General features: G+C 62.7%; 61 protein-coding genes and 3 tRNA genes (1 of these 64 cut by a window edge). 38 read left to right on the top strand and 26 right to left on the bottom strand.

Going from position 1 to position 53182, the window contains the following annotated elements; genetic code table 11:
- The 5 genes from ACR65T_RS02500 to ACR65T_RS02480 all read left to right on the top strand — a co-directional run.
- Window positions 1-382: the final stretch of a two-component system sensor histidine kinase NtrB gene (locus tag ACR65T_RS02500; protein ID WP_434495007.1), read on the top strand. 686 nt of this gene lie to the left of the window's left edge; 382 of the gene's 1068 nt are visible here — the last part of the coding sequence; its start codon lies off the left edge, out of view; the stop codon is at window positions 380-382.
- Window positions 383-596: 214 nt separating this feature from the next.
- Entirely contained in the window at window positions 597-1259 is a 663-nt protein-coding gene (gene ftsE, locus ACR65T_RS02495) for a cell division ATP-binding protein FtsE (RefSeq protein ID WP_434495006.1), read from the top strand.
- Between the two features lie 16 nt (window positions 1260-1275).
- A complete protein-coding gene (locus ACR65T_RS02490; RefSeq protein ID WP_434495005.1) occupies window positions 1276-2235 on the top strand; it encodes a cell division protein FtsX in 960 nt (319 codons plus the stop codon).
- Between the two features lie 147 nt (window positions 2236-2382).
- Window positions 2383-3036, top strand: a complete 654-nt coding sequence (locus tag ACR65T_RS02485; protein WP_434495004.1) for a YdcF family protein — start codon at window positions 2383-2385, stop codon at window positions 3034-3036.
- 65 nt (window positions 3037-3101) lie between these two features.
- A complete protein-coding gene (locus ACR65T_RS02480) occupies window positions 3102-3890 on the top strand; it encodes a lysophospholipid acyltransferase family protein (protein ID WP_434495003.1) in 789 nt (262 codons plus the stop codon).
- 25 nt (window positions 3891-3915) lie between these two features.
- Here ACR65T_RS02480 and ACR65T_RS02475 read toward each other — a convergent pair whose 3' ends face one another.
- The 3 genes from ACR65T_RS02475 to ACR65T_RS02465 all read right to left on the bottom strand — a co-directional run bounded on the left by ACR65T_RS02475 (window position 3916) and on the right by ACR65T_RS02465 (window position 5522).
- Window positions 3916-4230 carry a hypothetical protein gene (locus tag ACR65T_RS02475; RefSeq protein WP_434495002.1) on the bottom strand — a complete coding sequence of 105 codons (315 nt, stop codon included), beginning with the start codon at window positions 4228-4230 and terminating at the stop codon, window positions 3916-3918.
- A gap of 68 nt (window positions 4231-4298) precedes the next feature.
- A complete protein-coding gene (gene thpR, locus ACR65T_RS02470) occupies window positions 4299-4868 on the bottom strand; it encodes an RNA 2',3'-cyclic phosphodiesterase (protein WP_434495001.1) in 570 nt (189 codons plus the stop codon).
- Window positions 4869-4898: 30 nt separating this feature from the next.
- Window positions 4899-5522, bottom strand: a complete 624-nt coding sequence (locus ACR65T_RS02465) for an arylesterase (RefSeq protein ID WP_434495000.1) — start codon at window positions 5520-5522, stop codon at window positions 4899-4901.
- Window positions 5523-5620: 98 nt separating this feature from the next.
- On the opposite strand from ACR65T_RS02465, the gene ACR65T_RS02460 reads away from it, so the two are divergent.
- Both ACR65T_RS02460 and ACR65T_RS02455 read left to right on the top strand, forming a co-directional pair.
- Window positions 5621-6310, top strand: coding sequence for an ABC transporter ATP-binding protein (locus tag ACR65T_RS02460; RefSeq protein ID WP_434494999.1), 690 nt, complete (start codon window positions 5621-5623; stop codon window positions 6308-6310).
- On the top strand, window positions 6307-8862 hold the full coding sequence (locus tag ACR65T_RS02455; protein WP_434494998.1) for an ABC transporter permease: 2556 nt from the start codon (window positions 6307-6309) through the stop codon (window positions 8860-8862). Before ACR65T_RS02460 ends, ACR65T_RS02455 begins: the two co-directional genes overlap by 4 nt.
- Window positions 8863-8970: 108 nt before the next feature.
- Here ACR65T_RS02455 and ACR65T_RS02450 read toward each other — a convergent pair whose 3' ends face one another.
- A complete protein-coding gene (locus tag ACR65T_RS02450) occupies window positions 8971-9351 on the bottom strand; it encodes a copper resistance CopC family protein (RefSeq protein ID WP_434494997.1) in 381 nt (126 codons plus the stop codon).
- A 261-nt stretch (window positions 9352-9612) separates the two neighbouring features.
- On the opposite strand from ACR65T_RS02450, the gene ACR65T_RS02445 reads away from it, so the two are divergent.
- From ACR65T_RS02445 to ACR65T_RS02435, 3 genes are all read left to right on the top strand, one after another.
- Window positions 9613-10599, top strand: a complete 987-nt coding sequence (locus ACR65T_RS02445; RefSeq protein ID WP_434494996.1) for a DUF2232 domain-containing protein — start codon at window positions 9613-9615, stop codon at window positions 10597-10599.
- Window positions 10600-10651: 52 nt separating this feature from the next.
- On the top strand, window positions 10652-11215 hold the full coding sequence (gene rplI / locus ACR65T_RS02440; protein WP_434494995.1) for a 50S ribosomal protein L9: 564 nt from the start codon (window positions 10652-10654) through the stop codon (window positions 11213-11215).
- 267 nt (window positions 11216-11482) lie between these two features.
- On the top strand, window positions 11483-12988 hold the full coding sequence (locus ACR65T_RS02435; RefSeq protein WP_434494994.1) for a replicative DNA helicase: 1506 nt from the start codon (window positions 11483-11485) through the stop codon (window positions 12986-12988).
- A 104-nt stretch (window positions 12989-13092) separates the two neighbouring features.
- Here ACR65T_RS02435 and ACR65T_RS02430 read toward each other — a convergent pair whose 3' ends face one another.
- The 6 genes from ACR65T_RS02430 to ACR65T_RS02405 form a co-directional block, all read right to left on the bottom strand.
- Entirely contained in the window at window positions 13093-13560 is a 468-nt protein-coding gene (locus ACR65T_RS02430; RefSeq protein ID WP_434494993.1) for a PRC-barrel domain-containing protein, read from the bottom strand.
- A gap of 144 nt (window positions 13561-13704) precedes the next feature.
- Window positions 13705-14124 (bottom strand): PRC-barrel domain-containing protein, encoded by a 420-nt coding sequence (locus ACR65T_RS02425; RefSeq protein WP_434494992.1) that lies wholly within the window; start codon window positions 14122-14124, stop codon window positions 13705-13707.
- A gap of 75 nt (window positions 14125-14199) precedes the next feature.
- Window positions 14200-14616, bottom strand: coding sequence for a PRC-barrel domain-containing protein (locus ACR65T_RS02420; RefSeq protein ID WP_434494991.1), 417 nt, complete (start codon window positions 14614-14616; stop codon window positions 14200-14202).
- A gap of 48 nt (window positions 14617-14664) precedes the next feature.
- Window positions 14665-15723 carry a MaoC family dehydratase gene (locus tag ACR65T_RS02415; protein ID WP_434494990.1) on the bottom strand — a complete coding sequence of 353 codons (1059 nt, stop codon included), beginning with the start codon at window positions 15721-15723 and terminating at the stop codon, window positions 14665-14667.
- A 3-nt stretch (window positions 15724-15726) separates the two neighbouring features.
- On the bottom strand, window positions 15727-16071 hold the full coding sequence (locus ACR65T_RS02410) for a DUF167 family protein (protein ID WP_434494989.1): 345 nt from the start codon (window positions 16069-16071) through the stop codon (window positions 15727-15729).
- Window positions 16064-16360 carry a YggT family protein gene (locus ACR65T_RS02405; RefSeq protein ID WP_434494988.1) on the bottom strand — a complete coding sequence of 99 codons (297 nt, stop codon included), beginning with the start codon at window positions 16358-16360 and terminating at the stop codon, window positions 16064-16066. Before ACR65T_RS02405 ends, ACR65T_RS02410 begins: the two co-directional genes overlap by 8 nt.
- Window positions 16361-16535: 175 nt before the next feature.
- On the opposite strand from ACR65T_RS02405, the gene ACR65T_RS02400 reads away from it, so the two are divergent.
- The 5 genes from ACR65T_RS02400 (at window position 16536) to ACR65T_RS02380 (ending at window position 19393) form a co-directional block, all read left to right on the top strand.
- Window positions 16536-16611 (top strand) — tRNA-Ala (locus ACR65T_RS02400).
- Between the two features lie 139 nt (window positions 16612-16750).
- A complete protein-coding gene (locus ACR65T_RS02395) occupies window positions 16751-17185 on the top strand; it encodes a universal stress protein (RefSeq protein WP_434494987.1) in 435 nt (144 codons plus the stop codon).
- A 165-nt stretch (window positions 17186-17350) separates the two neighbouring features.
- On the top strand, window positions 17351-17569 hold the full coding sequence (locus tag ACR65T_RS02390; RefSeq protein ID WP_232366152.1) for a hypothetical protein: 219 nt from the start codon (window positions 17351-17353) through the stop codon (window positions 17567-17569).
- A 340-nt stretch (window positions 17570-17909) separates the two neighbouring features.
- Entirely contained in the window at window positions 17910-18392 is a 483-nt protein-coding gene (locus ACR65T_RS02385; protein ID WP_434494986.1) for an SH3 domain-containing protein, read from the top strand.
- Between the two features lie 110 nt (window positions 18393-18502).
- Window positions 18503-19393 (top strand): MBL fold metallo-hydrolase, encoded by an 891-nt coding sequence (locus ACR65T_RS02380; protein ID WP_434495014.1) that lies wholly within the window; start codon window positions 18503-18505, stop codon window positions 19391-19393.
- Here the strand turns inward: ACR65T_RS02380 and ACR65T_RS02375 are convergent.
- The 5 genes from ACR65T_RS02375 to ACR65T_RS02355 form a co-directional block, all read right to left on the bottom strand.
- Entirely contained in the window at window positions 19390-19650 is a 261-nt protein-coding gene (locus tag ACR65T_RS02375; RefSeq protein ID WP_434494985.1) for an FtsB family cell division protein, read from the bottom strand. The two genes, ACR65T_RS02380 and ACR65T_RS02375, sit on opposite strands and share 4 nt — an antisense overlap.
- Window positions 19651-19755: 105 nt before the next feature.
- Window positions 19756-20424 carry a PopZ family protein gene (locus ACR65T_RS02370; RefSeq protein WP_434494984.1) on the bottom strand — a complete coding sequence of 223 codons (669 nt, stop codon included), beginning with the start codon at window positions 20422-20424 and terminating at the stop codon, window positions 19756-19758.
- A gap of 138 nt (window positions 20425-20562) precedes the next feature.
- The gene (locus tag ACR65T_RS02365; protein WP_434494983.1) at window positions 20563-22032 is read right to left on the bottom strand and encodes a TolC family outer membrane protein; all 1470 of its coding nucleotides are present in this window, start codon (window positions 22030-22032) and stop codon (window positions 20563-20565) included.
- 114 nt (window positions 22033-22146) lie between these two features.
- Window positions 22147-22851 carry a protein-L-isoaspartate O-methyltransferase family protein gene (locus tag ACR65T_RS02360; protein WP_434494982.1) on the bottom strand — a complete coding sequence of 235 codons (705 nt, stop codon included), beginning with the start codon at window positions 22849-22851 and terminating at the stop codon, window positions 22147-22149.
- Window positions 22852-22927: 76 nt separating this feature from the next.
- Complete coding sequence (locus tag ACR65T_RS02355) at window positions 22928-23410, bottom strand: RrF2 family transcriptional regulator (protein WP_434494981.1); 483 nt, start codon at window positions 23408-23410, stop codon at window positions 22928-22930.
- 169 nt (window positions 23411-23579) lie between these two features.
- On the opposite strand from ACR65T_RS02355, the gene ACR65T_RS02350 reads away from it, so the two are divergent.
- Together ACR65T_RS02350 and cysK are read left to right on the top strand one after the other, a co-directional pair.
- Window positions 23580-24383, top strand: coding sequence for a sulfite exporter TauE/SafE family protein (locus ACR65T_RS02350; RefSeq protein WP_434494980.1), 804 nt, complete (start codon window positions 23580-23582; stop codon window positions 24381-24383).
- 30 nt (window positions 24384-24413) lie between these two features.
- Complete coding sequence (cysK, locus tag ACR65T_RS02345) at window positions 24414-25397, top strand: cysteine synthase A (protein ID WP_434494979.1); 984 nt, start codon at window positions 24414-24416, stop codon at window positions 25395-25397.
- 3 nt (window positions 25398-25400) lie between these two features.
- On the opposite strand, the gene ACR65T_RS02340 is transcribed toward cysK, so the two are convergent.
- From ACR65T_RS02340 to ACR65T_RS02325, 4 genes are all read right to left on the bottom strand, one after another.
- On the bottom strand, window positions 25401-25577 hold the full coding sequence (locus ACR65T_RS02340) for a hypothetical protein (RefSeq protein ID WP_434494978.1): 177 nt from the start codon (window positions 25575-25577) through the stop codon (window positions 25401-25403).
- 21 nt (window positions 25578-25598) lie between these two features.
- Window positions 25599-26972 carry a pentapeptide repeat-containing protein gene (locus ACR65T_RS02335; RefSeq protein ID WP_434494977.1) on the bottom strand — a complete coding sequence of 458 codons (1374 nt, stop codon included), beginning with the start codon at window positions 26970-26972 and terminating at the stop codon, window positions 25599-25601.
- 184 nt (window positions 26973-27156) lie between these two features.
- Window positions 27157-27570, bottom strand: a complete 414-nt coding sequence (locus ACR65T_RS02330) for a hypothetical protein (RefSeq protein ID WP_434494976.1) — start codon at window positions 27568-27570, stop codon at window positions 27157-27159.
- Window positions 27571-27605: 35 nt separating this feature from the next.
- A complete protein-coding gene (locus ACR65T_RS02325; RefSeq protein ID WP_434494975.1) occupies window positions 27606-28556 on the bottom strand; it encodes an aspartate carbamoyltransferase catalytic subunit in 951 nt (316 codons plus the stop codon).
- Window positions 28557-28798: 242 nt separating this feature from the next.
- On the opposite strand from ACR65T_RS02325, the gene nadA reads away from it, so the two are divergent.
- The 5 genes from nadA (at window position 28799) to ACR65T_RS02300 (ending at window position 33855) form a co-directional block, all read left to right on the top strand.
- Window positions 28799-29899, top strand: coding sequence for a quinolinate synthase NadA (gene nadA, locus ACR65T_RS02320; RefSeq protein ID WP_434494974.1), 1101 nt, complete (start codon window positions 28799-28801; stop codon window positions 29897-29899).
- Window positions 29900-29937: 38 nt separating this feature from the next.
- The gene (locus tag ACR65T_RS02315) at window positions 29938-30558 is read left to right on the top strand and encodes a DUF4202 domain-containing protein (protein WP_434494973.1); all 621 of its coding nucleotides are present in this window, start codon (window positions 29938-29940) and stop codon (window positions 30556-30558) included.
- Between the two features lie 6 nt (window positions 30559-30564).
- A complete protein-coding gene (locus ACR65T_RS02310; RefSeq protein ID WP_434494972.1) occupies window positions 30565-32109 on the top strand; it encodes an L-aspartate oxidase in 1545 nt (514 codons plus the stop codon).
- Window positions 32106-32957: a carboxylating nicotinate-nucleotide diphosphorylase gene (gene nadC / locus ACR65T_RS02305; RefSeq protein WP_434494971.1), complete on the top strand. Its 852-nt coding sequence runs from the start codon at window positions 32106-32108 to the stop codon at window positions 32955-32957. The genes ACR65T_RS02310 and nadC overlap by 4 nt, the downstream gene beginning before the upstream one ends.
- Before the next feature lie 187 nt (window positions 32958-33144).
- Window positions 33145-33855 carry a class I SAM-dependent methyltransferase gene (locus tag ACR65T_RS02300; protein WP_434494970.1) on the top strand — a complete coding sequence of 237 codons (711 nt, stop codon included), beginning with the start codon at window positions 33145-33147 and terminating at the stop codon, window positions 33853-33855.
- On the opposite strand, the gene ACR65T_RS02295 is transcribed toward ACR65T_RS02300, so the two are convergent.
- Window positions 33849-34733, bottom strand: a complete 885-nt coding sequence (locus ACR65T_RS02295; protein ID WP_434494969.1) for a ChbG/HpnK family deacetylase — start codon at window positions 34731-34733, stop codon at window positions 33849-33851. The genes ACR65T_RS02300 and ACR65T_RS02295 overlap by 7 nt on opposite strands.
- Window positions 34734-34824: 91 nt before the next feature.
- On the opposite strand from ACR65T_RS02295, the gene ACR65T_RS02290 reads away from it, so the two are divergent.
- The 3 genes from ACR65T_RS02290 to murJ all read left to right on the top strand — a co-directional run bounded on the left by ACR65T_RS02290 (window position 34825) and on the right by murJ (window position 37856).
- Window positions 34825-35787: a glycosyltransferase family 2 protein gene (locus ACR65T_RS02290; RefSeq protein ID WP_434494968.1), complete on the top strand. Its 963-nt coding sequence runs from the start codon at window positions 34825-34827 to the stop codon at window positions 35785-35787.
- Between the two features lie 81 nt (window positions 35788-35868).
- The gene (locus tag ACR65T_RS02285; RefSeq protein WP_434494967.1) at window positions 35869-36285 is read left to right on the top strand and encodes a hypothetical protein; all 417 of its coding nucleotides are present in this window, start codon (window positions 35869-35871) and stop codon (window positions 36283-36285) included.
- A gap of 41 nt (window positions 36286-36326) precedes the next feature.
- Window positions 36327-37856, top strand: coding sequence for a murein biosynthesis integral membrane protein MurJ (gene murJ, locus ACR65T_RS02280; protein ID WP_434494966.1), 1530 nt, complete (start codon window positions 36327-36329; stop codon window positions 37854-37856).
- 3 nt (window positions 37857-37859) lie between these two features.
- On the opposite strand, the gene ACR65T_RS02275 is transcribed toward murJ, so the two are convergent.
- The 3 genes from ACR65T_RS02275 to ACR65T_RS02265 form a co-directional block, all read right to left on the bottom strand.
- Complete coding sequence (locus tag ACR65T_RS02275; RefSeq protein WP_434494965.1) at window positions 37860-38240, bottom strand: DUF2267 domain-containing protein; 381 nt, start codon at window positions 38238-38240, stop codon at window positions 37860-37862.
- A 133-nt stretch (window positions 38241-38373) separates the two neighbouring features.
- Window positions 38374-38805 (bottom strand): hypothetical protein, encoded by a 432-nt coding sequence (locus ACR65T_RS02270; RefSeq protein ID WP_434494964.1) that lies wholly within the window; start codon window positions 38803-38805, stop codon window positions 38374-38376.
- Between the two features lie 81 nt (window positions 38806-38886).
- The gene (locus ACR65T_RS02265) at window positions 38887-40119 is read right to left on the bottom strand and encodes an aspartate kinase (protein WP_434494963.1); all 1233 of its coding nucleotides are present in this window, start codon (window positions 40117-40119) and stop codon (window positions 38887-38889) included.
- A 152-nt stretch (window positions 40120-40271) separates the two neighbouring features.
- On the opposite strand from ACR65T_RS02265, the gene ubiG reads away from it, so the two are divergent.
- Window positions 40272-41087, top strand: coding sequence for a bifunctional 2-polyprenyl-6-hydroxyphenol methylase/3-demethylubiquinol 3-O-methyltransferase UbiG (gene ubiG, locus ACR65T_RS02260; RefSeq protein ID WP_434495013.1), 816 nt, complete (start codon window positions 40272-40274; stop codon window positions 41085-41087).
- Window positions 41088-41162: 75 nt separating this feature from the next.
- Window positions 41163-41810 carry an invasion associated locus B family protein gene (locus tag ACR65T_RS02255; RefSeq protein ID WP_434494962.1) on the top strand — a complete coding sequence of 216 codons (648 nt, stop codon included), beginning with the start codon at window positions 41163-41165 and terminating at the stop codon, window positions 41808-41810.
- A 3-nt stretch (window positions 41811-41813) separates the two neighbouring features.
- On the opposite strand, the gene ACR65T_RS02250 is transcribed toward ACR65T_RS02255, so the two are convergent.
- Entirely contained in the window at window positions 41814-42362 is a 549-nt protein-coding gene (locus ACR65T_RS02250) for a cupin domain-containing protein (RefSeq protein WP_434494961.1), read from the bottom strand.
- Between the two features lie 315 nt (window positions 42363-42677).
- Here ACR65T_RS02250 and ACR65T_RS02245 point away from each other — a divergent pair, with 315 nt between their 5' ends.
- The 5 genes from ACR65T_RS02245 to ACR65T_RS02225 all read left to right on the top strand — a co-directional run bounded on the left by ACR65T_RS02245 (window position 42678) and on the right by ACR65T_RS02225 (window position 44955).
- On the top strand, window positions 42678-42842 hold the full coding sequence (locus ACR65T_RS02245; RefSeq protein ID WP_170162507.1) for a hypothetical protein: 165 nt from the start codon (window positions 42678-42680) through the stop codon (window positions 42840-42842).
- 132 nt (window positions 42843-42974) lie between these two features.
- A tRNA-Gly gene (locus ACR65T_RS02240) sits at window positions 42975-43049 on the top strand.
- 48 nt (window positions 43050-43097) lie between these two features.
- A complete protein-coding gene (locus tag ACR65T_RS02235; RefSeq protein WP_434494960.1) occupies window positions 43098-43964 on the top strand; it encodes a 4-(cytidine 5'-diphospho)-2-C-methyl-D-erythritol kinase in 867 nt (288 codons plus the stop codon).
- Window positions 43961-44773, top strand: a complete 813-nt coding sequence (locus ACR65T_RS02230) for a TrmH family RNA methyltransferase (protein ID WP_434494959.1) — start codon at window positions 43961-43963, stop codon at window positions 44771-44773. The genes ACR65T_RS02235 and ACR65T_RS02230 overlap by 4 nt, the downstream gene beginning before the upstream one ends.
- 106 nt (window positions 44774-44879) lie before the next feature.
- Window positions 44880-44955 (top strand) — tRNA-Thr (locus ACR65T_RS02225).
- Between the two features lie 89 nt (window positions 44956-45044).
- On the opposite strand, the gene ACR65T_RS02220 is transcribed toward ACR65T_RS02225, so the two are convergent.
- Together ACR65T_RS02220 and ACR65T_RS02215 are read right to left on the bottom strand one after the other, a co-directional pair.
- On the bottom strand, window positions 45045-45275 hold the full coding sequence (locus ACR65T_RS02220) for a hypothetical protein (RefSeq protein WP_434494958.1): 231 nt from the start codon (window positions 45273-45275) through the stop codon (window positions 45045-45047).
- A gap of 141 nt (window positions 45276-45416) precedes the next feature.
- Complete coding sequence (locus ACR65T_RS02215) at window positions 45417-45710, bottom strand: DUF3363 domain-containing protein (protein ID WP_434494957.1); 294 nt, start codon at window positions 45708-45710, stop codon at window positions 45417-45419.
- Between ACR65T_RS02215 and tnpA the strand changes: the two genes are divergently transcribed.
- The 6 genes from tnpA to ACR65T_RS02185 all read left to right on the top strand — a co-directional run bounded on the left by tnpA (window position 45709) and on the right by ACR65T_RS02185 (window position 53013).
- On the top strand, window positions 45709-46035 hold the full coding sequence (gene tnpA, locus ACR65T_RS02210; RefSeq protein ID WP_434494956.1) for an IS66 family insertion sequence element accessory protein TnpA: 327 nt from the start codon (window positions 45709-45711) through the stop codon (window positions 46033-46035). The genes ACR65T_RS02215 and tnpA overlap by 2 nt on opposite strands.
- 39 nt (window positions 46036-46074) lie before the next feature.
- A complete protein-coding gene (locus ACR65T_RS02205; protein WP_434494955.1) occupies window positions 46075-46281 on the top strand; it encodes a hypothetical protein in 207 nt (68 codons plus the stop codon).
- Between the two features lie 295 nt (window positions 46282-46576).
- A complete protein-coding gene (locus ACR65T_RS02200) occupies window positions 46577-46774 on the top strand; it encodes a hypothetical protein (RefSeq protein WP_434494954.1) in 198 nt (65 codons plus the stop codon).
- Window positions 46771-50094, top strand: a complete 3324-nt coding sequence (locus tag ACR65T_RS02195; protein WP_434494953.1) for an efflux RND transporter permease subunit — start codon at window positions 46771-46773, stop codon at window positions 50092-50094. Before ACR65T_RS02200 ends, ACR65T_RS02195 begins: the two co-directional genes overlap by 4 nt.
- Entirely contained in the window at window positions 50094-51302 is a 1209-nt protein-coding gene (locus ACR65T_RS02190) for an efflux RND transporter periplasmic adaptor subunit (protein ID WP_434494952.1), read from the top strand. The genes ACR65T_RS02195 and ACR65T_RS02190 overlap by 1 nt, the downstream gene beginning before the upstream one ends.
- Window positions 51303-51432: 130 nt before the next feature.
- Window positions 51433-53013, top strand: a complete 1581-nt coding sequence (locus ACR65T_RS02185; RefSeq protein ID WP_434494951.1) for an efflux transporter outer membrane subunit — start codon at window positions 51433-51435, stop codon at window positions 53011-53013.
- Window positions 53014-53182: the final 169 nt, after the last annotated feature.

Here is a 53182-nt window from a genome sequence, read left to right as displayed (position 1 = left end):
TGTCAAAACCGCGATCGACCTTGAAGCGTCGCCGGATACGGTGGTGATCAACAAAGTTCAGATTCAGCAGGTCGTCGTCAATCTTAAGCGCAACGCCGTCGAGGCGATGCAGAACTGCGAGCGACGCGAGATGAGGGTGTCGACTCGCCTGGTTGAAGGCAACCTCATTCGCGCCGATGTCGCGGACACCGGTCCTGGATTGCCCGAGGAGATCAAAGACAGGCTCTTCGAGCAGTTCACGACGACGAAGCCGCACGGTCTGGGCGTCGGCCTCTCCATTTCGCGCTCGATCGTCGAAGCGCATAATGGGAAGATCTGGGCGGCGCCCAACCCCGGGGGCGGGACCATCTTCAGCTTCGTATTGCCTCTGGAAGATCGCTGACCGGCCGGTCAGGCGGAGCCAGCGCTGGCGCAGTCAGCACGCAGCGCCAGCCTAGCCGCGCAAAAAAGCTCCAGGGCCGTTCCGAAAAACAAGAGATCGTTAGGAGTCATTATGGTTAAGCAGGGATGAACTGCTATTGTCGCGCGTCGCGCACCCGTCCCGAGCGTCATTCGAACCCCCGCCGTTGGGGCCATCTTTAGGGAGAGACGGCTTCGTGTTGACCTTCGAGAATGTCGGCTTGCGCTATGGCGTCGGCGCCGAAACGCTCCGAGACGTGAATTTCCAGATCGAACCGCGTTCTTTCCAGTTCCTGACCGGCCCGTCAGGCGCAGGCAAGACCACCTTGATGCGATTGATCATTATGGCGCTGCGGCCGACGCGCGGGTTGATCAATATCTTCGGTAAGGATACGGCGGCGCTCAACAATGAGGACGTCGCCGAGACGCGCCGCAAAATCGGCGTCGTCTTCCAGGACTTCCGTCTTCTGGATCATCTGACGCTTTACGAAAACGTCGCCCTGCCCTTACGCGTGCTCGGCCGCGAGGAGTCGACTTATCGCGCTGAGGTGGTCGAACTGTTGCGCTGGGTGGGCCTCGGCGAGCGCGCGCATGCGTTTCCAACCATCCTTTCGGGCGGCGAGAAGCAGCGCGCGGCGATCGCCCGCGCGCTGATTTCGCAACCCAAGCTGCTGCTGGCCGACGAACCGACGGGCAATGTCGACCCGACTCTCGCGCGCCGGATCCTGCGCCTCTTCATCGAGCTCCACCGATCCGGAACCGCCGTCATTATCGCCACTCATGACTTGAGCCTCATGGACCAGTATGAAGATGCGCGGCGTCTTGTGCTTGCCGACGGCCGGCTTCACATCTTCGAATGAGCAGACGATGGCCCTGATGCGATTTTGGTCCTCGATTCGCCCGGCCGCGTCTGACGTCGATGAAGACGCCGAAGAGATTCCGTCGCAAAGCGCGCTGGTGCCCGCCGATTCCGTCGCCGGCCGCTCGCTCGTCATCGTCATCGCGATCATGACGTTCCTCGCCGCGCTCGCCGCTAACGTCGCCATTCTCGTCGCCGACGCCAGCGTCGAATGGCGCAGCGACGTCGCGCGCGAAGCGACCGTGCAAGTGCGTCCGGTCCCTGGCCGCAACGTCGAAGCCGATGTTAGGGACGCGGCGGAGGCGATGCGACGAACGCCCGGCGTGCGGGAAGTGCGAGTCTACGCCAAGTCGGAATCAGAGGCGTTGCTGACGCCGTGGCTCGGCGAGGGCCTGAATCTCTCCGAACTGCCCACCCCCCGCATGATCGTGCTGAAGCTCGATGCCGAAAATCGGGCGGATCTCGACAAGTTGCGCATGGAACTCGAGCGCGCCGTTCCTAACGCCGTGCTCGACGATCATCATGTCTTCATCGAGCGTCTCGGCGATATGGCGCGCGCCGCCGTGGCCATCGCCGCCCTCATCTTCGTTTTTATCCTCGCGGCCATGGCCGTCGCCGTGGCCTCGGCCACCCGCGCCGCCGTCGCGACAAACCGCGAAATCGTGGAAGTGCTCCATATCGTCGGCGCGGCCGACTCGTTCATCGCGCGCGAATTTCAGCGTCGCTTCATGGCGCTCGGCTTTCGCGGCGCGCTGATCGGCGGCGGCGGCGCCATCACCTTTTTCGCCCTGGCGCAGTTCTTCGCGCAGCGGTGGCGCGCGACCGGCGGCGGCGATCAGATGGAGGCCATGTTCGGCGATTTCACAATTGGCGCGAGCGGCTTTGTCGTCATCGTTCTGCTCGCTGGCGGAGTCGCCGCGCTGACCGGCTATCTCTCGCAGTTCATTGTGCTGCGCCATCTGCAGCGGCTCGGTTAAGCGCATTCGCCCAAATCGGCCGCCCCGATAACATCGGCGCGGAAATACCCCTATAGTCGTGTCAGAATCGCGCCTCGCGCGTTCTGGTCAGAAAGCATGGGCGAAGGACTCCACGATTGACGACCCCCGCACGCCAGGGAGTGACGAATGGGTAGCGCCGTCCGCAAGGCCGCCTGCGCGATCCTCGCTGGCGGCGCTTTTCTCGCCGCGGCGCTCCTGTTGGGTTTTGTCGGCTTCGCCCTGTCGCTGCCGCGAGAGGAATTCTCCATTCCGGTGCAGGCGGAAGGCGTCGTCGCGCTGACCGGCGGCTCGGATCGCGTGCTCGACGCGGCGACCCTTCTCGCCAGCGGCCAGGCGCGACGCATGCTGATCACCGGCGTCAATCCCTCCACCCGCAGCTCCTTGCTGGCGAAAATACTGCCCATGTCGCGCGAACTCTTCGATTGCTGCGTCGACCTCGGCTACCAGGCGCTCGACACCGCCGGCAACGCCAAAGAGACGCGCGATTGGGCGCGTGAGCACAATATCACCCGGTCGCTCATTATCGTCACGTCGAACTACCACATGCCGCGTGCGCTGGTCGAAATCTCAGCCGCCTTGCCGAAGGTCGAGCTCTATCCGTTTCCGGTCGTCAGCGAACATATCGACGTCGCCGACTGGATCAGCGATCTGCGCGTCGCCCGTTTTGTCGGAAAGGAATATATGAAATACGTAGGATCGCTGCTGCGCACCAAGCTTTTCAAGGAATACGAGGAGTCGGAGCCTCTCCCGCAGCTCCGCCACAGCGTCGCATCTGATTGAAATCTTGTTTCAACGCCTCTTGGCGCCGTAAAAGCGCGCCACGCCCCTTCGCCCAGATCTCGCCAATGCTCCTCCTGCGCTCCCTCATTTTCCAGATCATGTTCTTCCTGAACATGTTCACGCTCATGATCGTCTGGCTGCCGGGCCTGTTGATGCGGCGCCAGATCAACCAGGAGCTTGGTCGCACCTGGGGGCGCACGACGCTCTGGCTGCTCGACAAGATCTGCGGCGCGAAGATCGACTGGCGAGGTCTTGAGAATATCCCCAAAGGCGCAGTGATCGTCGCCTGCAAACATCAGTCGATCTGGGAGACCTTCGTTCTGCCGATCAGGTTTCCCGACTTCAGCTATATTCTGAAGCACGAACTGATCTGGCTGCCTTTTTTCGGCTGGTACCTGCTGGCGGCCGAGCAGATCGCCATCGATCGCGCCAAGGGCGGCAAGCTGCTGCCGCAGCTGATCGCCAAATCGAAGAAGATTTTCGCCCAGGGACGGCAGCTCTTCATATTTCCCGAAGGCACGCGCCGCCCGGCCGGCGCCCCGCCGCAATATAAGTTCGGCATCGCGCATCTTTACGCGGCGACCGAAACGCCGGTGCTTCCCGTCGCCGTGAATTCCGGGCTGTTTTGGCCGCGCCGCTCGTTCCTCATCCGGCCGGGAACCGTCGTGATCGAGTTCCTGCCGCTGATCGCGCCGGGCATGGAGCCGCGCGCTTTTTTCGACAAGCTCTCGACGGAGATCGAGGCCGCGTCCGACCGATTGATCGCCGAAGCGCTGACGAAAGACCCGTCCTTGGCGGAAATCGTCGAGAAGGGCCGTGCAAACGCCCAACCTATGGCGCCGGCGCAGGAATGAAGAACGTCGCATCCTCCGGCCGAATCTAAAGAGTGTCCTGTTCAAGGTTGAGATGCTGCTCGACCCGCCGAAGACGCGCTTCAAGTTCGCTGATAAGGACGCCGTGGCCGATCGCCGACGTATGATATTCGATCACCGCTCGGCGCAATCCGACGATCTGCTCGCTTAGGTCCGTGCGCGTTGCATCGATTTTGGCGTCGAGCGACAACAGATCCGACGCGACATCGGCGCGCAACTCGGCAACTATCTCCGCCCGGTCATTCTTGGTCGCCATTTCCGCGCGCATGTCGCGAAGCAGCTGCAGGATCAGACTTTCGGGCGCCTCGGCCAAATCGGCCACCTTTCCTTCGCCGGCATATTAAGCGGGTCTTTTCAACTCCTGCAATTATTTACCCGCTTCCGCGCGCACTAACCTCGCGCCGCTCCCGTCAGCGCTTGCGGCGCCACAAGCAGCGGATATTCCGCCTCGACGATGTAGGGGCCGCCCCCCACGGAATCCCGCGACGAATAGAGCACGAAGCGCTCCGCCGTGAAGCGCAATGGCGGGAAATAGCCGCGCGCGCCGAGATAGGCGGCGACAGCGCCGGCGCTGGCGCCGCGCAGACGCGCGAGCGTGACATGCGGGATGAATTTGCGCGGCTCGGGCGGCGCGCCGAGCCGGCGCAATAGCCGCTCCTGCTCCGCCTGCATGTCCATGAGACTCGGCTCCGGCCGCGCGCGCGCGACGATGGCGCGGGGCTTGTCGCCGCCAAACGACGTCAGCTGGTCGAAGGTGACGGTGACTTCCGGACGGCGGATGAAGGAGAGTGCATTCGCCGCGTCGCGCGCGAAAGCGTCGTCGACGTCGCCGATGAAGCGCAAGGTGACATGATAATTCTCAACGTCGATCCAGCGGCCGCCGGGGATTCCGCCGCGCAGGCGCGCGAGGCTCTCGGCGATTGAGCGGGGAATCTCCAGGGCCGTAAACAGTCTGGGCATGACATCCTCCCCAAGCGGGATCGCGCAGCCTCATTGCGCGCGCGAGGTCCTACGCGCCCCCATGGAAACGAGCGTTCTTTCAACAAAGGGCGCGATTTTTTTGACGATCTTCGCCACGCCGGCGGCGTTGGGATGAATGCCGTCCGAGATGAGGAGCGCGGGCGAGCCCCAGACGCCTTCCAAGATAAAGGGCACAAGCGGCGCCTCATGTTTGGCGGCAAGATCCGGATAAACCGAATCGAATTCCTTCTTGTAAGCTTGCCCGTGATTCGCGCTCGAGACCATCGCCGTCAGCACCGGGCGAACGCCTTTCTGCTTTAACGTCGCAAGAATCCGATCGAGATTGGCGCGCGTTATCTTCGGATCATGCCCGTTCAACATGTCATTCGCGCCGAGCTCGACGACGGCGATGTCGAACGGCCCGGCGCCAAGGGTATAGTCGAGGCGCGCGAGCCCGGTCGTCGTCGTGTCGCCGGAAACGCCCCCTTGGACGACCTCGACATTATATCCGTCCTCGCTCAGGCGTCTCTTGAGCTGCGCCGGAAGCGAATCTGTGGCGTCGATGCCGGGTCCCGCCGTCAGGCTGTCGCCAAACGCCAGGATTCGCACGGGTTCGGCATGCGCGGAGGTCAGCGCGATGGTCAACAAGGCCAAGGACGCGAGAGCCGCGGCTTGGAGTGGACGGCGGAAAGCGCAATAAGGCGACTGGACTGCGGGCGTCGAATGCGGCGCATCTATCAAGGTTTTGCTCCGTGCTGCGACAAGTCATCGAAGTTGAAGGGGTTGATCTCACGCTCGGCGAAGGCGCCGCCCGCGTGCATGTGCTCAAGACTGTCAGCCTGAGCGTCGCGCGGGGCGAAACTGTCGCTCTTCTGGGACCCTCCGGCTCGGGCAAATCGACGTTGCTCATGACCCTCGCCGGACTGGAGCGACCGGACGCCGGAAGCGTCAGGATTGACGGGCGCGATCTTGGCGCCCTTTCGGAAGACGCGCTGGCGCGTTTCCGCGGAGAAAACATAGGGATCGTCTTCCAGTCTTTCCAGCTGATCCCCACCATGACGGCGCTGGAGAATGTCGCCATTCCACTGGAACTCGCCGGGAAATCAGACGCTTTCGCACGCGCCGAGGCCGAGCTTGCGGCGGTCGGGCTCGCTGAGCGCCTGGCCCACTATCCGGCTCAGCTTTCGGGAGGCGAGCAGCAGAGGGTGGCGCTCGCCCGCGCGCTCGCGCCCGACCCGCTGATTCTCGCGGCGGACGAGCCCACGGGCAATCTCGATTCGGAAACCGGCGCCGCGGTGATCGAACTCATTTTCGCGCAACAACGGCGCCGCGGGGCGACGCTTGTGCTCGTCACCCATGATCCCGTGCTCGCCGCACGCTGCAGCCGACGCGTTCTGCTGCGCTCGGGCCGCATCGAGGCGAGCGAGCGGGCGGCGTCATGAAGCCGATGCGCTTCGTCGCCCTGCCCTTCGCATTGCGCTTCGCCCTGCGCGACCTGCTCGGCGACCCGCGCGGCTTTGGCGTCTTCATCGCCTGCATCGTGATTGGCGTCGCCGCGATCTCCGGCGTCTCCGGCCTTTCACGCTCGCTGGCGCAGGGGCTCGCGCGGGAAGGCCGAACGATCTTGGGCGGCGACGCCTCCTTCAGCCTCGTCTCGCGGGAGTTTTCGCCGGAGCAACGCGCCTTCTTCGAGGCGCGCGGGCGGCTTTCCGAAATTTCGCTGATGCGGGCGATGGCCCGGCGCGACGACGGCGAGGCCGCGCTGGTGGAGATCAAAGCCGTCGATCCGGCGACTTATCCAACTTTTGGCGCGGTCGCGCTCGATCCCGACATGCCCTTGGCCGAGGCGCTGCAGGAACGAAACGGGCTGCCGGGCGTCGCGGTCGATCCGATGCTGCTCGCGCGCCTCGACGCCAAGCTCGGCGACACTGTGATGATCGGCGTTTCGCGTTTCACGCTGCGCGCAATTCTGCGCAGCGAACCCGACAAGCTCGCGGGCGGCATTGGCTTCGGGCCGCGCGTCATGATGACGCGCGCCGCGCTCTCGGGCGCGGAACTGGCGACGCCGGGCTCGATCGTCCGGCATGTCATCCGCGTCACGCTTCGCGAGGGCGCGGACGCCGATCTCAAGGCGTTCGCCGCCGACGCCGCGAACGCCTTTCCGCAAGCCGGATGGGAGTCGCGCACGCGGGACGCCGTCTCGCCGCAGTTCTCGCGCAATCTCGACCGGTTCGCCCAGCTGCTCACCCTCGTCGCGCTCACCGCCCTTGTCGCCGGCGGCGCCGGCGTCGCGAACGCGGTGCAGGGCTTCGTCGAGCGCAAGCGCGCGCAATTCGCCATTCTCAAGGCGCTCGGGGCCGAGGGCTCGCGGGTCTTCAGGATCGCCCTCGCCCAGGTTCTGGCGGCGGCGTCCTTCGCCATCCTGCTGGGGCTCGTCGCCGGCGCGGCGATTCCCTGGGGCGCGGCGCAAGCGCTGCGCGATCTCGCCGATCTCCCCGTATCGGCGTCGCTCGACGCGCAAGGCGCGCTCTATGGGGCTCTGTACGGGCTGCTCGTCGTCCTGATCTTTGCACTCGTTCCTCTGGGCCGCGCGCATGAAGTTCCCGTAGCGGCGCTGCTGCGCGACGACCCGCGGGGCGCAACTCTCGGCCGCTACCGCGCCGGCGCAGCGGCCGCGGCGATTGCGCTCGCCGCCCTCGTCATGGCCACGTCTTTTGACGTGAAGCTCGGCGCGGCCTATGTCGCCGCCGCTGTCGCGGCCTTCGCCCTGCTGCGCGGCGCGGCATGGGTCGCCATGCGGCTGGCCCGCGGCCTTCCGCGTCTGCGCGACGCGCGGCTGCGGTTCGCGCTCGCCAATATCTGGCGGCCGAAAAGCCTGACGCCGGCGCTGATGATCTCCATCGGCCTGACGCAAACGCTGCTCATTTCGCTCGTGCTGGTGGAAGGCGCGATTCACAACGAGTTGGCGCGGGCCGACGCCGGCGAGATTCCCAACTTCTTCTTCATCGACGTGCCGAAGGCGCAAACTGAGGCTTTTGTCGGTTTTCTCTCTGCCGAGGCGCCCGGCGCGCGCATCGAACACGTGCCGATGATGCGGGGGCGCATCGTCGCCGTGAAAGACGCGGCTATCGACAAGACCGCCGTGGCCGACGACGCCAAATGGGCGCTCGAGGGCGACCGCGGCGTGACCTTTTCCCCCACAATTCCGACGAACTCCACGCTCGCCGAAGGCGAATGGTGGCCGGCGAATTACGTCGGTCCGCCGCTCGTGTCGCTTGAGCAGAAGGTCGCCGAAGGATTGGGCCTGACCATCGGCGACTCGATCCGAGTCAATGTGCTCGGCAGGGAGGTGACAGCGCAGGTCGCCAATCTGCGCCGGGTGGATTGGCGCAGTTACGCCATCAACTTCATCATGGTGTTTTCGCCGAATGTTTTTGCCGGGGCGCCCTACACCGAGCTCTTCACCGTGGCGTACGGCGCGCCATCGGTCGCGGCGCGCGACGCCAGGGATGCGCGGCTCGCGCGCGAGACGGCGAAACGCTTTCCGAGCATCGTTTCCGTGCGGGTCAAGGACGCGCTGGCGGCGATCGACAAGATCGCCGGACAGTTGGCGCTGGCCGCGCGCGCCGCGGCGGGTCTCGCCATTGTCACGGCGGTGCTGGCGCTTGCGAGCGCGCTTGCCAGCGGCCAGCGCGCAAGGCTGCACGATTCGGTGGTGTTGAAGACTCTCGGCGCGACCCGCCTCTGGCTGGCCACAGCCTATGCTCTGGAATTTGGACTGGTCGGCCTCGCCGCCTCCCTGATCGCGGTCGGCGCCGGATCCGCCGCCGCCTACGCCATGACGACGATCCTCATGAAGATCGATTTCGCCTTCCTGCCCTGGACCACGGCGCTGATCTCGCTCGCCACTCTCGCCGTCACCATCGCCCTCGGCCTCGCCGGCGCCTGGCGGGCGCTCTCCAGACGTCCCGGACCGGAGTTGCGCCAGCCTTAGAGCGCGTCCCGATCACATGAAATCATGTGATCGATAAGGAATCGCTCAAATTCAAAACGTTGGAGCAGGTTCTCATCGAAAAAGTCTGTCAACTTTTTCGGAACCTGCTCAGGCGGAGAGCGAAGGCTCGACGATAAAGGGATACGCGCCCTCGACGATCGCGCCATCCGTCGCCAGAACACGGTAGTCGACCTCATAAAGTCCGGGCTGCAGAACCGGCGTGTCGAGGATCAACTCTTTGGAGGCCTGTTTCTGGGTCGCTTTGGCGATCACCAAGCCGTTTCTGCTCTTGAGCGTTATCGTTGAGATGACGGCGTCAGCCTTTCCCTCAAACACCAGCCTAATCTGACGCACAGGCTCAACGACCCGCTGTCTCGATGCAGGGAACGACTCGACGAGGAACTGATGATGAGCCAGCCCGGCCGTCGCGGAGCAAAAGCCCAGCCCCGCGGCGAGAACCGCCGCCCAAGCGCATCTGATGAGCTTCATTTGTCTTTCTCCCGACCGGCCAACCGCCGCCCGCCTTGATGTCTGGAGAATTAACTTTCCGACGCGCGATTTGTTCGAGCGCAAGCGCACGCGAGAGGCGCGGCGCGACGACAGGAAATTTGCGCAAAATTCGCCAAAGGCTTCGCCGCCTTGCCCTTTGGGCTGCGACCTCCTAAAACGCATGAGCGTCGACGGCCCGCCGGGCGGCGCCTTTTGCGTCATGCGCCAAAATGCGCGACGCGCCGTCAGCGGAACCCAATCTTGGCCGACAAGAACGCCCTCTCCTGGCCGAATTTCGCGGTGTCGATTCTCGGCGGCGTCGCAGCGGCCGTGATCTTCGCCGTCGTGGCGCGCGGCGGCTTCGGCGGGCTCCTCTTAGCGCATCTTGCGCCCCTGCCGATCATGATCGTCGCCTTCTCCTTTGGCCTGATCCATGGGGCGACGGCGGCGATACTCGCAACGATCATCCTGACCTTCTGGCCGCATCCGGTGATCGGCATGGGATATGCTCTGCTGATCGCGGCGCCGGCCTGGTCCGCTGTCTATGCGGCGCTCGGCGCGCCCCGCGGCGGCCGGGACAGGCTGACGCGCAATTTGCCGGGCTGGGCGGCGCTCGCGCCTGCGACCTTTCTGGCGACAGCGATCATTCTCTGGCTGATCGTCGCCACCCTCGCCTTCGGATCGCTCGACGAAGCGCTGAATCCGATCCGGGCGCGCGCCTTCATCCTGCTCGACATTATGGTGAAAGAGCGCGACCTTGGCGATAAGATCGATCCGACGACGCTTTCCGGGTCCGTCGCGCGCGCCGTCCCCGCCTTTCTCGCCGGCTATGGTCTGCTGATCCACGTCATCAATTTGTGGCTCGCCGCAAGGATTGCGCAAGCGTCCAAGCTGCTCGGCCGCCCCTGGCCGGACATCGCCAATGAATTCCGCCTGCCAAAGCCGGTGGGCGGCCTATTCCTCAGCGGAATCGCGCTGGCCTTCTTCCAGGGACTCGCCGGCGCGATTGGACTGGTGCTGGCGACGACCATGGGGCTGCTGCTTGCGTTCCAGGGGCTCGCCGTCGCGCATATCTACCTGCGCGGTTCGCGATCGAGCGCCCTGGTGCTGGCGATCATCTATTTCACGCTCGGACTTTTGGGGTGGCCCCTCCTGTTTTTCGCCGCACTCGGCGTCGCCGACCTGATCTTCAACTATCGCGTCCGAAAGACGGACGCCGGGCCCACCGCGATGCAAAAACCGGATTGACTTTCGCCCGGTTTTTCTCGACATAGCCCGCAATCTCGGAGAAGTAGCAAAGATGGACGTCATTCTGCTGGAACGCGTGGCCAAGCTCGGCCAGATGGGCGAGACCGTGCGCGTGCGCGACGGCTACGCCCGCAATTTCCTGCTGGCGCGCGGCAAGGCGCTGCGCGCGACTGAAAACAACAAGAAGCATTTCGAGACGCAGCGGGCGCAGATCGAGGCGCGCAATCTCGAGGCTAAGAAAGAAGCCGAAGCCGTCGCCGAAAAGCTCAACGGACAAAGCTTCAACATCATTCGCCAGGCGGGCGAGAGCGGCCAGCTCTATGGCTCGGTTTCGGCGCGAGATATCGCCGAGGCGGCGACCGCGGGCGGCTTCTCGGTCAATCGCGATCAGATCGTCCTGGTGCACCCCATCAAAACTCTCGGCCTTCATGAGACGCCAGTGCATCTGCATCCGGAAGTCGATGTGAAGATCACGATCAACGTGGCCCGTTCGGAAGAAGAGGCCGAGCGGCAGGCGCGCGGCGAAAGCGCTACGATCAGGGAAGAGACGTCGATGGACGATCTCGGCCTGGAAGTCGGCGCGGCTCTGGCGGAAGCCGGCGACGTCGAGATGTAAGCTCCCGTAAGCGCGCACGCGTCCATCGCCGGCGGCCCTTCGGCCGCCGGTTTCGTTTTCCCGGGCCCATCTCTGATTCTCTTTAAATGCAAGAAGAGTCGGACAGGCGCTGAACGAATCTTTTTCACCATGTGGAAAAGACTCGCTTCTCGCTGCGGCGGACAAAAGGCTATGGCGGCGCCGAGGCGTTAATGTATTGTTAACGGCGTCTCAGGCTCGCGCGTCGCGTTTGCAGCCCGGAACGGTCTCAAACAAGTCCGATCATCGATGCCACCAATCGAACAATTGGCGGGCCGGCGCGCGTTTCAGGTCGCGCAGCCGGACGCGCCTGCCTATCGCGCGCCGCCGCACAATATCGAGGCCGAGCAAGCGCTGCTCGGCGCGATTCTGGTCAACAATGACGCGTTCGACAGAGTCTCGGACTTCCTGAAGCCCGAGCATTTTTCCGAGGACTTGCACCGGCGCATCTTTGAAATTGCGGCGCAGCTCATTCGCGCCGGCAAGCTCGCGACCGTCGTGACGCTGAAGACGTTTCTCGCCGACATCGAACTGCCGGCCGGCGTGACGATCCAGGCCTATCTGGCCCGACTCGCCGCCGAGGCGACGACGATCATCAACGCCGAAGACTATGGCCGCACCGTTCACGATCTCGCGGTTCGCCGGGATCTCATCGTCATCGGGCAGGATATCGTCAACACGGCCTATGATTCGCCGATCGATTCGCCGCCGCGCGCGCAGATCGAAGAAGCCGAACGGCAGCTCTATACGATCGCCGAGACGGGACGCTACGACGGCGGCTTTCAGCGATTCGCCGAAGCGCTCACCACTGCGCTCGATATGGCGAGCAGCGCCTATATGCGCGACGGGCATCTGTCCGGCGTCGCCACGGGCCTGCTCGACCTCGACGAAAAGATGGGCGGTCTGCAAAAATCCGATCTCATCATCGTCGCCGGGCGGCCGGGCATGGGCAAGACCGCTCTCGCCACGAACATCGCCTTCAATGTCGCGCGCGCCTATCAATTCGAAGCTGAGCCCGACGGAACGCATAAGACGATCAACGGCGGCATCGTCGGCTTCTTCTCTTTGGAAATGTCGGCCGAACAATTGGCGACGCGCGTCATCGCCGAGCAGTCTGGCGTGCCGAGCTATAAGATTCGCCGCGGCGACATCAATGAGGACGATTTTCGCCGCATCGCCGACGCCGCGCGGGAAATGCAAAGCATTCCCTTCTATATCGATCAGAGCGGCGGCATCTCGATCGCGCAGCTCACCGCGCGGGCGCGGCGCCTCAAACGGCAGAGAGGTCTGGACCTGCTCGTCGTGGACTATCTGCAATTGCTCGCCGGTTCGCGTTCCCGCAGTGAAAATCGCGTGCAGGAGCTCACCGAAATCACGACCGGCCTCAAGGCTCTTTCCAAAGAGCTCAATGTGCCGATCATCGCGCTGTCGCAGCTCTCCCGCCAAGTGGAGAACCGCGACGACAAGCGGCCGCAGCTTTCCGATCTGCGCGAGTCAGGCTCGATCGAGCAGGACGCCGACGTCGTCATCTTCGTGTACCGCGAAGAATATTATCTGCGCAATCGTGAGCCGCGCGAAGGCACCGAAGAACACATCCAATGGATGGCCGAGATGGAGCGCGCGCATGGACGCGCCGAAGCGATCATCGGTAAGCAGCGTCACGGTCCGACGGGAACGGTGCAGCTCGCCTTCGAGGCTGAAGTGACGCGCTTTTCGAATCTTGCGGACGAAGACAAGCTGCCAGCGCGTATGTAGGCCTCGCCGCCATGCGGCGAGGCCTACCGCGCGACAGGTTCTCATCGAAAAAGTCTGTCAACTTTTTCGGAACCGGCTTTAGCGTCAAAACAGATCGACGGCGTTTACTTGCTGCCGAGGGTCCAAAGCCCCTTGTTCTTATCGAACCGGAAGCCCGTCGCGCTCTTCAGGTCGTCCTTGGTGGCGTTCATGGTCAGCCACCATTTGTTGTTGCGCTCAGCGGCCTTGATGTCGCTGAAGGCGACCGCAACGTCCTTTTGGCCAATGCCAAGGAAACCACCCACCGAAATGATGGCGGCGCTGATCTTACCGCTGCGATCCACCACCAGATCCTTGACTTCGCCGATCTTGTTCTCCTGCGGATCGTAAATGTTCTGCTCGTGGATGTTCGAGACGAGCAGCGCGTTCTGCGGAAGCGCGGTCAGAAATTGCGGCGCGCCAGTCGTTTCCGTGGTCGAGCGGTCCATGGCGCCGGACGGGCGGTCCGTCGTGCGATTCATCATCTTTTCGGCCAAAGCCGCGCCTGACAGCGTCGCGATAAGCGCGCCGGCGAGGACGTAGGACTTGAGCATGGCTGTCTCCGTACATGTTGTTAGCGCACAACGAACGGCCGTTCGTGTGCGCCTAGAACAGGCATCGGAGACCGATGTTCCAAGCTTCGCGGCAGATATCCAACGGACGACCGGCCGCCACGCGCGTCCGAACGGTTCAGCCGATCAAATCGGGTCCCACAGACCGGTGGCCTTGTCGAACTTATACGCGAGGGCCTTCTTCAGCAGCTCCTTCGTCGTATTGAGCGTGAGCCAGGTCTTGTTGTTCTTCTGAGTGATGGTGATCGCGGATACAGGAATCGCAATATGCTTCACGCCGATGCCGAGAAAACCGCCGACGTTCAGCATCACGGCGTTTATGGAGCCGTCGGCGGAAAACAGCATGTCCGCAATCGAGCCGAGCTTCTTTTCATTGGGATCATAGACCGGCTGCTTGTACCAGGCGGAGACCACCGAACCATAGACCGGCAGCCTTTCGAGCGGCACGACCACATCGGTTTCGGTTTGAGCCCCCTGCGCGCCAGCCGGCAGCGGCGCGAAAGCGGCAAGAGCGAGCGAGGCTGCGACGATGACGCGTTTCAGCATAGAAAAGAATCCCTTTTGGAACGAGCGGCAGCCGGACTGCGCGCTGCGCGAAATTCTCACGGCGCGGCGCCCTTGCTACATCGCCTTCCAGGCGTGTTCGGCCGCATCGTATTTGTAGCCGGTCGCCTTCTTCACGATGTCCTTCGTCGTGTTGATGGTCAGCCAAGTCTTGTTGTTCTTTTCTGTGACCGTGATGTCGTTGGCCGGAATGGCGACGTGCTTCGCGCCGATGCCGAGAAAGCCGCCGACGTCGAGCATGACGGCGTTGATCTCGCCGCCTGAAAACAGCATGTCGGTGATCACGCCGACCTTCTTATCGTTCAAATCGTAGACCGGCTTTTTGTACCAAGCGGAAACCAGCGAGCCATAACGCGGCAACGATTCCAGAGGCACGACGACCTTGCTGTCCGGCGCCGCGGTTTCCGCGCGGACAGGATGGGCGACGGCGATGGCCATGCAGAATGAGAGCGCAACAAGCAAAGTTCTGTTCATTCGACCAATCTCCCCAACATCCCTGATACGACCGCGATCATAGCTGATTCATCGCGGCAGCACGCCCCAATAATCAAGATCAAGCAGCACCGCCGGATCCGGCTTGCCGTCAGCGCCGTGGAGCGGAAAATCGGCGCAGGGCTTGTCCTTAGTCGCGACAAGCCGCAGGCGCAAAGCGCCGATATCGTGACGCCCGGGAATCTCCGCCTTCTCCAGAACCTCTGACCAGGCGAAGACCGTGCCCCCGGCGAACAGCGGGTTGACGTGGCGTCCGCCGTTCACGGCCGAGATATGGAAGACGTTCTCCAGGCCGTTGAAGGACAACGCCCGGGCAAGGGAAATCACGTGGCCGCCGTAGATGATGCGCTTGCCGAACCGGCCCTGCGCCTCATAGTATTGATTGAAATGGACTTTCGAGTTGTTCTGGTAGAGCCGGGTCGCGAGTTGGTGCTCGGCCTCCTCGACCGTCATGCCGTCGATATGGTCGATTTTCTCGCCCTGTTGGTAATCCCCCCAAATATAGCGGGAGCCGGCAAGCGCCTTGTCATAGGCGGCGACATTGATCGCCGGCGCCGCCTTGCCAAGTTCGGAAGGGGCGACGGACTTCGGCAGATCGGGCACGACCTCCGGTCCCACAGGGGCGTCCCTGTCGCGCTTTTTCACCATCACCCAGCGCGCATAGCTCAGCACGGTCTCGCCGCGTTGATTGGCGCCCCTCGTGCGCACATAGACGACGCCGGTTTCCTTGTTGGAATTCTCCTTGAGGCCGATGACCTCTGAGGTCGCCGATAGCGTGTCGCCCGGATAGACGGGGATCAGAAATTTGAAATCGGCGTAGCCGAGATTGGCGATGGCGTTGAGCGAGACGTCGGGCACGGTCTTGCCGAGCACGAGATGAAAGACGAGCAGATCGTCGATCGGCGCGCGCTCATAGCCGATCGCCTGCGCGAAGGCGGTCGAGGACTGCACGGCGAAGCGCGGCAAATACAGCGCCGTATATAGAGCGACCTCGCCGACCGTGACCGTACGCGGCGCCGCGTGGCGAATGACCTGGCCGATTTTGAAGTCCTCGAAGAAATTGCCGACGTTGATCTTCGACTTGCTCATGTCCTAACCGTTTGTTGGCGCCAGCTTCGCCAGCGCGTCGAGATAAAGCGCGGGCGCGCCCGCAACGAAAACTGTTTTGACGCGGCCGGTCGCGCCGGTGCGGATCGAAACCGCGCTTTTAGGGGTTCTTAGCGTCGCGGCGATCAGCGCGATCAGCGCCGCATTCGCCCGGCCGTTCTCCGGCGCGGCGCGCACCCGCGCCTTCAGGACGCTGCGGCCGTCGGCGAGAGTCTCCACGCCTTCGACGGCGTCGCGTCCGCCCTTTGGCGTCAGGCGCACGTAAAGCGCGACGCCCCCCGATTCGATCGCCCAGGCGGAGGACGCTTTCTCCGCGCCTCCTTCACCCAAGCGCGTAGGCGCTGGCGCTGTTGGCGATGAGATCGCGCAGGAACTGCATGAGCAGCAGCAGAATGAGCGGAGAGATGTCGAGGCCGCCAACGCTGGGCAGCACCGAGCGGATTGGGCCAAGCAGCGGCTCGGTCATGGCGTTCAGCCATTTCCAGATCGAATAGGCGACGTTCGAGCGCATATTGATGACGTCGAAGGCGGTGAGCCAGGACACGATCACCGTGGCGAGCAGAATCCACCAATAAATATCGATGATCGTGAGAAGAAGTTTGACCATTGCGTAGGACATGACCGGCTTCCAGCGGATGAGGTTCCGCCCTGTCTAGCCTCCCTGCCGCGCCGCGGCAATCCTTGGCCGTCCCCCTCATGCAACAAGAAATCGCGAGGGCGAGCGCTTGGCGGCGCGCCAGCGCGCCAACCCGATTGACAGGATATCGCCCCCCGTGTACCCCACGCGCCGGAGCGGGGCTGTAGCTCAGATGGGAGAGCGCTGCAATCGCACTGCAGAGGTCCGGGGTTCGATTCCCCGCAGCTCCACCAGCCGCTCAAAGCCATGCGAAGGGCTCGCTCTTGCCGCGCAAGGCCATCGTCATCCGCGAGACGCACGGTGCTCGGCCGCCTCATTGTCTTGAGCGGGTCCCGCGCCATATCCGGTGAGAGAATTTCCCGGAGCGCGCCGATGTATCGCAAAATTCTCCTGCCGATCGATATCACCGAACCTGAGATGACCGACCGGGCGATCTCCGTCGCACAGGAATTGGCGAAGGCTTTCGACAGCGATATGCGCGTCGTCAACGTGCAATCGCTCCTGCCCATCTCATTTCTCGACTACGTGCCTGAAAATTTCACCGTTCAGGTTCGTCGCGGCTTGGAGAAGGAAATAGCGGCGGTCGCCGCCAAGATCGACCGCGCGCCGGAACGCGTGTCCACGACGCTGCTGTTTGGTCCGGTCTATCAGAGAGTCTTGGCCGAGGCCGAGGAATGGGGAGCCGATCTTATCGTGCTGTGCTCGCATCGGCCAGGCATGGACCGTTTTCTCATCGGCTCCAACGCAACGACCATCGTCAATCACGCGCAATGTTCGGTGCTGGTGGTGCGCGGCATGGCGCCGTAAGTCCTCTATAGCTCCGCAGCGCTGGTTTGGATTCGCCATTCACGATCGCGGCGAAGCCTCGCGCGATGTGAACCTAAAATGGCGCCTCGGTGACGCGGCCTTCACGAAACTCTCATCACGCGCTCACATGATTTTGCTACCGACGCGGCGATGCGGCGATCAGTAATGTCTCGCGAGGATGCCATGTCGAAAGAGGCGATGCAGAACGCCGGCGGTTCGGCGACGGAAAAACCTGAGAGCTACACCGGCAAGATCGTCGGCGGCGCAATCGCCGCGGCGATCGGCGGCACGATCGGCGCGCTGTTGATGGGCGGCTACGCCATCCTGCCGGCGGCGGTCGTCATCGGCCTGCTTGGCGTCGCGCTGGGCGCGGTGTTCGACTGAACAGAATTTCGCGCCGGGCGTCGCGCGCACGCGCGTCCGGCACGGAAGCGTGCGTTTCGAGTTCGCGCGTGAAAAACTTGGCGGCTGAGTCTCCCTTAACCGGCAGGCGAAGCCGCTTCTTTTTCGCGCGCCGGCTTTTGCCCCTGCCCCGAACGTTCTTGATAACTCTAATGGAATTTGATCGGCAGCCGGCTCGGCCTTTCGCTTTGCTAAAGCCAGGCGTAGGAATATGAGTGATTTCGAGGACTGCGGCCTTGGGCGGAACCGTTTCGCTCCGGTTTCGTTAGTCTTCGGAACCGGGCCTTGCTGTCGGCCCAGTTTTTATCTGGGGAGGATAGAGATGAAGAAAATTATCGGATTCGCTGCAGCGGCCGCCGTTCTGTTCGGCGCTTCCGCTTTCGCCAGCCCGCTGACCAGCGCCGCGAACGTCCGGTCCGGCCCTAGCCCGAAGTGGCCCGTCATCGGCCAGCTGCCCGCCGGCGTGGACGTCACAGTGCTCGATTGTGGCGGTGGCTGGAAACGCGACTGGTGCCAGATTCAGGCGGGGAACGTGAAAGGCTTCGTGGCTGCGGGCGTGCTCGGCACGCAGGGCAACAACGTCGACATCGCGCCGGTGACCACCAACAACGACGTCGCCATCTACAAAGGCCCGGGGGTCAACTACAAGATCCTCGGCAGCATCCCCGAAAACACGACCGTCAACATCGGCTCCTGCGTTTATGGCTGGGGCGAGACGACCTGGTGCAAGGTGAACTACGGCGGCAAAAAGGGCTACGCTCTGCAATCCGAGCTGCAGCGTCAGGACTCCCTTTTCCCGATGTAGTCGGCGTGGCGTGGCGCTGGAATGTCCCACCGCCGCGCCGCTCTTTCGAGCGCGCCTCCGAAGCCTTATGATGCCGTGCGGCCCCCCTCGGTCGCTATGAGGGCGCCGTCATTCAAGCCGGAACACACAAAGCCGTTTCGGCGCGCGTCTCGCCGTTGACGCGACGCGCGGTCGCGCCAAATCCCGGACCGTTCACCTACACGGGAACATGCAGCTATATCGTCGGAAATGGCGATGTGGCGATCATCGACCCCGGACCTGACGACCCGCGTCATGTCGAGGCGCTGCTTGCAAGCGTTGGGGGCGAAAGACTGCGTTACGTGCTGGTGACCCATACGCATCGCGATCACTCGCCGGCGGCGCGCGCCTTGAAGGAGGCGACGGGCGCAATCATCGCCGGCTGCGCTCCCTACATGCCCAGCGAGTCGCAACGCCTCGGCGCCCCGAACTTTGACGCAGCCCACGATCCGGCCTACGCGCCGGATATCGTGCTGAGGCACGGCGACACGCTCGAAATCGGCGACGCGTCGCTTGTGGCCCTGGCGACGCCGGGTCATACGGCGAACCATCTCTGCTTCGGGCTCGCGAAGGAGCAGGCGCTCTTCACCGGCGACCATGTGATGGCCTGGGCGACCACCGTGATCGCGCCGCCGGACGGCTCCATGGGCGCCTATATGGCGTCGGTCGAACAGCTGCGCGGGCGCGGTGACCGCATCTACTGGCCGGGGCACGGCGAACCGGTGCATGATCCCCAGCGATTTCTGCGCGCCTTGCTTCATCACCGGCGCGCGCGCGAAGCCGCCATTCTTCAGCGTCTCGAATTGGGGGACGAAACGATCGCTGAGATCGTCGCGCACATTTACGAGGGCGTCGACAAACGTCTCCACCTCGCTGCGGCAATGACCGCCCTCGCCCATCTCGAAGATCTGATCTCGCGCGGCCTTGTCGACTGCGCGGGACAGCCCGTCTTGCAGGCGCGTTTCTCGCCGCGCCGAAGTTAGGGCGCGCCCGGCGCCGTCAAAAAGATCACGACGTCGTTCTTGTGCGCCCGCCCCAGTCGCTTGCGCGCCTCCTCCTCGAGGATGTCGGCGTCCACGGTTTCACCCTTGATGAGCGCCAGGCGGCTTTCCCAGTGCATGCGTTGAAGCTTGAGCAGGTTGCGCTCGAAACGCAACTGCTCGAGCTTCTGCTCGTATTCTTCGCCGATCTTCAGCCCGCGCTGACCGTTGACGCCGTGCCAGATGAAATAAGCGGCCATGACGCCAGCCACTGTATAGAGGCTGAGCGGGAGCACGAGCGAATGAATCAGGACTCGGAGCCGATGCATGACCGCGAGGATAGCTTCGACCCGTTTAAAGCGTCGTTAAGGCTGACTCGATTTGCGCGCCGAGGCGGCCAGGCGATTTGCAGGCCGCGCCAGCCGCTCGATTTCGGCGCGCACCAGCTGCTCCACGAGCGCAGGCAAATTCGCCTCGAGCCATTGCTGCAGCATCGGCTGCAGCATCTCTTTTGCGCATCGGTCGAGAATGTCGCTCTCGCTGAACGCCACGCCAGCGGCGAGCGCTTGAAATTTCGACGCGACGGTCGCAGCGGACTGATCCGAAAGCAACGCCCTATCCCTGACCGGCGCAACATCGCAGATCTCTATGCCCGGCTCCTGTCGTTCAACCACGCGTTCAATCTCCAATGACTCTTCGGCTTGCGTCCGTTCGGGTCCCGTCTCCTGAGGAGCGTCGCCGGCGACATACACCAGCCGAACGTCCCTTGCGTCCTCGATCCCGTCGAGGTCGTCGTCAATGAGCGACAATGGCGGTTCGTCCTCGCGTCGCTCGAGCACCGGCGCCGGATAGGCGCTGCGCGCCGCGTCGATATCGCGCGCACGCCGGCGATCATCGCGACGCGCGCCCGGCAGGCTTTCGTCATCGGCGATGATGCGACGGATGGAAGCGAGAATTTCCTCCATAGACGGCTCGTTTGCGCGCGCTTCGTCCTGCAACGAATGCGACGGGGCGGATGCGTTCGCTGCGCTCATGGAGTTCTGCCGCTTTGCGCGGAAAGGCCGCGCATGAGGGTGGACCGGATCTCTGACCGCGCTAAACTCCCGAATCAACTCGGTCCGAATGAATTCCACACTTTTCGCGCTATGAAGTCACCCGCATTCGCGAAATTCTTATCGGCCGTCGGGCGTGTCGAGACCGAACCACAGGTCATGCACCTGATTGAGATGAACGCTCGGATCATAGAGCGCGACCGCGAGGTTGAGTTCTTGCGCCGACAAGCGTCCGATCGACCCCAGCGCCGCATAAGAGGCTACGACGCGATCGCGCTGCGACGTCACGAGGTTGACCCGGGCGTTGAGCAGAGACTGCTGCGCATTCAGCACATCCAGGGTCGTGCGTTGCCCGACCTTGGCCTCTTCGCGCACCCCGGCGAGCGCGGTCTCCGCCGCCTTCACCGCAGCCTGTCCAGAGATAATCGACGCCTTGGCGGTGTCCAGGAGTCCGTAGCTCGAAACGACGCTTGCGCGGACGCTCTCGCGCTGAACATCGGCATTCAGCCGCGCCTGGCCGAGTTGCTCCTTGGCTTGACGAATTGAGGCATATTCGGCGCCGCCCTGATAGAGCGGGACATTCAACTGCGCTATCGCTGATGCAGTGAACTGCCTCGATCCCGGCAATCCGAGAAAAGAGTCATATTGATTTGACACTTGGCCGTTGACCGAGAGATTGGGCGCCAGCGCGCTTTCCGCGACCTTGACCGCGAGCGCCGCCGCATCCACCTGGTGAAAGGCCGCGGTCACGCCGGGATGCTCCACCAATGCGATGGCGATCGCCTGCTCCAGCGACTTGGGCAATAACGGCTCAAGGCTGCGCCCCGGCTCTAGGTGTTTTGGCTCAGCGCCGATGATCTGGCGGTAGTTCGCCATGCTGTTCTTGAGCTGCGCCTGCGCGGCATAGAATTCCGAACGCGCCAGCGCGACCGAGGCTTCCGCCTGGGAGACGTCGGTTCGAGTCACTTCGCCGACTTGGAAACGGTCGCGGCTTTGCTTGAGCTGTTCCTCAAGCACCGAAATATTGTTTTTGCGCAGCGACACCACCGCCGTGTCGCGCAGCACGTTCATGTAGGCGGTTGCGCCGTTCTGAAGGGTCGCCTGCTCGGTCAGGCGCATCGTCGAGCGCGCCGCGAAGACCCCCGATTCCGCCTGACGCACGGAATTTTCCGTGCGAAAGCCGTCGAAAATCGTCTGCGACATGTTCAGAGTCGCGCCGCGTGGGTAGCCCACGTAGGTGTCCTGAAAATCGCCGCTCCCGCCGGCCGCGGCGCCGGACTGTTGGCTGCGGCTGCCGCCAAATGGAATCTTGATCGCGGCGTATTGCGCGCCGTACTGAGCCGTGATGCTGGCCTTCGGCCGAAGCCCCGCCTTTGCTTTCGGCGCGTCTTCGTCGCGCACCCGCACATTGGCGCGGCTCTGGTTGAGATCCGGGTTGCCGTAATAGGCCCGCGCCAGAGCCGACAGAAGGCTCTCCGCAGAGGCCCGGCCCGGCGAAAGAGCGACCGCTGCAAGCGCCAGTGCGGCGGACGCGCAGGACAGGACGTTGGCCGACCGCCGCCACCCGAGGCCAAACCCGTCACTTCTCATTGTTCTCAACCTATCCTCGCGCGTCGACATGCGCGCCACTCTGCGGCAGCGATCAGTCTCAACGATGACACCCGAACGCAACGCTAGGAACGCGATTGAGGCGAAATGGCGGCGCTAGAGGTTGAAGGCGGGCGCCTGTTCGAAGCCGTCGAGCACCGGCGCCGTCGCCGAGAACAACGGCAGTTCGCCCGCCGCGCGGCCGTCCTGGCGCTCGAAGCGCACGACCTGCTGGCCGGCGCGCGGCTCCGGCGTGACGATCGCCAGCAGCCGACCATCGGGCGTCAGCTGTTCGAACAACGCCTCGAGTCCTGCCTGAACGCGGCCCTGAACGATGATGACGTCGTAAGGGGCGCCGCCTGCAAAGCCCTTTTCCAAAGGCCCCAGCTCGAATTGCACGTTGTCGCAGCCCATAGCTGCGAGGCCAGCCTTGGCGCAGGCGGCAAGACCGGAATCGCATTCCAGCGCGACAACCTTGTCGGCGAGGCCAGAGAGCAGTGCGGACGAATACCCCACGCCGCCAATATCGAGCACTCTATCCTTCGCTCTGACGTCGGCGCTTTGAAGCATCCGCGCCAGCACGAGCGGCGGCAGCAGGTTGCGTTTGCGTCCGCTGGCGCCCTTCACGGAGATCGCCAGATCCGAATAGGCGAGCGAGGCGAGCGAGTCCGGCAGGAAAATCTCGCGCGGCGTCTCAAGGAAGCGCTCAAGCAACGGCACATCGGTCACATCAAACGGACGAAGCTGGCGCTCGACCATGGTGTGGCGCAAAGTCGCTGTCGCCTCGCCCGTCTTCGTCACTTGCGCCACCCTGTCCAACATTCGCTTTCCGGCCTTAGCCGGCCCCTTGGAGGAGATGCTGCGGCGCGGAACCGCGCCGGCGTTTATAGGCGCCGGCTCACGCCATGTCCATGGCTTGGCGCGCAGCTTTCCCGCCGACGAGCAAGCGGACGCCGTCGCCGCTCTCGCCCAATCCGCGCATCTGCTCAAGCGACGTCTTGTCGAGCACTTCGGCGATCGCCTCTCGCGCCCGCAGCATGACCAGGCGAACCGCGCATCGCGTCTCGTCCGTGCAGTCGTCGCAACGACGGTAGACGGTTTTGCTTGCGCATTGGATAGGCGCCAGCGGTCCGTCGAGCGCGCGCACAATATTGCCGACGCCTATGTCTGAAGGCGGCCGCGCCAACATATAGCCGCCGCCCTTGCCTTTTTTCGAATGAACGAAGCCAGCGTTGCGCAGCTCGCCCAAAATTGCGTCGAGAAACTTCTTTGGAATCTGATTCGAGGCGGCGATATCCGCGACCAATGCGGTTTCTCCCGGCCGCACCCCCGCCAGATGAACCATGGCCTTGAGGCCATACTTAGCTTTTTTTGTCAGCATTCCCGTTATGACCTTTAGGGCCCAGGTCCGAACCGGACGCCCTTTTGCGCCGGCATACTACTGCAGTCGACCGGCATGTTCACCTTTTCCCAAAATCTGCCGCGCGGCAGAATTGACAAAGTTGACAAGATTTATAGAGTAAAATTAGCACCGCCGACGAAAGAAAGAAATGCCCGCCTTGTTGGACGCGCTCAGCGCGATCAATCTCCTCTACTCCGCTTCTGGCTTCTTCGTAGGCGCGCTTGTCGGATTCACCGGCGTCGGCGGGGGCTCGCTGATGACGCCGATCCTGATGCTGGTTTTCGGCGTGCCCCCCACGACCGCCGTTGGCACCGACCTGCTTTACGCCGCCGTAACCAAGACGAATGGCACGCTCGTTCACGCCCTGCACGGCACCGTCGACTGGCGCATCACCCGCCGGCTGGCCTATGGCAGCGTGCCTGCGAGCATCGCGAGTCTTCTCGTCCTCTCTTGGCTCGGCAAGACCGGCGGCCATGCGGCCAATGGGCTCATCACCTCGGCGCTTGGATTCGCGCTGCTGCTGACCGCCTTCTCGATTCTTTTCCGGCGGTGGATCCTCGATCACATCGCGAAACACACGAATGACATGAGCGATCGGCGCCTGCTGTGGCTGACGGCGATTCTCGGCGTTCTTCTCGGCGTGCTGGTCTCGATCTCTTCGGTCGGCGCCGGGGCGATCGGCATGACCGTCCTTCTGGCGCTGTATTCGCACACGCCGACGGCGCGTCTTATCGGCTCCGATATCGCCCACGCCGTGCCGCTGACGCTGATTGCCGGCTTCGGGCACTGGCTGATGGGCGGCGTCGACTGGTTGCTGCTTCTTTCGCTCCTCATCGGGTCTCTTCCAGGCATCGCCATTGGCGCCCATTTCGCTACTCGGGTTCCCGACCGCTATTTGCGGCCGGCTCTTGCGAGCGTCATGGCTCTGGTCGGAATCAAACTCTCAATCTAGACCTCATTCTTCTTTCCCTGGGGGCGAAACATGTCGCAGGCAGCACCGAGCTTCACGCCGCCGGCCAAACCTGGCCGAGGCCGAATCTATGATTCCATCACACAGACGATCGGCGATACGCCGCTCGTCCGGCTCGATCGGTTTGCGCGGGAGCGCGGCGTAAAGGCGAATCTCCTCGCCAAACTTGAATTCTTCAACCCGATCGCGAGCGTCAAGGACCGAATCGGCGTGAGCATGATCGAGGCGCTCGAAAAGAGCGGCACGATAACGCCTGGGAAATCAGTTCTGATCGAGCCGACCTCCGGCAATACCGGCATCGCGCTGGCCTTCGTCGCCGCCGCACGCGGCTATCGACTTATTCTTGTCATGCCGGAATCCATGTCGATCGAGCGGCGCAAGATGCTGGCTCTGCTCGGCGCCGAGCTGGTGCTCACCCCGGCGTCGCAGGGCATGAAGGGCGCGCTCGCCAAGGCCACGGAACTTGCCGCCGAGAATCCCGGCGCCGTCATTCCCCAGCAGTTCGAGAATCCCGCCAACCCCGAGATTCACCGCGCAACGACGGCTGAGGAAATCTGGAACGACACGAATGGCGAGGTCGACTATTTCGTGTCGGGCGTGGGCACTGGCGGCACGATCACCGGCGTCGGCCAAGCGCTCAAGGCGCGCCGGCCCGGCGTGCGCGTCGTGGCCGTGGAGCCGGAAGATTCGGCCGTGCTTTCGGGACGACCGCCCGGTCCGCACAAGATTCAGGGCATCGGCGCGGGCTTCGTGCCGCCGATTCTCGATCGCAGCGTCATCGACGAGATCATCACCATCGGCAATCAGACGGCGTTCGAGACGGCGCGGCTGCTCGCTCGCGTGGAGGGGATTCCGGTGGGCATCTCGTCGGGCGCCGCCGTCGCCGCCGCCTTGGAGATCGCGGGCCGCCCCGAGGCCGAGGGCAAGAATATCGTTCTGATCATCCCGTCCTTCGCCGAGCGCTATCTGTCCACGGCGCTATTCGAAGGGCTGTGACAGTCACGGCGCGGGCGGGCATTCATAGGCGAAGCCCGCCTTCGCCCTGCCGACCTTGCAAGAGTCGGAGAGATAAATCCCGATCGCATTGGCGCACTGATCCTCGATTTTGTTCGAGGCGCCGAGCGAGGCGAGCTTTCGCGCAAAAGCGAAGTCGAGGATTGCGACCGCTACGCGCACTCTGGCGATGAGCGGCTTTTCTTATCGGCATTCTTGCGTGCGAATGAGCGCAAACCTCGAGCCGTCGAACCCCTCGGGAAACTTTGTCGCGCAATCAACCGACGCGTTTTTCAAATTCGCGCCGGACAGGTCCGCGCTCGACAGATTGGCGCCGCGCAAATCGACGTTGCGCAAATCGGAATTGCGGAGATTGGCGCCGCGAAGCGACGTTCCGTCGAACGTCGCCTCCCGCAAATTTGCTTCGGAAAGATTGGCTCCATCGAGTTTCGTCCCAACCAGCCGCGCGGCGCGCAGGTCGGCATGGCGCAGATCCGCCTCTTCCAAATTGGCTCGGGAGAGATCGGCGCGCGCGAGCTCGGCGCGGAAGAGGGACGCCTGCGGCGCGACGAAACCGCGAAGGTCGGCGCCGGCGAAGGCGCATGAAACACAAGTGAACTCTCGGGCTTCGACGCCCGACAGATCGGCGGCGTTGAATTCGACCGAATGAAAAAAAGCGTTGTTCAATCGGGCGCCGACGAAATCGCCCCCTTCAAAGCTGATATTGGCGAAGCGGGAGCCGGTGAAATCCGACCCGCGCCCATCGAAATTTAGATAAAAGACGACCTGGCTCAAAATGCTATTCGACAGGTCGGAGCGACTGAAATCGTTGCGGCCGTCGGACGAGAAATACCCGGTTCTGCCGCCTTCAGACGTCTTCTTAGTCGCCCGCCTCATTTTTATTTCGAGCAATGTCGCACGCGCGCGCAGCTCGCGCGACTTCCACGCCGCGTTTAACGAGGCGTGGGCTTCCTTGGGCTTTCCAGCCGCCGTGAGTGCTTCCGCGAGACGCAGCTGCGCCAACGGATTATCGGGCCAGCGGCGCGCGACCTCCTTCGCGAGCGGAAGGGCGAGCGCAGGTTCCTGCCAATAGAGAAAATGGGCGAGCAGCGCGAGCTGCGCGTCGGCGTCGTCCGGCGCGGCGCGCGCTTTCGCCTCCAGAGCTTCACGCTCGGCGGCGAATTTCTCGACCACGGACGCCGACACGCCGCCGAGACAGAACGGCGACCAATAGAGAACCGCACGCGCGCGTTTGAGCAGAATTAAAGGCTTTTTTTGCGCCGTCGCGCCAATTTCAGGAATGCTAATCGCGCAGGTGCTGTCGCCACCGAATTCGACATCAAGGCGCGCGCCGGTCTTCGCGCCTTTCCATCCCCGAGTAACCCTGACGGTCGCGATTTTATAGGAACGGTCGGACCCCGGCCGCTGCTTCTCGACGAGGTAATCAACGACGACATCCGCTTGGCGCAGATTCCCCGCCCAGTCCTTCACGATCGGCGACGGGCAGGAGCAGGCGCGCGCCGAGGGCGCAGCCAGCAACACGAGGAGAATAACGGAAGCTCTATAAAAATACGTCATGGCGCCGCCCAAAACGTCCGACGCGCAGGCCAAACGACGATTGAGCGCGTCAGGGTCGGCGTCGACGACAGCTTACAAAGCGAGGCGTCGACGCCGCAAGCTTCCCTCTTTGCCGAACGCTATCTTTCCACGGAGCTGTTCGAAGGGCTGGAACGGAAGCGCGCCGAAAGTCGGCGCGCATTTCTCAGGGCTTCGACGATCCGCTTTTGTTGCGCTTTTGCGGCTGCTTGGCCGCCTGCGGCTGCTGAGTCGCCTGACGCGGCGTCGCCTGCGCGATCTTGCGGCGATGCACCGCCGCGCGCGCATAAGCGCCTGTGACATAGCCGACGGCGACGATCACGATGTAGACGATCACCAGGAAGCCGCCGCGCTGATTGGCGGACGCCGCCCGTTCGAGAAGGGCGATGACTTCGGTCTGGTCGATAAATTTGTCGGCGATGATTCCACAGATAATGCCGACGATTGGCACGAGCCAGGACGGCAGCCGAAAATAGCCGAGCGCCGCGGCGAGAAGAAACGCCACGAGGCCGAAGACGTGTAAAAACTCGATCAAGATTGACTGCATGATGAGCCCAACAAAGCGGATGAGCTTGATCATTTCTACTCCCCTACGATCATTGATTTTGGAGAAGCTTACACATTTGGCAGGTGCTGCGCGAGCGCTTCGAGCACCGCCATGCGCACCGCAACGCCCATCTCGACCTGTTCGCGAATAAGCGAGCGCGCGCTGTCGGCGACGGCGGTGTCGATTTCTACGCCGCGGTTCATCGGCCCCGGATGCATGACCAGCGCGTCCGGCGCCGCGTAGGCGAGCTTCTCTTCATCCAGCCCGAAGAAATGAAAATATTCGCGGGCGCTCGGCGTCAGCGCGCCGGCCATGCGCTCGCGCTGAAGGCGCAGCATCATGACGATGTCAGCGCCGTCAAGGCCGCGCCTCATGTCGTGAAACACCTCGACGCCCAGCCGCGAAAGACTGTCCGGCGCAAGCGTCGAAGGCCCGACGACGCGCACCCGGGCGCCAAGCGCGCCAAGCAGCAGAATGTTTGAGCGGGCGACGCGCGAATGGAGAATGTCGCCGCAAATCGCGATCGTCAGCCCCTCGATGCGGCCCTTGTTCCGCCTGATCGTCAGCGCGTCGAGCAGCGCCTGAGTGGGATGTTCATGGGCGCCATCGCCGGCGTTGACGACGGAACAGTCGACCTTGCGCGCCAGAAGATGCGCCGCGCCTGCATGCGCATGGCGAACGACGATGATATCCGGCCGCATCGCGTTCAGCGTCACCGCCGTGTCGATCAGCGTCTCGCCTTTCGACTCCGAGGAGCGCGCGACCGACATGTTCATCACGTCCGCGCCCAGACGCTTGCCGGCGATCTCGAAGGACGCCTGCGTGCGCGTTGACGATTCGTAAAACAGATTGATTTGCGTCCGCCCGCGCAAACTCGAACGCTTCTTGTCGACCCGCCGCGACACTTCGATCGCCTCCTCGGCCATGTCGAGAAGGGTGACGATGTCAGGACGGGTCAATCCTTCAATGCCGAGAAGGTGGCGGTGCGGGAAAGAAGCTGGCGGCGCCCCTGATTGCATGCGCCGTCTATAGCAGCTTTGACCAGCGCCGAAAGCGTCATCCGCGGAAGCGCAGAGCCGTCCCTCGCCCGTCCTTCCCTTGACATATACTCGGGCCGAGCACATGTCTTGCGCGACGAAGTTGCGAGATCCTCGTCCGCGGCTTAGTCTTGGAAGCTTGAGCGCTCCGAGCGGTATCCCTCTCGGAGATTTTATGGGGGCTACTTATACTCATTCTGAGTATAAGCGAGAGGCGCCAAACGATGACACTCCTGACCAGCGACGTCCGAAGCGCGCCGAGCGTAAGACGCGAGCGCCCCGGAAACGCCCTTGGCGTCCGCCCCTCGAGCCGCTTTCCGGCCCTGCCTCGCCCTGCTCTGGAATGGACGTCAGAAGTCCAGGCCGCGACCGCGCATCTTTACGAACGCGTGGCGAGAGTCATTCCGCCCGTCGAGTGGCCGTTCCACGCGCCTTACGTGAAGGCGATCAACGATCTCAAACATGTGCGCAACGCCACCATTCTTGCGCATAACTACATGACGCCGGAGATCTACCATTGCGTCGCCGATCACATCGGCGACAGCCTGCAGCTCGCCAAGCTTGCCGCGAAATCCGACGCCGACATCATCGTTCAGGGCGGCGTGCATTTCATGGCCGAAACGTCGAAGCTGCTCAATCCGAACAAGGTCGTGCTCACTCCGGACATGAAGGCGGGCTGCTCGCTCGCCGAGTCGATCACCGGCGCCGACGTGCGGGCCCTGCGCAAGCAATATCCTGGCGTTCCCATCGTCGCCTATGTCAACACCTCAGCCGACGTGAAGGCCGAAGTCGACATCTGCTGCACCTCGTCGAACGCGGTGAAAGTCGTCGAGAGCCTCGGCGCCGCGCGCGTGATCATGGTTCCCGACCGCTATCTGGCGCAGAACGTCGCCGCGCAGACGAAGGTGGAAATCATCGCCTGGAGCGGCGCCTGCGAGGTGCATGAGCGCTTCACCGCCGAAGAGATCGAGAACTATCGCGCCGATCATCCTGGCGTGCAGGTGCTCGCGCATCCGGAATGTCCGCGAGAAGTTGTGGAAGTCGCCGATTTCGCCGGCTCGACGGCGGCGATGATCGATTTTGTGCGCAGCAGGAAACCGGCCCGCGTGCTGCTCGTCACCGAATGCTCGATGGCCGACAATGTCGCCGCCGAAACGCCGGACGTCGAATTCGTGCGGCCGTGCAACTTCTGCCCGCATATGAAGCGCATCACGCTGCCGAAAATCCTCGACAGCCTGCTTTACGTCCGCGAAGAAGTGACCGTTGACCCCGCAGTGGCCGAGCGCGCGCGCCGCAGCGTGCAACGCATGATTGATCTGGGCTAGACTGTGGGCCGCTTGGCCTGACTTGAACAGGGCGGACAATGCTGGCGCTCGATGCGACGATTGCGGCCATCGACGCCGCCAATGCCGACGATCCGCGCCGCGTCGAGGACCGAGCCTTTGAGCTGGTTTACGCCGAGCGCATGAGCGCGCGGCTTGCCGCGCTCTACCCCGACGCCTCCGATCTGCTGAAGATTGCGACGCGCGCGCAACATCTGCGGCGCTGGGAGATCGCGCGCGCGACTTATGCGGAAGGCCGTCGCGGCTACAACGATTGGCGGCGCGCCTGCCGCATCCACCACGCCAATCTGGTTGCGGAGATCATGCGCGCTCATGGCTACGACGAAACGGCGATCGCGCATGTCGGCGCGCTGATCCGTAAGGAACAGCTCAAGAAAGACCCGGAGTCGCAGGCGCTCGAAAACATCGCCGCGATTGTCTTTCTCGAGCATTACTTCGACGAATTTCTCGAAAAGCACCGGGATTATGCCGACGACAAGCTCGTCGACATTCTCGGCAAGACATTGTGCAAAATGTCGCCCAAGGGTCATGCGGCGGCCCTCGCCCTGCCCTTGCCGCCGCGCGCGCGCAGCCTGGTCGACGCGGCGATCGCCCGTGAGGCCGCCGCGCTCGCGCGGCTCGCCGCAGTCGCGGTCGACTAGGCGTCGATGCGCGAGAATTTGCCTCCCATCCTCATCGTCGGCGGCGGGCTCGCAGGCGTGTTCTGCGCGCTGAAACTGGCGCCGACGCCCGTGGCGATCTTCGCGCCGACGCCCGTCGGATACAGCGGCTCGTCCTTTTGGGCGCAGGGCGGCATCGCCGCGGCCGTCGAAGAAGGCGACACGCCGGAAAGCCACGCCGACGACACGGTGGCGGCGGGCGGCGGCCTCGTCGACCTCGACATCGCGCTCGGCATGGCGCAGGAAGCGCGCGCGCGCGTCGAAGACCTCGCGGCGATGGGAACGCCCTTCGATCGGTCGGCGCTCGGCGGCTTTCTCCCATCCCAGGAGGCGGCGCATTCGCGTCGGCGCATCGTGCGTGTCCAAGGCGATGTCGCCGGGCGGGCGATCATGGACATTCTGGCCAAGGAAGTCGCCAGAACCCCATCGATCCACATCGTCGAAGGCTATTCCGCGCAGGAGATCGTGGTGCGCGGCGGTCGCGCGGTTGGCGTGCGCGCCCGCGACAACGCCGGCATGATCCACGAGACGCCCTGTGCGGCGCTCATTCTCGCGACGGGCGGAGTTGGCCATCTGTACCGGGTCACGACCAACCCGTTGGAGGCGCGCGGCATCGGCGTCGCCATGGCGGCGCGGGCGGGCGCGCTGATCGCTGACGCGGAGTTTGTTCAATTTCACCCGACGGCGATCGACATTGACGCCGATCCGGCGCCGCTGGCGACCGAGGCTCTGCGCGGCGAGGGCGCGACGATCGTGGATCGGGATGGCCGACGCTTCATGCTCGACATCGATCCCAATGGGGAGCTTGCGCCGCGCGACATTGTCGCCCGCGGCGTTTTCGCCAGCGTCAAGGCAGGAAAGGGCGCGTTTCTCGACGCCCGTTCGGCCATCGGCGTCGAATTCCCAACGCGCTTTCCGACCGTTTACGCAAGTTGCATGAGCGCCGGGATCGATCCTTCGCGCGAACTTATCCCGATCGCGCCCGCAGCGCATTACCATATGGGCGGCGTTTGGACCGACGACCGCGGGCGCACGAAGCTCGATGGCCTCTGGGCGGTCGGCGAAGTCGCTTCGACCGGCGTTCACGGCGCGAACCGGCTCGCCTCCAATTCTCTTCTCGAGGCGATCGTTTTTGGCGCCCGCGTCGCTGCGGACGTGCTCGCGACGCCGCTCTCGCCGGTCGAATGGCGCCCGAAGGCGGAGCGCCTCGAGCCAGTGCCGCGCGATCGTGATTTCGCGGTCGTCGAAGAGTTGCGCGATCTGATGTCGGCGAATGTCGGCGTCATCCGCAACGGCGCCGGGCTCGCGGTCGCGGTGCGGTCGATCCGGCGCATGATCTCGCGAACGAGCGATATTGAAGCGCGCAATATGTTGACGACAGGTCTGTTCATCGCGGCGGCCGCGCTCCAGCGGCGCGAGAGCCGCGGCGCGCATTTCCGCTCCGACTTTCCGCAGCCGGACCCCGCGCTCGCGCGCCGCTCGCTCACGACGCTCGACGCCGTCCTGCGCATCGCCGACGAGGTTGAATCATGATCCCCGATTTGCCCCCGATGCTGATCGAGGAGTCGGTTCGCGCCGCGCTCGCCGAAGATTTGGGCCACGCCGGCGACGTCACGACGCAGGCGACCATCCCCCGGCGCGCGCAGGCCCGGGCGGGGATTGTTGCGCGCGACTCGGGCGTGGCCGCCGGACTTCAGGCGGCGCGCGCCGCCTTCGCGCTGATGGATCGTCAGATCACCTTCGAAGCGCAGGCGGCCGATGGCGCCCGCGTCGAGCCGGGAACGCTCGCAGCTATCATTTCCGGCCCGGCCCGGCCCATTCTCTCCGCCGAGCGAGTTGCGCTCAATTTTCTTGGCCGGCTGTCGGGCGTCGCCACGCTCACGGCGCGCTACGTCAGCGCCGTCGCCGGCACATCGGCGCGAATCTGCGACACGCGCAAAACGACGCCCTTGTTGCGCGCCTTGGAGAAATACGCCGTGCGATGCGGCGGCGGCGTCAATCACCGCTTCGGCCTCGACGACGCCGTGCTCATCAAGGATAACCACGTCGCCGTTGCTGGCGGCGTCATCCCGGCGCTCAGAGCCGCCAAGCGGAATATTGGCCATCTCGTCAAAATCGAGGTCGAAGTCGATACGCTCGACCAGCTGCGCGAGGTCCTCGACGAGGGGGCGGACGCCGTGCTGCTCGACAATATGGCGCTCGACGATCTGCGCCGCGCCGTGGCGCTCGTCGGCGGCCGGATGATCTGTGAAGCCTCCGGCGGCGTCACGCTCGCCAGCGTGACGGAAATCGCGAAAACCGGCGTCGACTTTATTTCTGTTGGCGCGCTGACGCACTCCGCGCCGGTCTTCGATTTCGGTTTAGATATTGAATTCGTTTGAAAGTATTCGGCGTCGGGACTAAAGCAGCTGGCCGCGGCCGATCGCTTCCTTGTCGAGGCGCGCGCTGCTATAAGCCGTCAACCCTTCCGCGGACTCTCGAGAAACATCCGGAGCCATGCCCTCATTCTTCGCCCGCAAGCTGATCAATCGAGTGCGGCGAAGGCTTTGGAGCTCTCCCCTCTCGTCAATGCCGTCGCCCCTGCGCGCCCAGGCGACGCGCGACAAAAATATTGCCGCCGAAATCGGCGACTATGAGCGCGCCTACGGCTTCGCCCACAGCGCGGGCTCGATGCCCCTGCGCACCTTGCTGCGCATCGAGCGGTTGCTGACCGGATCCGAGATCTTCTCGGCAGAAACGGGCTGCGGAAAATCCACGATCTTTCTTTCGCGCATCGCCGAACGGCACAAGGTTTTCTGCTTTGACGATCGCGGACAGAAAGCGTCCAGCGTCGACTATTTCTTGAACTGTCCCGCGACGCGTCCGGACCGCCTCGACCTTGTCTTTGGGCCAACTCAGCTCACGCTGCCGCGACACGAAGACCATTGTCGCTACGACCTCGTCCTGATCGACGGTCCGCACGGCTTTCCGTTCCCCGAGCTCGAATATTATTACTTCTATCCGCACCTGAAGACGGACGGACTGCTCGTCATCGACGACATTCATATTCCAACCATCAGCCGGCTCGCGGACTTCCTGAGCGAAGATCAGATGTTCGAAAAGGTGGAGTTTATCGGCTCGACCGCGATCTTCCGCCGAACCGACGCGCCGGTCTTCGATCCGCTGGGCGACGGCTGGTGGCTGCAGGCCTTCAACCGCCGACGCGCGTCGTTTTTGAAAGACATCTATTTGGAGGACGGCAAGAAACGGGCGCCGATCTCCTTCGAAGGGATCTACTGAGGCGCCGCTTGCGCGGCGCTTAGGTTCCGGTCCGCCTGCGATAGACGACCCAAACGCAGGCCGCGCTTCTCCAGCATCTCCGGCAGTCGCGTCGACAGCAGGAAAGCAAGCTCCTGCTCACGCGTGATCGTCACCGGATCGAGCTTGCACAGCTCTTCGTCGACATGGCCTGGATGGCACATGATGAGATGTCTGCGGCCAGGCGCTCGAAGATAGCTTTGAAAGATTCTCGCATAGTCAAAGCTCGGGTGAAAATCCGAGAATCCCGCGAAGCCGTCGTTGACGTCGAAGCCGCGCTGGCGCGCTTCCCGGCGAAAGCCGCCAGCCAGCGACAGAGCGGAGAGCGCTTTGCGCGCGTTGGCGAAGCGCGCGAGAATGCGATGTAAGCCATCCCCGGCGTCGCGAACCCAGGCCCGGCCGCCGAGCTTTCGCGCCTCCATCGCGTCAAGCAGCGCCGTCCTGATCCCAGGTAGGACGTGAATGTGCTGGTGGCCGTCGACATGGTCCGGGGGGCGGTCCATCACCGCTTCGAACCGGTCCAACTGCCGATCGATCTCAGCGCGGATCTCGTCCATTGGCAAACGCCGGCCGAAAGCCATCTGAACAACTTTGGCAAGCGGAGGAAACTCTCCATTCGGCGCGAACTTCGGCATCGACGTAAGAGGCCGCCCCAGGGTGAGATTGAAATGCAGGCCGACGTCCGCATTTCGACTGCGGCGAGACAGCTCTAGCCCCATGGCGGGCCAGCGGGGACCATTCACCAAAGCCGAAACCGCAGTGAGCCTCCCCGCGTCGAGCGCTTCCAAAATGCCGGCGCTAACCCCATAAGACAGGCTGTAATCGTCCGCGCATACCGCAACAATCTGGTTATCAACCATCGCCCGCTCCTTTGCGCCGCCCAGGCGACTTCGCCTATGCTGCGCCTGTTAATCCTATGCTCCGCCTATAAATATTGGTTTAAACGCCGCCATGAACAGGCCCGATCTATCGTTAGTGATCCCCGTCTTCAACGAAGCGCAAAATCTTCGCTCGCTAGCGGCCAGACTCGCCTCGGCTGTTGACGCATGTGACGTCTCCTATGAAGCAATCTTCGTCGACGACGGCTCCCGCGACGAGAGCCTGGAGATAATACGCGACCTCTGCGCCGAGGAGCCACGCTTTCGCGCCCTGTCGCTTTCCCGCAACTTCGGCAAGGAGGTGGCGATCGTCGCCGGGCTCGACGACACGCTGGGACGCGCGGTCGTCATCATGGACGCCGACCTGCAGCACCCGCCGGAAGTCATCCCGCAATTCATCGAGAAGTGGCGGGAAGGCTATAAGAACGTCTACGGCCAGCGCATCGACAGAGCGACCGATCCCAAGCTGCGCATTGCGTTCACACATGTTTTTTACCGTTTGCTGGAGAACTTTGGCGACGTGCGCCTGCCGCCGGGCGCCGGCGACTTCCGCCTGCTCGACCGGCAGGCGGTCGACGCGCTGCTGACGATGCGCGAGCGTGCGCGCTTCAATAAGGGCCTCTTCGCCTGGATCGGCTTCAAATCGATCGGCGTGCCCTTCGACGTAGAAAGCCGCGCCGGCGGAACGTCGAAATTCAATTTCGTTCAGCTTGCGCGATTTGCGCTCGACGGGCTGATGTCGTTCTCGTCGATTCCGCTCAAGGTGTGGACCTATGTCGGTTTAGCGATCTCCGCCTTCGCGATCGCCATGGCCGGCTACTATTGGGCCCGCACCATGGTTTTTGGCGTGGATACGCCGGGCTTTCCCACTCTGGTGGTCTCGATCGCCTTCTTCTCCGGCGTTCAGCTGATTTCGCTCGGCGTGCTCGGCGAATATGTCGCGCGCATCTTCAATGAGGTAAAGGGAAGGCCGCTCTATCTCGTCGCCGAGAGGCTGGGCGAGAACGAAGCAACCAACGGCAAAGCGGGCGACTAGGGCGTCGACAAACTGAAAGCGGGCGGGCTTTCGAGATGCGTCACGCGCTGCAACTGCACACTGGGGACGAGGCGTGAATCCATGAGCACCGATGCAGGCCGTTCGCTACTGCGCGGCAGGAACATCATCATCGCCGCGGCCTTGATTGCGCTATTCGGCGCATTCGGCGTCCGCATGTGGCGCTTCGTGGCGCCCCCCGCGCTGCCGACCCTGCTCGAGGGCCTGCCCGAATCGAAAACCGAGGCCGACCAGCGGCTCTTCCAGGCGCGACTCACGCAGCGCTTCCATCCCGGCTCCACGGAAGTCGAAGATCTCATCGGCGAACTGCGCGACGACGGATTCACGGTGGATGAGGATAAGGATATCGCCACATACGAACGCCGGGCCGACATTTCCGACAAATGCCGACGCAGCGCCAACATCCACTGGTCTCGGGGCGAGGGCGACGAGCTTGCCACGATCACTGGCGGATACTCCCTGCACTGCCCGCAGCACTGATGGGAGCGCAGGCTTGACCAAATCCTGCTAGGACGATTGCGATGATTCGCAATCTGCTCTCGGTCGGCGGCTTCACCCTGCTCTCGCGCGTGACGGGATTTCTGTCGCTCGCCATGCAGTCGGCGATCATGGGCGCGGGCGCCGTCTCGGACGCCTTCTTCATCGCCCAGCGCCTGCCCAACAGCTTTCGCGCGATCTTCGGCGAAGGCGCGTTCAGTGTGGCCTTCGTCCCGACCTATTTAATGGCGATCGAGAAGGAAAGCGACGCGGCGGCCGAGGAATTCGCCGGCGAAGTCTACACGCTGCTGCTCGCGTCGCAGATCATATTGCTCGCGATCGTCTGGGCGTTGACCCCACAATTCGTCTCGCTGATCGCGCCGGGCCTCGACGACCGTCCGGAAAAATTCGCGCTGGCCGTCAATCTCACCCGCATAACCTTTCCCTATCTGCTCTTCATCACCCTTTTCGTCTTGCACCAAGGCGCGTTGAACGCTCATGGGCGTTTCGCGCTTCCGGCCTTCGCGCAAAATTTGATGAATCTTACGGTGATGGCGGCGCTGGCCGTCGCCTTCCTTTTTCCAAATGCCGGATATGCGGCGAGTTGGGGCGTCACCGTCTCGGGCGTTCTGGAACTCGCACTGTTGATGTGGCAGGCGCGGCGCATCGGCGTCCTGCAGCGCTTGCGCAGGCCGCATTGGTCGCGCGTGCGTGATTTCTTCATCCGACTGGCGCCGGCGATCATCGGTTCGGCCAGTCCGCAGATCGCCGTGCTCGCCGACACAATTCTTTCATCTATGCTTCCCGACGGCGGCGTGTCGTCGATTTCTTACGCGGAGCGGCTGTACCAGCTTCCCGTCGGAGTCATCGGCATCGCCGCCGGGACTGTGCTGCTGCCCGAAATGAGCCGCCGGCTCGCCGCCGGCGATGAGGCGGGCGCGCTTCACGCGCAGAGCCGAACCATGGCGCTCACCGTCGCGGCCACGGCGCCGTTCTTCATCGCCTTCGACACGATTCCCGAACTGATCGTCGCGGGGCTCTTCCAGCGCGGCAAATTCTCGGCGGCCGACGCCTATGCCGCCGGGGACGTGCTCGCCGCCTATGGCGCCGGTCTGATGGCGCTCGTGCTGATCGCCTCGGCGCGCGCGAGTTTTCAGGCGCGCGGCGACACAAGAACGCCGATGCTCATCGCGCTGGCGGCGCTGGCCGCGAATGTCGCGTTGAAGGTCGTGCTGTTTGGACCGCTCGGCGCGGTCGGGCTCGCGACGGCGACGTCCGTCGGATTGTGGATCAACCTCGCCGCGCTCGTCGGACTCGCGCTCGCCCAGGAAGGAATGCGATTCGACGCCATATTCGTGAAGACGCTCGGCGCGACGTTTGTCGCCAGCGCCTTTCTCGCCGCTGTCGCCATTTTCGGGCGTTCATCCGCCTTGGCGCTTGGCGCGCATTTCGGCGCGCTCGCCAACCTCGTCGCACTCACCGCGCTCGCCGTCGTCGGCGCGCTCGTCTACGCGGGCGCCCTTCTCGGGGCGCTGCGCGCGAGCGGCGTGACGATCGCAAGCCTCAGACGATAGGGATCAAACGAACTGCGCTATGCCTGGGATCGAATCGACGATCTCCCGCAGTTTTTCCGGCCCGACTTTCTCTTCGGCATAGCCGAAAATCTCATGACCCAGTTTTGGAATCTGGCTCATGTCGATGCCGGCGCCGTTCAGCTTGGCGGCAAGACCCATCAGCCCGCCCATGCCCCCCATCAAGCCCGCAAGCCCGCTTCCGCCGCCCGCGGATTCGGCGGACTGGATCGCCTCAGGGGCGCCGGGAAGCTGAGCGAGTAATTCCGATACGGCGCCGTCACGCGATTCCTTTTGAAGAAATCCCAAAACAAGACCTACCGCGGTCCTGGCGACCTCTGCGTCAACGCCAAGGGCCGCCGAGACGCGCGCCACCAGTTCATCCATTGCAGGCCTCCCCTTCGCAAACCGAAAGACGCCGGACTGTCGCCGCGACAGGAAGGAAAATCAAGCGCGTTTCGATTGCGCTTATATGCCCGCCGGAGGGCTGACGCGCGCGCGACGCGCGTCAGCCCGACCGTTACGCCCGTTTGCGCAGATCCGTCGGAGAGTCGGTACGCTCACGCAGGGCCGGCAGAATATTCCTGATCTTCTCGGCGCCCTCGGCGCCAAGGATATTTTCGGCGCGTTTCAGGACTTCACGCACCAAAGCATCGGTCTGAGCTTCGCTGATTCCGAGCTTTTCAAGCTGTCCGGCAAGAATGTTCACATCGGCGCGGCCGTGGCCGATAAAGCTCGTCATGCCTTCGATGACCTGTGTGACGCCGCCGTCGCCAACCGACTGCGCCGCTTCGATGTCTTGCTGCGCGCGCGGCATCTTGGCGATCATTATCTGCATATTGCCGGTCGTGTCCTCGTCGCGAAGAAAACCGAGGACGAGGCCGAGCGCCGCTTTGGCGACCGTCGGATCAAGTTTCGTCTCGGAGACGACGTTACTGGTAAGCTCTTCCATGGGACATCCTCCACGCGAACCATTGTGGTTGCGGTAGATGTCGCGGCGACGCTGACCTTCAAGCGTGGCTATGCCGCCCAACTAAGCGGCGTCGAGGCCGTAGAGCGAGTGCAGCGTGCGAACGGCGAGTTCGGTATACGCCTCGTCGATCAACACGGAAAATTTGATCTCCGACGTGGTGATGGCGCGGATATTGACGCCCTTCTGTGACAGAGCGCGAAACGCCTCAGCGGCGACGCCGGCGTGGCTGCGCATGCCGATCCCGATCGCGGAAATCTTGGCGACGTCCTTTTCGCCCGTTATGCTCGCGAAGCCGATCGCGTCCTTGACCTTTTCGACGAGTGCAAAAGCGCGCTCGTAATCAGCCGTTCCCACGGTGAAGGTCATGTCGGTCATGCCCTCCTCGGAGACGACCTGCACAATCATGTCGACGTTGATTCCCGCCTCGGCCAAGGGCATGAACACCGCCGCCGCGACGCCCGGCTTGTCGGCGACCCCCCGAAGCGTGATCTGCGCTTCGTCGCGCGAGAAGGCGATGCCTGTGACGACCTGGGCTTCCACAATGTCCTCCTCGTTGCAGATCAGCGTCCCCTGCCCCGGATTTTCCGGATCGTCGAAGGACGAGCGCACATAGGTTTGCACGCCGTGCACCATCGCGACCTCGACCGAGCGCACCTGTAGGACCTTCGCGCCAAGCGACGCCATTTCCAGCATCTCTTCAAAAGCGATTTTGTCCATGCGCCGCGCCTTCGGCACGACGCGCGGATCGGTGGTGTAAACGCCGTCAACGTCCGTGTAGATGTCGCAGCGCTTGGCCTTGATCGCCGCCGCGATGGCGACGGCGCTCGTGTCCGAGCCGCCACGTCCGAGGGTCGTGATTCGTCCGGTTTCACGGTGCACGCCCTGAAAGCCCGCGATGACGGCGACTTCACCGCGGCTGAAGCCTTCGATGATGCCCGAGCCGTCGATCGATTCGATCCGCGCCGCGCCATGCGTGGAGTTGGTGTAGATCGGCGCCTGCCAGCCGAGCCAGGAGCGCGCGGGCATCCCCGCCTTCTGCAACGCCATCGCGAGAAGCCCGGCCGTCACTTGTTCTCCCGAGGCGACGACGGCGTCATATTCGCGCCGGTCGCAAAGCGGCGCCGCCTCCTTGCACCAGCCGACAAGCTCATTGGTCTTGCCGGCCATCGCCGAGACCACCACAGCGACCTCACGCCCAGCATCCACCTCGCGCTTCACATGGCGCGCGACATTGTGGATGCGTTCGACGGTGGCGACCGAGGTGCCGCCGAATTTCATAACCAGGCGTGACATGAAGACCGAAAATGGGCGAGGCGCTCGCGTCCCACGGGAAGCGGCGTTATATGTGTCCGCGTCGGCGGACCTGTCAACGGCAGCGCTCCGCCAAGGGTATTATGCGCAAGCTCCTCGTCCTTCGAGACGCGCGCTTCGCGCGCTCCTCAGGGATGAGGAGCTTGCGCATAATTCTCGGCATCTTCGCGAGGTTTCTCTTGCCGCATCAGTCCTCTCCTCATTCCGCCAGCGTCGATCCCGAAGACGTCGCGCGCTTCAACCGATTGGCCGAGCTCTGGTGGGACAGAAGCGGCAAGATGGGGATTCTCCATGAGATCAACCCCATTCGGGTCGCCTATATCCGCGATCACGTGCGCCGGTTCATCCGACATGACGCCAGCGCCTTAAACGCGCCCGGAGACCGACCGCTGGAGGGCGTGCGCATCGCCGATATCGGCTGCGGCGGCGGCATATTGAGCGAGTCGCTGGCTCAGCTCGGCGCGCATGTGACCGGGGTCGACCCTGCGACCAACAACATCGCCATCGCGAAACGGCATGCCGAAACGTCCGGGCTGAACGTCGATTATCGCAATATCACCGCCGAAGACCTCGCCGCGGCCGGCGAGAAGTTCGACGCGGTGGCGGCGCTCGAAGTCATCGAGCATGTGGAAGGGCCACGGGAATTCATCTCCATGCTGGGCCGGCTGCTGAAGCCCGGCGGGCTACTCTTTCTGGCGACGATCGACCGGACGACGAAAAGCTATCTGCTGGCCATCGTCGCCGCCGAATATGTGCTCGGCTGGGTGCCGAAAGGCACCCATAACCACGACAAATTCATCCGACCGGACGAACTCTCGTCATGGGTCCGTCAGGGCGGCATGCGGGAGATCGACCGTGTCGGGATGAGCTTCCAGCCGCTGACCAGAAGCTGGCGAAAAAGCCACGATACGGACGTCAATTACTTGATGGCGGCTCGAAAGGAAGGCTAGGCTCGGGGCGGCCGAGGAGCGAGAACGCGCTGAAGCTCTTGTTCGCGCCCGCCGTCGCCGGTAAAATCTGAGCCTATGCTTAGAGATTCTCGCACGCGCTCCCGTCTTCTCGTCGCTGTCGCCGCCATCGGACTGGCGATCGCCTTCGCTTTTAACGCTGCCGAAGCGAAGCCCAAGCCGGGCGCCGAGGACGCCCCGGCCGAGGACGCAAGCGGCAAAGCCAACAAGCGAAAGCCGACCAAAAACGACAAAGCCGAGAAACCGGCCGACAAAGGCTCCGACAAGCCGGAGCAGCTCGGCAGCTATGGGGAATGGGGCGCCTACGCCGCCCAGAGCGGGCGCATCAGGACCTGCTATGCGCTCGGGCAGCCGAAAGAGCGGACGCCGAAAGCGAAGCTCAAAGACACCTCCGCCTATATTTTTATCTCGACGCGGCCGGCGGAAAATATCCACAATGAGGTCGCGATCAATCTGGGCTATCCGACCAAGGACGGCTCCGCAGCGATCGCCGACATCGACGGCGACAGCTACGAACTGATCACCAAGGGAACGAACGCCTGGGTGAAGGATCAGTCGCGGGAGCGCGAATTCGTCGGCGCGATGCGCGGCGGCGCCAAGCTCATCGTCAAGGCCGCTTCGTCTAAAGGGACAAGCACCACCGACAGCTATTCGCTCAAGGGATTGTCGGACGCGCTCGCCCGCGCCGTGCAGGAGTGCAAGTAGCTCCTACCGCGGCCGGACTGCCGTTATCGGAACGTTCTTGACCGACGCCGCGATTGAGCGGACCTCGGAGGCCACGCTAGGATATTTCGACGCCAGTTGATCGAGATCGCCGATTTCAACGTCCTGCGGCGTGACGCCCGGCCATTCGGTGCTGGCGCCGAAAAACCAGCGTCCGCCGCCCAGAAGCCGCGCTGTGTGAAAAGTGTCGCCGGGAATCAGCAGCTGAACGCGCTGGCCGGCGCGCAGATCCGGTCCGACCACCACGCGCTCGGTTGAGCCGTCGCCATGCAGCATGAACAGCTCCAGCGGATCGCCCAGATAATAATGATAGAGTTGATCGTTGCGGATTCGGTGCAGCCGAACCGGCGCGTGCGGCGTCACCAGAAAGTAGAGCGCTGAACCCACTGGCCCGCTGCGCGTGAAGGGCGGCGGCAAGGCGTCCGCGCCAAAGGACAGCTTGCTCGTATAGGTGATGCGGACGAAGCCGCACGTCGCGTTGGGCTCCAACGCGAGCAGATCGACGATGTCTTCATAGCTCAGAGCTTCGGACATGGCGGACCCTTCAGTTTGAGCCGACGGCGACGGCGGAGAATTCGATAACACGTGGGCAGGCCGAACGGCAGGCATTCCGGCGCATCGGGCGCCGCCTAGGACCACCAAGTATAAAATTCATGATACCAAGTATTTGACCAACAGAAATACTGTCTGTGGTCCTTGTTTCCGTGCGCCGTTTCCGCAGACTACGCCCAGCCATGGCAGTCCCCCTGTAGCTGTCCTGGTGGACGGCGGCGGTTTTCATCGCTGCATCATCCGTCGCCGTCCCTGTCCTTCCGGCGAAAGCCGAACAACACAAAATGGGAGAGGCAAATGGCCGTTAATGTTCACGACGGCGAAGTCGGCAAGATCCTCGTGTATCTGATCGGCTTCACCGCTTTCGTCATCGTCGCTCTTACCTGGGTTCCGCATTGGATCTCGCCTGACAGCGCCAACATCACCGGAAACACCGGCAACACGGCGCGCATGATCGAGTGACGTCGCGACGCTCCGGGAGCCGTCCCTTCCGGAGCGTCGACGCAGGCGCGTCGCGCCAGTTGCAAAGCAAATTCGTTTCCGGCATAACGACGCCGCGACGGTTCGGCGTTACGCATGACCGGCGCGACGGATGCGGGTGTAGCTCAGGGGTAGAGCACAACCTTGCCAAGGTTGGGGTCGAGGGTTCGAATCCCTTCGCCCGCTCCAATTCAACGCGCTCCGCGAATTCGCCCCCACTGCGGAGACCGGGGTTAGATGCTGACGACGCGCGCCCCCGCGAAAATCAATCTTACGCTGCATGTCCTCGGCCGTCGGGAAGACGGCTATCACGCGCTCGAAAGCCTCGTGGCCTTTTCCGGCGCGGGAGACACATTGTCCTTTACGCCGGGCGACGCGCTGTCGCTCGATATTTCGGGCCCCACCTCCTCGGCCGCGGGCGCCGGCGACGACAATCTCGTGCTGCGCGCCGCGCGACGGCTCGCCGAAGAGATAAAAGGCCTGCGACTCGGCCGGTTTCGACTCGAGAAGCGCCTGCCCGTCGCGGCTGGCGTTGGCGGCGGCTCGTCGGACGCCGCCGCGGCGCTGCGCCTTTTGGCCAAGGCGAATCATCTCGCGCCGGACGACCCGCGCATCATCGAGGTCGCGCGCGCCGTTGGCTCGGACGTGCCGGTCTGCCTCAACCCGCGAGCGCGGATGATGCGCGGCGCCGGCGAAACGCTCGGCGAACCGATTCGCCTTCCGCTCCTGCCGGCCGTGCTGATCAACCCCGGGGCGCCGGTCGCAACGGGACCGGTCTTCGCCGCGCTGGGACTGCGACCGGGCGCGTTGCGCGAAGGCGCCGCGCATGCCGAGATCGCCGCCCGGCCAAGCGCTGGAGAACTCCTTGCGGCGCTGGCGAAGGGGCGCAATGACCTCGAAGACGCCGCCTGTCTGCAGGCGCCCGTGATCGTCCACGCGCTCGCCCTGTTACGCGGCGCCCGCGGCTGCAGGCTCGCGCGCATGTCCGGCTCGGGCGCGACATGCTTCGCGCTGTTTTCGACCCGGCGCGAGGCTGTGCGCGCCGCCAGCGTCATTCGCGCCCAGCATCCGGGATGGTGGGTCAAGACGGCCGTGCTGAGATGACCCGCCGGCCGCCGCCCAAGGACCGCAGCGCGCATGAGAGGGGCCGGCGCGGGCCCATCGCTCAGTCCGAGACGCGCAGCCCGTTCCGCTCCGCCTCGCCCGACCTCGTCACGCTTTACGGCGCGCATCCGGTGCGCGCCGCGCTGACCGCGCGCAAGCGCAAGCTGCTGACGCTTTACGCAACCGAAACCGCGCTGCCGCGCATCAATGAGCTCGCGCGGGCGGCGGGACTCGAGCCGCGGCTCATCGACGCGCGCGATCTCGAGCGGCGGCTCGGTCCAGACGCCGTGCATCAGGGCTTGCTGCTCGAAGCGCGGCCGCTGCCGGAGGCGGACATTTCCGACATCGTCAGCGTCAGCGGAATCGTGCTCGCGCTCGACCAGATCACCGATCCGCATAATGTCGGCGCGATCCTGCGCACGGCCTGCGCCTTCAACGTCGACGCGGTGATTGTCACCGAACGGCACAGTCCGGAGTTTTCCGGCATCCTCGCCAAAGCGGCCTCGGGCGCGCTGGAATTCACGACGATCGTCTCCGTCGTCAATCTCGCGCGCGCCCTCGACGAACTCGCCGAGCGCGGCTATGCGCGCATCGGACTGGATTCGGACGGCGCCGAATCGCTCACGACCATTCCGCTGTCGAAGCCGCTGGCGCTCGCGCTCGGCGCCGAGGGCAAGGGATTGCGACGGCTCACGCGCGAACGCTGCGACGCCGTCGCGCGGCTCGATCTTCCCGGGCCGATCAAGAGCCTCAATGTGTCGAACGCCTGCGCCGCAGCGTTGAGCGTCGTGACGACGCGGCTCGGGTGAGCGTGGGGCTGGGGATGAGGCTCGGGTGAGCGCCGACGCGGGATTGACCTCTCCGCCGGCTTGGACGCATAGAGATGTCGCGCGATGCGCCTCGATGACGCCACGGGCCGGTTTAGCTCAGCTGGTAGAGCAACTGATTTGTAATCAGTAGGTCGCGGGTTCGAATCCTGCAACCGGCACCAATAGAAACAATGTCTTACTAAAAACAAGATCGCGCTAAAATCTTCTTGGTGACCAAATGGTGACCAGCAAGTTGGTCGTTTCAAAAAAATCAGAATTTACGCATCTGGGGGCAAAGGTTCGAATCCTTTCGGGCGCGCCATTTGCGTATAAAACTGCGAATACCCTTGCCGATTTGTTCTCCCGCGATAACGGCCTGTTCCAGACCGGCCTTTGAGCCGTGAATGCGGAAGACTTTGTCGTCGACCTCGATGGCGTCGACGATCGAACGCAGATAGGCCTTCCGGAAGGTGGTTTCGCCGGTGGTTATGCGCTCCCGCATGAAAGCGCCGAAGCTCTCGACTTGATCCGGCTCCCGGCGCGTGGACGACGTTATCCGGCGTGCGTCTGGCGCGACCCATTTCGACGAGTGTCTCTCTGCGCTGTCTCATCGCCCTGTCGACCTCGGCGCCAAACCTGGCGCCTATGATTTGCGTGCGACTGGACGACGTATCTCCCGGTCGAGCCAAGTTGCGCCATTGGCGTCGATCAGGGATTCGAGATCGAGAGTGGAAAGAACGCGCAGCGTCACCCGTCCGCCCCGCTGGGCGTCATAGTCTGCGGTTCGCGCCTCGAACTCGGCGGGGAGACGCCAATGGGCGGCGTCGATGCGCTCCACGATCCCCGCCCGGCGCAGGGCCTCCAGCCGCCGCACATGGCTTTCGACGTAGGCGCCATAGTCGCCGCCCGGAACGCAGACCCGGCCCGCCTCCGCCATGACGTGGTGGACGCGCCCGTCGACACCATCGACGACGAGGCTGAGCCGCTCGCCAAGTTCGTCGGTCAGACGCTCGTGGCGTCGCAGCGGTCTGACACCAACGGAATATTGTCGTCAGCATCGTCTGACGAAGGGCATGTTCGATCGCTGGTTGACATATCTGGCCGGCAAGGAATCGGCGCGCAAACATGTGGAGCATCAGGCGGAACTGCGTCAGCAGAAGCGCCGTCTTGGCCGCGATGGCGCGCTCTTCGTTTCCTGGATCAACAAACCAGAAAAGATACAGTCATACTGCGCCGCAGCAGAGCCATTATCCCAAGAGTAAAGTTAGCAATCGGACTTTTGCCCGGCCGGAGATGAGAGCATGAAAACAGTGTTGGTCATTGCCTATTTGTTGAGTGGTCAGGTCATCGACACGGAGACTCTCGATGCGGCCAATATGGACGAGTGTAAAATAACGAAGCAAAGGGCTCTCGCCGAAAAAACGCCTGTTACCACGCGATACGGCTCGAATGTAAAAATTTCGGCGGAGTGCAGGCAGTTCCCGGCTGTTCCGGTTCGGCCGAGCTGAGCGCCGGCAACTCAACGCTGCGGTCTTGATCGAAGGATTTCGGCCGCCCTGTCCGGCCAGCTAGGCGGACGCGTGAAACGATCGCCATCCAGATCCTGAAGCGGACCTACATGCAAGCGGGTCATCCGGCGGTCTGCGCCCGGATTCCCGCATAATACTTTGATGGGTTCGGCGACATGGCAAAATTGCGTCGACGCATGAAGCGCGACTCGGCGAACGCTAATGCGCGAGGGTTCTCGCCACGCGACTCGAGTTGCACAACCCATCGAGAACCATCGTGACATGGAGAACCATCTTGACGCAGCAGGGCTCGATGCGCTGGCAATTGCACGACAAAGCGGTTCGTCGGCCAGCTTTCTCCGAGATTGGCGAATTGCGAATGACGAAAAATGTTTCCGAGCATTCAAAATCCAGCAACACCGATTTCCAATTTATAGGATATTGCAATCTCAATATATTGAACCGCTTGACGCGTGACGGAGTTGCACAGTGAATAGTGTCGTCGTTATCGCCTTGAGACGTCCTTATACGTTTGTGGTTCTTTCGATCTGCATTCTTCTTTTCGGCATAATGGCGATATTTAAGACGCCGACCGACGTGTTCCCGAATATCAAGATTCCGGTTGTGGCCGTTGTTTGGTCCTATGCCGGACTCCTCCCCAAGGAGGTGTCGGGTCGTATTACCTATTACTATGAGCGGGCCTTAACGACGAACGTCGAAGGCATCGAACATATCGAAAGCCAGTCCTATTACGGCAGCAGCATCACCAAGATTTTTCTACAGCCGGGCATCGACCTCGCCGCAGCGGAGGCCGATATCGACTCGATTTCCCAGACGGTGACAAAGGCGCTGCCGCCGGACATTTCGCCGCCGATGGTCATGAGGCTGGAGGCGTCGTCGGTTCCGGTCGCAATGTTGAAAGTCACCGCCGAAAATCTCACGCCGGCCGATCTATACAATTTGGCGAAAAACAAAATTCGGCCGTTCCTGGTTATGATACCGGGCGCGATCCTGCCGCATCCATACGGCGGTCAGGACAAGCAGTTGCTGGTGTCTCTCGATCAACAAAAGCTCCTCGCGCGGCATTTGACCGCTACCGACGTGCATAATGCTCTCGGCCATCAGAGCATCGTGCTGCCGGCGGGGGACATGAAGCTGCACGCGACAGATTGGCTGGTGCAGACCAACGCGACGCCGATGCAGGTGGAGGATTTCAACAACATCCCGATCAAACGCATAGGAAACGCCACCGTCTACATGCGCGATGTCGCCGACGTGCGCCTGGGCGGGCCGCCGCAAATCAATGCGGTCTTGGTGGACGGCAAACAGTCTGTGCTGATTGTCGTCATGAAGAGCGGCGAGGCTTCTACGCTTGATGTCGTCGATGGGGTCAGGAAGGCGATTCCGCGCATCGAGGAAATCGCGCCCCCTGGCGTCAAGGTCGAACTCCTCAATGACGCGTCGGTCTTCGTCAAAGATTCGATCAAGGACGTCTTGCGCGAAATGGCGCTCGCTTCCGCGCTTACCGGTCTGGTCGTCTTGTTGTTTCTCGGGTCCTGGCGCGCCACAGTCATCATCGCGACGTCAATTCCGCTCTCGATTTTGAGCGCAATCATTGGCCTTCATTGGATTGGTCAGACGATCAACGTCATGACCCTCGGCGGACTGGCCCTCGCCGTCGGCATCTTGGTCGACGACGCCACGGTTATGATCGAGAACATCGACACACATATCGAAATGGGAAAGCCGTTGGAAACGGCGATTATCGATGCGGCCAACCAGATCGTGATCCCCACCTTCGTGTCGACAGCCTGCATCATCATCGTCTGGTTTCCGTTGTTTGAACTGACCGGCGTATCGGGCTGGCTATTCACGCCCATGGCCGAAGCGGTGATGTTCGCGATGATCGCCTCCTTCATTCTGTCGCGCACATTGGTGCCGACGATGGCGAAATACCTTCTTGTCGACCATGGCTCCCCACATGCCGCCGAGACTGACCCTGCGAAAAATGATGAGCCCACTTTGGGGCTTGCTGGTCTACGAAAATTCCCGACCGCAGACGAGATCGAAGCTCTCGCGAACAGTGACGCGGAACGCAGCGCTTTGGCGGGGGATGGGGGGTTGTCGCACTTCGCAGTGCCCCTCCCAGAGGTGGATCAGCGGTTGCATGAGCGGAAAGGGTTCCTAGGTGGAATTCAAGAGGGTTTCGAGCGCGGATTCCAAACAATGCGCGAGCGTTACTCCGAGCTCCTTCGGAGCACGCTCCACAATCGCCGACGGTTTGTGACAATATTTCTCGTCGGCGCGGTGGCGTCGACTGCATTGTTCTTCACCAATGGCCAGGAGTTTTTTCCGGAGATCAAATCCGGCACGCTTCAGATGCATGTGCGCCTGCCTCTCGGAACGCGCATCGAAGTAACCGGGCGCGTCGCGTCATTGATTTCGGAGGACATCGAACGGCTCCTGCCGGACCAGGTCGAGGACATCGTCAGCAACTGCGGCCTTCCGGTAGGTCCACATAATCTGGCGTTTATCCCAACGCCAACGATCGGCCCGCAGGATTGCGACATGACCATCACTCTAAAGGACGAGGTGTCGCCGGTATGGGATTTCCGACGCATACTTCGGAAAGGTCTGAAAGAACGCTATCCGGGGACGGAATTTACGTTCCAGCCGGCGGATCTGACCGCAAAAATTCTCAATTTCGGGTCGCCTTCGCCGATCGATGCGCAAATCAATGGGGGCGATCCCCTGGAGAGCTATGAGTTTGCTCGAAAACTGGCGAGCAAGATCCGCCAGATCAATGGCGCCGTGGACGTCGTCATCCAGCAAACCATGCGAACGCCGACGCTGCTCGTCGAAGGCAACCGGAGTCTCGGGCTCGGCATTCAGCTGACGGAGAAAGACATCGCCGACAATCTGCTGATGACGCTTTCAGGCAGCCAACAAGTCGACCAAGTGTTTTGGTTGGATCAAAAAAGCGGCAATTCATATCAGATCAACGTCTATACGCCGCAATATCAGCTGACCAAAGTCCAGAATTTGCTGACGATTCCGGTGGACAAGGGAGAGCTCGATCCCTCCGGAGCAAACCTGCAACTCCTTGGCAGCGCCGCGTCCCTGTCAGTAAAAGGGACGCCTGGCGTCGTCTCCCACGCCAACATCATGCCGCTCTTCAATATCTACGTGTCCGCCGAAACCCGTGACCTGGGCGGCGTGCTTTCCGACGTGAAGAAAATCTCGGAGGAAATGGAGAAGGAACTGCCGCGGGGGGCCGCTCTCGAGATTCACGGCCAAGCGGAAACGATGCATTCCGCCTACATAGAACTCATCGGCGGCCTCCTCGCATCGGTCGTGTTGATCTATCTGCTGATCGTCGTAAATTTTCAGTCGTGGCTCGACCCGTTTATCATAATCACCGCCCTGCCCGGCGCGCTTGCCGGAATAGCGTGGTCGCTTTTTTTGACGCACACCAATATTTCGGTGCCGGCCTTGACGGGAGCGATCATGTGCATGGGCACGGCGACGGCGAATTCGATTCTGGTCGTGTCCTATGCCCGCGAGCGACTGGAACTGCATGGCGACGCGCTACTTGCAGCATTAGAAAGCGGCTATGCGCGCATTCGTCCGGTTATCATGACGGCTGCGGCCATGATTATCGGCATGTTGCCGATGGCGATGGCGAACTCACAAAACGCGCCGCTCGGGCGCGCCGTGATTGGCGGCCTCACCGTCGCGACCTTCGCGACTCTCTTCTTCGTCCCCTGCGTTTACGCGATGGTGTATCACCGCAAATCTGACGAGAGCCTCTGATGAAAACGGATCTTCTGCGTATCGCGAATGTGAAGACGAACGTGCGAGGAAGACCGGCGGTTTGGGCTGCGCTGTTGGTTTTCGCGCTCTTCGTCGCTTATGAATTCTACGCGCGTCGACATGCGTCGAATCTCCTGCAACAGGAGACGCTCGACAACGCGATCGCGACGGTCGCGGTGACGTATCCAAAGCCTGGATCGCCGACCGAGACGATCGTCCTTCCCGGAAACATAGAAGCCTGGTTCCAGGCGCCGATTTACGCGCAGGTCTCAGGCTATGTGAAGATGTGGTATAAGGATTACGGAGCGAAGGTGAAGAAGGGCGACATTCTCGCCGAAATCAATACGCCGACGCTTGACGCGCAATATTCTCAGGCCAAGGCTTCATTGGAAGCGGAGCGCGCCCAATACAATCTGGCCGTTGTTTCCGCGCAGCGCTGGGTGGCGTTGCGGAAATCGCATGCGGTTTCTGAACAGTCGATCTCGGTCCAGGAGGCGAATGAGAAAAAGGCCAAGGCCGATCTCGAGGCCGCCGAGCACAACGTGAATAATTTTGTCGCGCAACTCCAATTCAAGACCATCGTCGCTCCATACGATGGGGTTGTCACGTCGCGCAACATCAATGTCGGCGACTATATCAACAAGGAAGGAAACATCAGCGACCGCAGCGCCGTGACGAATCTGTTTTCGGTCGCGGACATCCACAAGATGCGCCTCTTCGTTTCCGTTCCGGAAGCCTTCGGTCATTTCCTGAGGGCCGGCCTGACGGCGGACGTCACCGTTCCGCAATTCGCCAATCGGCATTTCAAGGCCGAATTTCTCACGGTGGCCGGCGGCTTCGATCCGAACACGCGCACGGCGGTCACCGAGTTCACGATCGACAATGAAGACAAGTCGCTCTGGCCTGGGTCCTATGCATCCGTTACGCTTACCGTTCCAATCGACGCCAATAATCTTACCATTCCATCAAGTGCGCTTGTCTTCCAAGAGCATGGCGCGCAGGTGGCGGTCGTTGGCGAAGACGAACGCGTTCACTTTAAGCCGATCAAGATCATCAGAGTGCTCGACGGCAGGATCGAGATTTCGGCAGGGATGTCGAAAACGGACCGATTGATCAGCAATCCCAGCGCCGCCTTGCTCGAGGGCGACAAGGTGCGCGTCGTTCAACCCGCGAACGGCTACGAGATCAATCCGGAGGATCTTAACTGATCGGTCGTCGCCGAACGCGAAAGGCTGAAATGGACATCCGCGCTGCTGATGACAGAGACTGGCCAGGATTTTGGGGGCCTCGGCGCCGGTCTTCGGCATTGAGGGACCAACGTCTCGAACGAGGGATTGCATGGGTAGTAGATCGAGAAAAGAGTTCGGGCGCTATGTTTCGCTTGTTTCCGCTTCGATCCTGTCCGGCTGCAACGCCCTGCCCGGCGTCGATCTCGCACCGGCGTATGAGCCGCCGGAACTTGTCGTGCCTGCGTCCTGGCATGGCTCCAGCCCGTTTGTCGAGGCGCGTCCGTCGGATGCGGAGATACGCACCGATTGGTGGAAGCTGTTTCGCGAGCCGGTCCTCGACAGGCTCGAAATGCAGGCGATGGCGGCCAATCCGGACTTGCAGGCGGCGGCTGAACGCTTCGTGCAGGCGCGCGACATCATGATGAAGGCGAAGTCGCGACTTTTTCCGCGGCTCGGACTGGGGTTTGGCGCCTCCGACAACAAACAGTCGGTAAACGCATTGTTTCGCGCGCCCGATTCGCCGATCTATGACACCTCGGTTTCGGATGTGGGCATCGCGTCATGGGAGCCGGACTTTTGGTACGCCATTCGAAATGAAACGCTGGCCCAGACGTATCGGGCTGAGAGGCGCGCCGCGGAATTCGCTCTTGCGCGCTTAAGTCTCCAGGCGGAAATCGCGTCAGACTATTTTACGCTGCGCGGCTATGATGCTCAGGTCGCGACCTACAAGCAATCTATCGACTATTACAAACAATCACTGACGATCGTGAACGAACAGTTCGAGGGCAAGATCACGTCGGAGCTGGATGTGGCGCGCGCCAAGGCGCTTCTGACCGGCACCGAAGCGAAGCTCCTCGAGATTCAGGGCGAACGTGAAGTCGTCGAACATGCGCTCGCCATCCTCGTCAACACCGCGCCGGCAAGTTTCAAGGTCGGGACCGCCGGCGCCTTCAAAATTATGCCCTTGAGAATCCCGCAGAAGTTTCCGTCGACGCTGCTTGAGCGACGGCCCGACATCGCCGCAGCTGAGCGCGAAATGGCGCAAGCGAACCGGGAAATCGGCATCTCCCGCGCGGCGTTTTTTCCAAAGGTCGCATTCCGACTTGACGGCGGCTTTGAGGATCACGGCATGAACCTCCTCAAACTGGCCAACAGCTTTTGGTCCTATGGATCGGCCATTTCGCTTCCTGTTTTCGAGGGGGGCCTGCGCCGCGCGCAATTGCAGCAGTCTTGGTCCGCCTATCGCGAAAAAGAGGATCGATACCGCTCGACGGTGCTCAACGCCTTCAGAGAAGTCGAGAACGGTCTGAGTTTGACCAGACGCCTGAATGCGGCGGCAAAGAAGCTCGACGAAACAGTCGCCGCGAATCTCCAGACTCAAAATCTGACGATGGATCTCTACCGTGGCGGCCTTGGCTCCAGCCTCGATCTCATCTACGCGCAAGTGGCGACGCTCACCGCGCGTATCGACGCCATCAAAGTGAAGACGCGCCTGATTACGTCATCTGTCGAGCTCGTTCGCGCCTTGGGCGGCGGATGGAATCGCGGAGAACTGCCGGCGGACAGCGAAATCCAACCTTTCGGTCCGCTCCAATATCAATATCTGTCCACGCCGCTTCCCGCGGGCGGGATCGCCGTTCCCCCCGAAAACAACCCGGAAGACAATCATCTCACTCGACCGCCAACTTAGAGCGTTCCCCGTTTTACATGACGCATAACCGTCGTGAGCGAAGTAATTTGCGCATTCCTTTGAGGAGAACTCGTCGAGCAGGGCGCCGATGCGGTCCCATAATTTGTCGATGGTTCTCTCCTTGGCCTTTCGTAGCAAGGCTTTGAGCTTGGCGAACATCATTTCGATC

The sequence above is a fragment of the Methylocystis sp. genome (genome assembly GCF_051061285.1).
GTDB lineage: Bacteria > Pseudomonadota > Alphaproteobacteria > Rhizobiales > Beijerinckiaceae > Methylocystis.
Note: the sequence above shows the minus strand (reverse complement) of the source record. Positions and strands in the feature narration are given on the sequence as shown.

Excerpts from the sequence above, each read along its gene's own strand:
- ACR65T_RS02490 (WP_434495005.1), top strand. The coding sequence starts at position 1,276 with ATGCGATTTTGGTCCTCGATTCGCCCGGCCGCGTCTGACGTCGATGAA.
- ACR65T_RS02485 (WP_434495004.1), top strand. The coding sequence starts at position 2,383 with ATGGGTAGCGCCGTCCGCAAGGCCGCCTGCGCGATCCTCGCTGGCGGC.
- ACR65T_RS02480 (WP_434495003.1), top strand. The coding sequence starts at position 3,102 with ATGCTCCTCCTGCGCTCCCTCATTTTCCAGATCATGTTCTTCCTGAAC.
- thpR (WP_434495001.1), bottom strand. The coding sequence starts at position 4,868 with ATGCCCAGACTGTTTACGGCCCTGGAGATTCCCCGCTCAATCGCCGAG.
- ACR65T_RS02455 (WP_434494998.1), top strand. The coding sequence starts at position 6,307 with ATGAAGCCGATGCGCTTCGTCGCCCTGCCCTTCGCATTGCGCTTCGCC.
- ACR65T_RS02450 (WP_434494997.1), bottom strand. The coding sequence starts at position 9,351 with ATGAAGCTCATCAGATGCGCTTGGGCGGCGGTTCTCGCCGCGGGGCTG.
- rplI (WP_434494995.1), top strand. The coding sequence starts at position 10,652 with ATGGACGTCATTCTGCTGGAACGCGTGGCCAAGCTCGGCCAGATGGGC.
- ACR65T_RS02435 (WP_434494994.1), top strand. The coding sequence starts at position 11,483 with ATGCCACCAATCGAACAATTGGCGGGCCGGCGCGCGTTTCAGGTCGCG.
- ACR65T_RS02430 (WP_434494993.1), bottom strand. The coding sequence starts at position 13,560 with ATGCTCAAGTCCTACGTCCTCGCCGGCGCGCTTATCGCGACGCTGTCA.
- ACR65T_RS02425 (WP_434494992.1), bottom strand. The coding sequence starts at position 14,124 with ATGCTGAAACGCGTCATCGTCGCAGCCTCGCTCGCTCTTGCCGCTTTC.
- ACR65T_RS02420 (WP_434494991.1), bottom strand. The coding sequence starts at position 14,616 with ATGAACAGAACTTTGCTTGTTGCGCTCTCATTCTGCATGGCCATCGCC.
- ACR65T_RS02415 (WP_434494990.1), bottom strand. The coding sequence starts at position 15,723 with ATGAGCAAGTCGAAGATCAACGTCGGCAATTTCTTCGAGGACTTCAAA.
- ACR65T_RS02405 (WP_434494988.1), bottom strand. The coding sequence starts at position 16,360 with ATGTCCTACGCAATGGTCAAACTTCTTCTCACGATCATCGATATTTAT.
- ACR65T_RS02395 (WP_434494987.1), top strand. The coding sequence starts at position 16,751 with ATGTATCGCAAAATTCTCCTGCCGATCGATATCACCGAACCTGAGATG.
- ACR65T_RS02390 (WP_232366152.1), top strand. The coding sequence starts at position 17,351 with ATGTCTCGCGAGGATGCCATGTCGAAAGAGGCGATGCAGAACGCCGGC.
- ACR65T_RS02385 (WP_434494986.1), top strand. The coding sequence starts at position 17,910 with ATGAAGAAAATTATCGGATTCGCTGCAGCGGCCGCCGTTCTGTTCGGC.
- ACR65T_RS02375 (WP_434494985.1), bottom strand. The coding sequence starts at position 19,650 with ATGGCCGCTTATTTCATCTGGCACGGCGTCAACGGTCAGCGCGGGCTG.
- ACR65T_RS02370 (WP_434494984.1), bottom strand. The coding sequence starts at position 20,424 with ATGAGCGCAGCGAACGCATCCGCCCCGTCGCATTCGTTGCAGGACGAA.
- ACR65T_RS02365 (WP_434494983.1), bottom strand. The coding sequence starts at position 22,032 with ATGAGAAGTGACGGGTTTGGCCTCGGGTGGCGGCGGTCGGCCAACGTC.
- ACR65T_RS02360 (WP_434494982.1), bottom strand. The coding sequence starts at position 22,851 with ATGTTGGACAGGGTGGCGCAAGTGACGAAGACGGGCGAGGCGACAGCG.
- ACR65T_RS02355 (WP_434494981.1), bottom strand. The coding sequence starts at position 23,410 with ATGCTGACAAAAAAAGCTAAGTATGGCCTCAAGGCCATGGTTCATCTG.
- ACR65T_RS02350 (WP_434494980.1), top strand. The coding sequence starts at position 23,580 with ATGCCCGCCTTGTTGGACGCGCTCAGCGCGATCAATCTCCTCTACTCC.
- cysK (WP_434494979.1), top strand. The coding sequence starts at position 24,414 with ATGTCGCAGGCAGCACCGAGCTTCACGCCGCCGGCCAAACCTGGCCGA.
- ACR65T_RS02335 (WP_434494977.1), bottom strand. The coding sequence starts at position 26,972 with ATGACGTATTTTTATAGAGCTTCCGTTATTCTCCTCGTGTTGCTGGCT.
- ACR65T_RS02330 (WP_434494976.1), bottom strand. The coding sequence starts at position 27,570 with ATGATCAAGCTCATCCGCTTTGTTGGGCTCATCATGCAGTCAATCTTG.
- ACR65T_RS02325 (WP_434494975.1), bottom strand. The coding sequence starts at position 28,556 with ATGCAATCAGGGGCGCCGCCAGCTTCTTTCCCGCACCGCCACCTTCTC.
- nadA (WP_434494974.1), top strand. The coding sequence starts at position 28,799 with ATGACACTCCTGACCAGCGACGTCCGAAGCGCGCCGAGCGTAAGACGC.
- ACR65T_RS02315 (WP_434494973.1), top strand. The coding sequence starts at position 29,938 with ATGCTGGCGCTCGATGCGACGATTGCGGCCATCGACGCCGCCAATGCC.
- ACR65T_RS02310 (WP_434494972.1), top strand. The coding sequence starts at position 30,565 with ATGCGCGAGAATTTGCCTCCCATCCTCATCGTCGGCGGCGGGCTCGCA.
- nadC (WP_434494971.1), top strand. The coding sequence starts at position 32,106 with ATGATCCCCGATTTGCCCCCGATGCTGATCGAGGAGTCGGTTCGCGCC.
- ACR65T_RS02300 (WP_434494970.1), top strand. The coding sequence starts at position 33,145 with ATGCCGTCGCCCCTGCGCGCCCAGGCGACGCGCGACAAAAATATTGCC.
- ACR65T_RS02295 (WP_434494969.1), bottom strand. The coding sequence starts at position 34,733 with ATGGTTGATAACCAGATTGTTGCGGTATGCGCGGACGATTACAGCCTG.
- ACR65T_RS02290 (WP_434494968.1), top strand. The coding sequence starts at position 34,825 with ATGAACAGGCCCGATCTATCGTTAGTGATCCCCGTCTTCAACGAAGCG.
- ACR65T_RS02285 (WP_434494967.1), top strand. The coding sequence starts at position 35,869 with ATGAGCACCGATGCAGGCCGTTCGCTACTGCGCGGCAGGAACATCATC.
- murJ (WP_434494966.1), top strand. The coding sequence starts at position 36,327 with ATGATTCGCAATCTGCTCTCGGTCGGCGGCTTCACCCTGCTCTCGCGC.
- ACR65T_RS02275 (WP_434494965.1), bottom strand. The coding sequence starts at position 38,240 with ATGGATGAACTGGTGGCGCGCGTCTCGGCGGCCCTTGGCGTTGACGCA.
- ACR65T_RS02270 (WP_434494964.1), bottom strand. The coding sequence starts at position 38,805 with ATGGAAGAGCTTACCAGTAACGTCGTCTCCGAGACGAAACTTGATCCG.
- ACR65T_RS02265 (WP_434494963.1), bottom strand. The coding sequence starts at position 40,119 with ATGTCACGCCTGGTTATGAAATTCGGCGGCACCTCGGTCGCCACCGTC.
- ubiG (WP_434495013.1), top strand. The coding sequence starts at position 40,272 with ATGAGGAGCTTGCGCATAATTCTCGGCATCTTCGCGAGGTTTCTCTTG.
- ACR65T_RS02255 (WP_434494962.1), top strand. The coding sequence starts at position 41,163 with ATGCTTAGAGATTCTCGCACGCGCTCCCGTCTTCTCGTCGCTGTCGCC.
- ACR65T_RS02250 (WP_434494961.1), bottom strand. The coding sequence starts at position 42,362 with ATGTCCGAAGCTCTGAGCTATGAAGACATCGTCGATCTGCTCGCGTTG.
- ACR65T_RS02245 (WP_170162507.1), top strand. The coding sequence starts at position 42,678 with ATGGCCGTTAATGTTCACGACGGCGAAGTCGGCAAGATCCTCGTGTAT.
- ACR65T_RS02235 (WP_434494960.1), top strand. The coding sequence starts at position 43,098 with ATGCTGACGACGCGCGCCCCCGCGAAAATCAATCTTACGCTGCATGTC.
- ACR65T_RS02230 (WP_434494959.1), top strand. The coding sequence starts at position 43,961 with ATGACCCGCCGGCCGCCGCCCAAGGACCGCAGCGCGCATGAGAGGGGC.
- ACR65T_RS02220 (WP_434494958.1), bottom strand. The coding sequence starts at position 45,275 with ATGCGGGAGCGCATAACCACCGGCGAAACCACCTTCCGGAAGGCCTAT.
- tnpA (WP_434494956.1), top strand. The coding sequence starts at position 45,709 with ATGACGTGGTGGACGCGCCCGTCGACACCATCGACGACGAGGCTGAGC.
- ACR65T_RS02215 (WP_434494957.1), bottom strand. The coding sequence starts at position 45,710 with ATGGCGGAGGCGGGCCGGGTCTGCGTTCCGGGCGGCGACTATGGCGCC.
- ACR65T_RS02205 (WP_434494955.1), top strand. The coding sequence starts at position 46,075 with ATGAAAACAGTGTTGGTCATTGCCTATTTGTTGAGTGGTCAGGTCATC.
- ACR65T_RS02190 (WP_434494952.1), top strand. The coding sequence starts at position 50,094 with ATGAAAACGGATCTTCTGCGTATCGCGAATGTGAAGACGAACGTGCGA.
- ACR65T_RS02185 (WP_434494951.1), top strand. The coding sequence starts at position 51,433 with ATGGGTAGTAGATCGAGAAAAGAGTTCGGGCGCTATGTTTCGCTTGTT.